This is a genomic window from Acidovorax cavernicola (assembly GCF_003581445.1).
On record NZ_QXMN01000001.1, the window covers coordinates 1 to 56855 of the forward strand.

Genomic DNA, 56855 nt, shown 5'->3' on the forward strand with positions numbered 1-56855 from the left:
CCCACGCCCCCGACCACCACCCCGGAAGGCCCGGGGCCGGCGACCCCGGCGCTGAAGTGCGCGCCCTGAGCCGCATGCGGCCTTCATCGACACGCTTTCATTTCTTCCGTTCTGTCCTCGCGTTGAAAGACTCCCCATGAACCACTCCAACCGTCGCGATTTCTTCCGCAAGTCGGCCGGCGCCGTCGGCGCGGCCTCGGCCCTCACGATGCTGCCGCCCACGATCCGCAAGGCGCTCGCCGTCGAGGCCGCGGTCGACACCGGCACCATCGACGACGTCAAGCACATCGTGATCCTGATGCAGGAGAACCGCAGCTTCGACCACTACTTCGGCACCCTGCGCGGCGTGCGCGGCTTCGGCGACCGCTTTCCGATCCCGCTGGCCAACGGCAAGCCGGTCTTCTTCCAGTCGAACCCCGCCGGCGGCGCGGAGATTCCGCCTTTCCGCCGCGATTCGACGATCGCCAATGCGCTGATCGGCTCCGGCACGCCGCACAACTTTCCCGACCAGCAAGCCGCATGGAACCAGGGAAAGATGGACCGCTGGATCCAGTTCAAGAACCAGGCGACGATGGGCTACTACCTGCGCGAGGACATCCCGTTTCAGTTCGCGCTGGCCGACGCCTTCACGGTCTGCGACGGCTATCACTGCTCGATCCTCACCGGCACCGACCCGAACCGCATCGTGTTCTGGTCGGGTTCCAACTTCAACCCGGAGCTGCGCAAGAAGGGCATCAACAGCACCGACACCGATTCCGAACCGGTGAACTCGCGCTGCTGGCCCAAGCCATCCAACTGGGTGGCGAATCGTCCGCAGGAAGCTGACGGCTCCGGCCAGAAAGACCCGATCAAGGGCGACTACAACTACAAGTACGTCAACAACGCCTTCAAGTGGGACACGCTGCCCGACCTGCTGCAGAAGAAGGGCGTGACCTGGCACATCTACCAGAACATGAACAACAACTGGACGGGTGCCATGCATGGCTGCCTGGCCTTCGAGAGCTTCCGCACCGCGCAGCCGGGCTCGCCCATCTATGAGCACGGCCTCACGGGCGGCCCCGACACGGCCGACGGCGCCACCAACTTCCTCGCCCAGCTCAAGCAGGACGTGATGAACGGCACCTTGCCGCAGGTCTCGTGGGTGCTGCCCACGCAGGCGCTGGCCGAGCATCCGGGCAGCAGCGAAGGCGTGGCCGGCGCGGCCGACTTCATCTCCGACGTGCTGGCCGCGTTGACCTCCAACCCCGCGGTGTGGAGCAAGACGGCGCTGTTCGTGACCTTCGACGAGAACGACGGCTTCTTCGACCACCTGGCGATGCCGGCCGTGCCCTCGTACGACGCCGGCGGCAACCTCATGGGCAAGTCGACCGTGCTGCTGGACGGCCACTACTTCGACGCCTCGGTGGGCAGCTACCTGAACGCCGCCGACACCACCAGCGGCAAGATCCGCCCCTGGGGCCTGAGCTCGCGCGTGCCGATGTACGTGGTGTCGCCGTGGAGCAAGGGCGGTTGGGTCAATTCGCAGGTGTTCGACCACACCTCGGTGGGCCGTTTCCTCGAGAAGCGTTTCGGCATCACGGTGGACGCGATCAGCCCGTGGCACCGCGCCGTCTGCGGCGACCTGACCACCTGCTTCGACTTCGTGCACCCGAACGATCCCGTCGTTCCCATGTTGCCCGACACGAGCAACTATCCGGCGATCAATGCAGCGCAGATAGCGCTGGGCAACACGGGTGCCATCACCAAGGCCCCCGCCACGCCGCAGCCGCTGTACCAGGAAACCGGCACGCGTTTCTCGCGCGCGCTGCCCTACGAACTGCACACCAGCGCGCGCGTCGAGCCGCGCGGCCTCGTGCAGCTGGTGTTCGCGAACTCCGGCACGCAGGGCGCCGTGTTCCATGTGTACGACAAGCTGCACCTGGACCGCATTCCGCGCCGCTACACCGTCGAGGCCGGCAAGCAGCTCACCGACTACTGGAACACCGGCGCCACCGACAGCGGCAAGTACGACCTGTGGGTCTACAGCACCAACGGCTACGTGCGCAGCTTCCAGGGTGACGCACTGGCCCTCGATACCGCGGCCTTCAAGCCCGAGGTGCAGGTCTGCTACGAGCCTGTCGATGGGCAGGTCTACCTGAAGGTGCACAACACCGGCAAGGCGGCCGGCAAGGTCACCGTCACGGCCAACGCCTACCGCAACGACGGCCCGTGGACGCTCGAGGTCGCGGCGGGCGCGACCGGCATGCTGCACTGGAGCCTGGACAAGAGCGGCTACTGGTACGACTTCACCGTCGCCGCCGAGCACACCGAGCGCCGCTTCGCGGGCCGCGTCGAGACCGGCAAGCCCGGCGTGAGCGATCCGGCCATGGCCCTGCACCTGAAGGCCTGATCGTCATGAAGCACAGAAACAACCAAGGCACGACCCGCGGCAAGATGCTGCTCGGCCTGGCCGTGGCCATCGGCTCGACCGCCGGCATGGGCATCGCGTCGGCCCAGCCGATCACCTGGGACCCGGCCAAGGGCAACCTCGGCATCGGCGACAAGGCCGGCACCACCGGCGTCACGGGCAGCAACGACGTGGCCATCGGCAAGGGCGCGGGCAACAACGTCAGCACCAACTGGAACCTCGCCATCGGCGAAGGCGCGGGCACCGGCGTGTCGGGCAAGAACGCCAACCAGGCCATCGGCTACTACGCGGGCACCAACGTGGTCGGCGGCTGGAACCAGTCGATGGGCCGCAGCGCGGGCCAGAACGTGACCGGCGACTACAACAACGCCGTCGGCTTCTGGGCCGGCACCAACGTCACCGGCAGCGGCAACGAAGCGCACGGCAGCAACGCCGGACGCGACGTGGTCGGCAACAACAACCAGGCCTACGGCGGCGATGCGGGCCGCAACGTGAGCGGCAGCAACAACCTCGCCACCGGGCAGGGCGCGGGCAGCGGCGTGACGGGCTCGGGCAATCAGGCCTCCGGACAGATGGCCGGCGCGCAGGTGGCGGGCAGCAACAACGTGGCCATGGGGCAAGCCGCAGGCGGGGGCGTGCAGGGCAACCAGAACCTGGCGCTGGGCACGGCCTCGGGCCAGGGCGTGGTGGGCAGCCAGAACATCGCGCAAGGCAGCGGCGCGGGCCGGAACGTCATGGGCAGCGGCAACATCGCGATCGGCGCCGACGCCGGCGTGTACGTCAATGCGAACCAGGCGATCTCGCTGGGCACCGCTGCACGCGCGAGCGCCGACAACGCCATCGCGATGGGCAGCAACGCCTCGGCCTCGCACGCCAACAGCGTGGCGCTCGGTGCAGGCAGCGTGACCACGCGCGGTGCGCAGTCGGGCTATGTGGCTGCGGGCATGAGCGGACTGCAGTCGTCGGCCGGCGAAGTGGCGATCGGCAACCGCCAGCTCACCGGCGTGGCACCCGGCAGTGCGCCCGACGATGCGACCAATGTCGGCCAGGTGCAGGGCATGGTGCAGGAGGGCGTGAGCGCGGCCAATGCGTACACCGACACTGTCGCGGCGCAGGGCCTGCCGTTGGGCAAGGCCTACACCGACCTCACGGCGGCGCGTCTGCAGAACCAGATGGACGAGAACGCGCGGCGCGCCTACGCCGGCATCGCGGGCGTGGCGGCGATGGAAGCCGCGCCGCATGTGCCGGGGAAGATCAGCTATGCCGTGGGCCTGGGCAACTTTCGCAGCGAAAGCGCGATGGGCGGATCGATTCGCCGCACCTCGCAGGACGGGCGCTACAGCGTGACGCTGGGCGTGGGCGCGAGCAGCTCGGGCGTGGTGAGCCGGGTGGCGTTCACGGGGGTGTTCGACTGATGCGGTCCGGCGGGGCTGGTTCAGGGTGACGCTCCCGCAGCGCGCCCTGAATCACTCCCGCGTCAGCACGAAGCGCTTGCGAATCCCGCCGGCAGCCGAAGGTGCCACCCAGAGATCGAACTCGCCGGGTTCGACGACGGGCTTCATGTCGCGCCCTAGAAACTGCAGGTCGTCGTTGCCGACCGTGAACTCGACCACTTCCGATGCACCGGGCGCGATCCGCACCTTGCGGAAGTTCTTGAGTTCGCGCACCGGCCGGGTCACGCTCGCAGCGCGCTGAGCCAGGTACAGCTGCACCACTTCCTCCGCCTCACGCGTGCCCGTGTTGGTGACGGTGGCGCGCACGCGCAGCGTGTTGCCGATGGCGAGGCGGTCGCTGCTCAGCTCGACCTGGTCGTAGCGCACCGGTGCGTAGCCGATGCCGAAGCCGAAGGGATACAGCGCCTCGTTCGTCGCATCGAGGTAGCGGGTCTTGAACGACGTGCCCGGCGCGCTTTCGGGCGAAGGACGGCCGGTGCGCTTGTGGGCGTAGTAGTAGGGCACCTGGCCGGCCGTCTGCGGAAAGCTCACTGGCAGGCGGCCCGAGGGGTTGAAGTCGCCGAACACCACATCGGCGATGGCGTGGCCCGTCTGCACGCCGAGGAACCAGGTGACGAGGATGGCGCGTGCGTTGCGCACCGCGCCCTTGAGTGCCATCGCGCGGCCGTTGCTCAGCAGCACGACCATCGGCTTGCCGGTGGCGGCCACGGCTTCGGCGAGGTCCTGCTGCGCCTGCGGCAGGCCGATGTCGCTGCGCGAGCGCGACTCGCCCGACATCTTCTGGCTCTCGCCGATGGCCAGCACCACCACGTCGGCTTCGCGCGCGGCAGCCACGGCGGCGTCGATGCCGCCGGGCAATGGCGATTCGACGTTCGTACCGCGCGTGACGGTCAGCCGCGAGGCCTCGGTGCCCAGGGCGGCGCGCAGGCCTTCGTCGATGCCGACCGGCGCGGACTGGCCCGGGAACAGGCTCCAGGAACCCATCAGGTCCTTCGTGCCTTCGGAGAAGGGGCCGATCAGCGCGATCTTCTGCGGGCCGGCCTTGGCCAGCGGCAGCAGCTGGCCCTCGTTCTTCAGCATCACGACCGAGCGGCGCGCGCTCTCGCGAGCCAGCGCGATGAACGCGGGGTTTTCCATGCGCTGTTCGGGCGGCGGGCCGTCGAGGCCGCGCATCGGATCGTCGAAGAGGCCGAGCTTGTGCTTGACCCGCAGCACGCGGCGCACGGCTTCATCGAGCCGCGCCATCGGCACTTCGCCCGAGGCCACGAGGTCGGGCAGGTGGCGCATGTACAGGCCGCTTTGCATGCTTACGTCGGTGCCGGCCATGAAGGCGAGCTTGGCCGCCTCGCGGCCGTTGGCGGCGTGGCCGTGCTCGATGAGTTCTTCGTCGGCCGTGTAGTCGGACACCACGAAGCCCTTGAACTTCCATTCGTCGCGCAGCACGCCGGTGAGCAGCGCGGGGTTGGCGGTCGAAGGAACACCGCCGATCTCGTTGAAGGCGCTCATCACCGAGAGCGCGCCCGCGTCGATCGCGGCGCGAAACGGCGGCAGGTACACCTCGCGCAGTGTGCGCTCGGAGATCTCGCTCGTGTTGTAGTCGAGCCCACCCTCGGCCGCGCCGTAGGCCGCGAAGTGCTTGGGCGTGGCCAGCATCGAATCGGCGTTCGCGAGGTTGCTGCCCTGGAAGCCGCGCACGCGCGCCGCCGCGAACTGGCGCGCGAGGTACGGGTCTTCACCCACGCCTTCGAGGCCACGGCCCCAGCGCGCATCGCGCGCGATGTCGACCATCGGCGCGAAGGTCCAGCGAAAGCCGTCGGCCGTGGCCTCGACCGCCGCCGCGCGCGCGGTGCGTTCGGCCAGCGCCGGTTCCCAGCTCGAGGCCTCGGCCAGCGGGATCGGGAAGATGGTGCGAAAGCCGTGGATCACGTCGGCGCCGAAGATCAGCGGAATGCCCAGGCGCGATTCGCGCACCGCGATGCCCTGCAGCCGCCGCTTGCCTTCGAGGCCCGCGTTGTTGAAGAGGCCGGTGATGCGGCCAGTGCGCACGTCCTCGGTCTCCTGCTGCCCGTTGCGCCAGCCGGCCTGCGGGTTGTTCGGTGTGTTGATGTCGGCCGGGCCGTAGAGGCTGAGCTGGCCGGCTTTTTCCTGCGGCGTCATGCGCGCGATCAGCGCTTCGATGCGAGCCTCGGCGGTGTCGGAGGGTTTCGGGTCCTTCGGAACGGAGGCAGCGGTGGCGGGAGGAAGGAGGGCGGGGAGGGAGAGCGCGGAGAGGACGAGGGCGAGAACGGCGGCTTTTCGAACATGCATGGCCGTCTATTCTGCAGACAACCCACGATGGCCCCGGCCAGCGGTTTTCCGCCCTGGCCGTAGGGCCTTGTCCGACCTGACCGCATTCATTCCGCGCCCAGCCGCAGCCGGCTCGGCAGGCGCTTCTCGATGGCGAACTTCAGGAGCGCCGCGCAGCGGAAGATGCCGTGCGCGAACTTGCCGTAGGGCAGCGTGAGGAACAGCGCCATCACCACGCCCAGGTGCACCGCCAGCAGCAGCGCCATGAAGCGCGTGTCGCGCCAGGCCAGCAGCGCCAAGCCCGTGAGGCTGGTGAGCAGCAGCAGCGCGATGAAGCCGCGGTCCATCGGCCGCTGCGCCGCATCGCCGTGCGCGGCGTGGCGCCGCAGGTTGAGCCACAGCAGGCCGACGGGGCCGATCACGAGGCCGATGCCGCCGGCCGTGCCCAGCAGCACCGGCAGGCTCGTGAGCGCATAGGGCGCGTGCAGGTCGAACAGGTAGTGGTAGAGCGTCGCCACGCAGGTCGAGGCGAAGCACAGCATGAAGCCATAGAAGGTGAAGTGATGGAAGCGCCGGCGCCACAGCGTGAAGCGGTCGTCGTCGTTGTTGCAGCCCTCGCCGTGGCCGCCATCGAGGTACTTCAGGCGCAGCGCGTCGCGTGCGGCTTCGGCGCTGGCCGCGCGGCGCACGCCCGGCAGGTCGGGGGCGTTGCCGGGATCGTTCGCGGGCGAGACCTCGCGCCAGAAGCGGCGCGTGCCCATCGCCAGCGCGAACATCACGAACAGGAACACCGTGCCGAATATCAGGGCGAGGAAGTTGTGCGGAAAGATCGCGTAGAAGTTGCCCGCGAGCGGTTCGTGCAGGAGCGCACCCGACATCGCCACGGCCAGCACAAGGAACAGCGCCAGACCACCTGCCAGTGCAAGCGCGACGGTGAGCCCTGCCTTCTTGTAGAGCGCGCCCATCACGGGCGGCCAGGCGTAGTCGTGGTAGGTCTGCAGGCGCACCTGCGCCATCGCCTGCGGCACGTTCACCGCGAACTCGTGCGGCGGCGCGTACTGGCAGGCATGCAGGCACGCACCGCAGTTGTGGCAGAGGTTCGCGACGTAGTGCGTGTCGGCCTTGCCGAACTCCAGGCGCCGCGTCATCGCGGGGAACACTGCGCAGAAGCCTTCGCAGTAGCGGCAGGCGTTGCAGATCTGCAGGATGCGCGCGACCTCGCCTTCGGGCGCGGTCAGGGGCAGGGCGGGCTGGATCGGGATGACACGCGACGTGCTGCCGATGCCGTCGGCCTCCGAACGGGCACGTGCGACGAGATCAGTGAGCTGCTGCAAGGGCGGCCTCCGGGGATTTCTTGAAAGTGTTCCTTGCCGCGTTCGCAGCCTGCGTGCCGGCGATCCGCCCGAAGGCCGTGCCGATGCTCATGCCGACGCCGGCCGTGTAGCCCTTGCCCAGTACATTGCCGGCCATCATTTCGCCGGCCACGAAGAGGTTGGGGCTCGGCCGGCCGCCGAAGCGCACGGCGGCGGTTTCGTCCACTTTCAAGCCCAGGTAGGTGAAGGTGATGCCGGGGCGCAGCGGGTAGGCGTGGAAGGGCGCGGTGTCGATCGGCCGTGCCCAGTGCGTCTTGGCGGGCGCGAGGCCTTCGGTGTGGCAGTCGTCCAGCGCGGTGTGGTCGAAGCGGCCGACGCGGCAGGCGGCGTTGTAGTCCTGCACGGTGCGAACGAAGGTGGCTTCGTCCAGGCCGAGCTTGCGCGCCAGTTCGCCGAGCGTGTTCGCCTGCGTGCCGGAGAACACGGGCGGCATGAAGCGACCGACCGCCTGCTGGTCGATGACCGACCAGGCGATCTGCCCCGGCTGCTGCGCCACGAGCCGGCCCCAGATCGCGTAGCGCTTGGGCCAGAAGTCTTCGCCCTCGTCGTAGAAGCGCTGCGCGTCGCGGTTGACCACGACGCCGAGCGACACGCAGTCGATGCGCGTGCAGATGCCGCCGTCGTACAGCGGCGCGCGCGCGTCGATGGCCACCATGTGGCCCTGCGACGGATCGCCGATGCTGTCCGCGCCCGCATCGATCATGTGCCTGAGCAGCACGCCCTGGTTGAAGCGCGTGCCGCGGATCAGGAAATTGTCGGCCGGCCATTCGCCGCGCTCGTTCCGGCCCCAGGCTTCGCGCAGCCATTCGCGGTTCGACTCGAAACCGCCCGAGGCCAGCACGCAGCTCTTCGCCGCGATGCGCTCGTCGGCTTCGGTGCGCACGGCTACGAAGCGGTCGCCGTCGAGCTCGACAGAGACCACGGGCGTGTCGTAGCGGACCTGCACGCCCAGCGTTTCGGCGCTGCGGTAGTAGGCGTTGACGAGCGCCTTGCCGCCGCCCATGAAGAAGGCATTGGTGCGCGCCACGTGCAGCGCGCCCGACAGCGGCGGCTGAAAGTGCACGCCGTGGCGGCGCATCCAGTCGCGGCAGTTCGACGAGGCGCGGATCACCAGCCGCGCCAGGTGCTCGTCGGTGAGGCCGCCGGTGACCTTCAAGAGGTCTTGCCAGTACTCCTCTTCAGGGTAGGCCTCGACCAGCACGTCCTGCGGCGCATCGTGCATGCAGCGCAGGTTGCGGGTGTGCTGCGAATTGCCGCCGCGCCATTCTTTCGGCGAGGCCTCCAGCAGCAGCACCGAAGCGCCGGCCTCGCGCGCCATCAGCGCGGCGCACAGCGCGGCATTGCCGCCTCCGACAACCAGTACGTCGATCACTCGTGGGTCTCCTTGGAATGCAGGAGACTTTAGGCAGCGCGGCCTTCACGCGAAAGGCCGATTCAGGCAACAGGTGTTCAGTTGTCGAGAAGACTTGCACCGGCCCAGCGGCCTTCGCTCACCAGCGTGCGCGCGGTCTCGGCCACCACCACGCGCGCGGCCAGCGCGGCGGGCGAGAGCTCGTCGTCCGACAGGCTCACGAGCAGGTTGCGACGGCCGACGTGCGCATCGGAAATCTGCGTGAGCACGAGGTCGTCGCGGTCGTGCCGCGCCGTGGCGGCACCGGGCTGGATGGTGGCGCCGTGGCCGGCGCGCACCGCGTCCATCAGCAGCGCGAGGCCGTCGACCTCGGCCACGATGCGCGGCGCCACGCGCGCCCGCGCAAAGGCGGCCATCAGCGTGGCGCGCAGGCCGTGGCTGCCGCTGGGCAGGATGAGCGGCACCTCGGCCAGTTGCGACAGCCGCACCTTCGCGCCCGTGGGGCGTGGCGACAGCGCGGGCGAGGCGATCACGAAGAGCTTTTCGGCCAGCAGCGGTGCCACGCTCCAGCGCCGCGGCGTGTCGGTCTGGAACAGCACGGCCAGGTCGAGCTGGCGCGCGTGCAGCATGGTCGTGAGGTGGCCCGACAGCGCCTCGACCATGTGCAGCCGCACCTCGGGGTAGCGCGCCTGCATGGCCTGCATCAGCGGCACGCCCAGCACGGTGGCGGTGGTGGGCGCGAGGCCCACGCTCACATGGCCCGACAGGCGCGCCTGCTGCGCCGCGCGCACCGCGTCGTCGGCGTGGCGCAACGTGAGCTGCGCCTGGTGCAGGAAGGCCAGGCCTGCATCGGTGGGCATGACGCCGGTCGAATGGCGGCGCAGCAGCCGCGTCGAGAGTTCGCTTTCGAGGCGGCTGATCTGCTGGCTCAGCGCCGAGGTGACCACCCCCAGCTCCACGGCCGCGCGGCCCATGCTGCGCAGCTCGCAGACCTTGACGAAGTAGCGCAGTTGTCTCAGTTCCATCCGCGCATCATGGCGCAGGCGCGACCGCGGGCTGGCCTCTGCGCAGCAACAGCCATCCGAACAGAGGGGCCGTGATGTACATCACCACGGAGTAGATGGCGGCCGGCAGCGCCAGCGGAAAGCTGCCCAGCACGCTCACCGCGATGAAGATGGCGAGCGTGGAGTTGTGAATGCCGATCTCGTAGCTGATGGCGGTGGCCAGCGGCTTGTCCAGGCCCGCCGCACGGCTCAGGTAGTAGCCCGCCAGCAGGCTCACGAGGTTGAACAGCAGCACCGGCACGCCGATCTCGGCGAAGGTGGTGGTGATGTTCTTCCACTCGTTGGCAATGGCGAGCACCGTGACCACCGCGAGCACCACGGCGCTGAAGATCTTGGTCGGCTTTTCCATGCGCGCCGCGAAGCCGGGTTGGCGCGAGGCCACGACCATGCCGATGGCCACCGGCACCAGCACGATGGCGATCACCTCGACCAGCTTGCGCGTCTGCAGCGGCACCACCTGGCCGCTCTGCGCGAAGTGGTTGATGGCCCAGTTGGCGATGAGCGGCAGCGTGACGATCGACAGCAGCGTGTTCACGGCGGTGAGCGAGATGTTCATCGCCACGTTGCCGCCGAACAGGTGCGAGAACAGGTTGGCCGAGATGCCGCCCGGCGAAGCCGCCAGCAGCATGAGCCCGATGGCGAACACCGGCGACAGGCCGAAGCCCACGATGATCGCGTAGCAGGCCAGCGGCAGGCCGATGACCTGCAGCACGAGCGCGATGGTCACGGCCTTCGGGTGCTTGAACAGGCGCCGGAAGTCCTCGAGCGAGAGCGACAGCCCCAGCCCGAACATCACGAGCGCGAGTGCGCCGAACAGGAACCGGGTCACGATGAGCGTGGTGTCCATGGGGTGTTGTCTCCTCTTTCGTTCTGCTTGGTCGTTCCACTTAAAAAAATGGCTGCCGGCACCCGTCGCGCGGGCGCTGGCAGCCGTACAAAACCGGGATCGACGTGTCTTATTGTTTGTAGCTGTCGTCGATGCGGTCGAGCTTGCGGATCAGCGAAGGCCAGACGAACATGCCGCCGAGGCCGCCGCTTTGCACCTTCATTGCCTGGCCCACGCCGTCGATGATTCGCGGGTCCACGTGCGTGAGTTCGCCACCGCCGGCCTGCGCGGCGATCTGGATCTGGCAGGTGTTCTCGAAGGTGTACATCGAAAGGAAGGCGTCGGCAATGGTCTTGCCGCAGGTCAGCAGGCCATGGTTGCGCAGCATGAGGAAGTTGGCATTGCCCATGTCGGCCTGCAGGCGCGGCTTCTCGTCGTCGCGGAAGGCCACGCCCTCGTAGTCGTGATAGGCCAGCGAGGCCAGCACGAAGGTCGACTGCTGGCTGATGGGCAGCACGCCGTTCTTCTGCGCACTCACGGCAATGCCGGCCCGCGTGTGGGTGTGCAACACGCACTGGATGTCTTCGCGCGCGGCATGCACGGCGCTGTGGATCACGAAGCCCGCCGGGTTCACGGGGTAGGGCGAGTCGATGATCTTGTTGCACTGCTGGTCGACCTTGACCAGGCTCGACGCGGTGATCTCGTCGAACATCAGGCCGTAGGGGTTGATCAGGAAGTGGTGCTCGGGGCCGGGCACGCGCGCGCTGATGTGCGTGAAGACCAGGTCGCTCCAGCCGTACAGCGCCACGAGGCGGTAGCAGGCGGCGAGGTCGACGCGCAGCTGCCACTCTTCGGCGGAGACGAGCTTCTGGATTTCGGAGGTGGAGTTGGCGTTCATGGGATGTGTCCTTTGGCGAAGTCAGGCGGTGGCCGGCTCTTGCAGCACCGTCTTGTAGATGCTCTGCTTGGGCTGCGCCATCAGGCGGCGCAGCATGGGTTCGAACTCGCTGATCGGCAGCGTCTCGGCCTTGGGGTCGAAGGCCGGGTTGTCGTAGAGCGCGCAGAACTCGGCTGTGCGCTCGTAGTGCGGGTGGGCCTTGAAGTTGTCGCGCATGTCGCGGTCCAGCCCGATGTGGTGGAAGAAGTAGTGGCCCTGGAAGATGCCGTGGTTCTGCACCATCCAGTGGTTGGCTTCGCTCACGAAGGGCTTGAGGATCGCGGCGGCGATGTCGGGGTGGTTGAAGCTGCCGAGCGTGTCGCCGATGTCGTGCAGCAGCGCGCACACCACGTACTCCTCGTCGCGGCCGTCGCGCAGGGCGCGCGTGGCCGTCTGCAGCGAATGGGTGTAGCGGTCGACCGGAAAGCCGCCGTAGTCGCCTTCGAGAATCTGCAGGTGCTTGATCACGCGCGCGGGCAGGCCGCCCGCGAACTGCATGAACTCGCCGCCGATCAGTTGCCAGTCTTCGCGCGTGCTCTCCTGCATGCTCTTGAAACTTGCCCGTGCGTTCATCGTGTGGGGTCTCCGTTCTTTGGGGGATGGCGGTCACTGTAGACCTGCGCTTGACCTTCAACTGTCAAGAATTTGACAATGCGGGGTTCTGGTAAACCCGCCTCCGGGCGCCCGCTCTTCCCCTTTCTGCCCATGGCCACCTCGACCAAGCCGCGCCTTTCGGCCGCCCACCGCAGCGCGCTCGACAGCAACCCGTGGTTCACCAGCATGCCGCGCTCGCAGCGCGACGCACTGGTGGGCGCGGCCGAGCTGCTGCACGTGCGGCGCGGCACGATGGTGTTCCGCCAGGGCGACCCGATCCATGCGGCGGGCGGCGGCTTCTACGGACTGGTGGCGGGCACGATCAAGATCTCTTCGCTGCGCCAGGACGGGCGCGAGGCCATCCTCGCGGTGCTGGAGCCGGGCAACTGGTTCGGCGAGATCACGCTGATCGATGGCTCGCCGCGCACGCACGACGCCACCGCGCTCGAAGCGCTCGACCTGCTGGTGGTACCGCCCGAAGCCTTCGTGCGGCAGATGCGCGACGTGACCTTCTCCAACGCCATCGCCGCGATGCTGGCGGCGCGCGTGCGCATGCTCTACGGCCTGGCGGAAGACGCCACCTTGCGCAGCCTGCGTGCGCGCGTGGCGCACCGGCTGCTGGTGCTGGCGCGCGGCGATGCCACGCAGTCGGTGCATCTGCGGCACGAACTGATGCTGCCGCAGGAGGCACTGGCCATGATGCTCGGCGTGACGCGCCAGACGCTGTCGAAGGAGCTCAACGCACTGGCGGCCGAAGGCGTGGTGTCGCTGGGGTACGGGCGCATCCAGCTGCTGTCGCTCGAGGCACTGCAGGTGCTGGTTCGCACAGGGTAGGGCCTTGTCATAACGTCGGCGGGGCGCGGGCGTATAAGGATCGGCCGGCCACCATCCCGGTGGTTCGGTGATTCTTCTTCACTTCCTCCTTTGAAGGGTGGCACATCATGAGCAACAAACCGACAGTCGTTCTGGTTCATGGCTTCTGGGGCGGCGCGGCGCATTGGCACAACGTCATCGTCGAACTCCTGCGCAAGGGCCACACGGCCATCCGCGCGGTCGAGTTGCCGCTGACCTCGCTGGCCGACGATGCCGAGCGCACGCGAAAGATGGTGGCGCAGGTGCAAGGGCCGGTCCTGCTGGTCGGCCACTCGTACGGCGGCGCGGTGATCACGCAGGCCGGCGACATGCCCAACGTGGTCGGGCTGGTCTACATCGCCGCCTTTGCGCCCGATGCGGGCGAAAGCCCCGGCGGCATCACGCAGGAGCACCCGCCCGTGGCCGTGCCGAACCTGGCGCCGGACAGCGATGGCTACCTGTGGGTCAAGCCCGAGAAGTACCACGAAAGCTTCTGCCAGGACCTGAGCCCCGAAGAAGGCCTGATCATGGGGCTGGTGCAGAAGGCACCGCTGGCCAGCACCTTCGGCGACACCATCACGGCACCGGCCTGGAAGAAGAAGCCCTCGTGGTACCAGATCTCGAGCGAGGACCGCATGATCTCGCCGGTCAACCAGGAGCGCATGTCGGCGCGGCTCGGTGCGAAGAAGGTCATCACGCTGGCGGCCAGCCATGCCTCGCTGGCGTCGATGCCGAAGGAAGTGGCGGCGCTCATCGACGAGGCCGCGAGCGCCTGAGGCCGGCTACGCGCAGCGCTCCGTGCGCTGCGCACCCGTTGGGCGGGCCCGCCATCCGAGGAACGCCACCGCGCAGGCCGCCGCGATCACGATCAGCACGGCCACGCCCATCACCGAGAAGAAGGCGTGGTCGAAGGCTGCGTGCGCGAGCGCCACGAGTTGTGAAGCGACCGGTGCCGGCAGCGTCTCGGCGGCCAGCAGCGCGGCATCGATGCCGTCGCTGGCCGAGGCCGGCACGGCCAGGCCTTCGGGAATCGCCAGCGCGGCCGTGTAGCTCGCCGAGAGCACGCTGCCGAGCAGGGCGATGCCCAGCACGCCGCCGAGTTCGTACGACACCTCTTCGATCGACGCCGCCATGCCGGCATGTTCCACGGGCGCGTTGTTCATGATCGCGTTGGACGCCGCCGTGATGGTCGCGCCCACGCCCAGCCCCAGCAACACCAGGACGGCCGCCTTGAGCAGGCCCGAGGCATCGACGGCCAGTGCCAGCGCGCACAACGCCAGCGCCGTGGTGACGAGGCCGGCCAGGATCACGGGGCGCGAGCCGATGCGTGCCAGCAGCAGGCCCGCGAGCGGCCCCGACACGAAGGCGGCCAGCGGCAGCGGCAGGAGGGTGAGGCCAGCCTGCAGCGGCGTCAGGCCGACGACCAACTGCAGCCGCTGGCTGAAGACCAGCTCGACACCGATCAGCGCCACCGAGGCCACGATGGCCGCGATCACGCCGCCCGAGAAATAGGCGTTGCGGAACAGGCGGAAGTCGATCAGCGGCGCGCTGCTGCGCCGCTGGCGCCGCACGAAGAGCGTCATGGCCGCCACGGCCAGCGCGCCGGTGATGACGGCCGTCGTGGCCGAGGGCGCGAACTTCGTGAGTTCCTTGATGGTCAGCACGAGGAAGACCAGCCCCACCAGCACCTGCATCGAGCCGATGAAGTCCCACGGGCGTGTGCCGGTATGGCGCTGCTGCGGCAGCAGCCACAGGGCCAGCACCAGCGCGAGCACCACCACGGGCACGTTGATGAGAAAGACCGAGCCCCACCAGAAGTACTCGAGCAGCACGCCGCCCACGACCGGCCCGAGCGCCGCGCCGCCCGAGGCCACCGAGGCCCACACGCCGATCGCCACCGCGCGTTCTCGCTCGTCGGTGAACACCAGCCGCAGGATCGCCAGCGTGGCCGGCATCATCATCGACGCGCCCACGCCGAGCACGGCCCGCGCGGCGATCAGTGCGGCCGGGTTGGGCGCGTAGGCCGCGCACAGCGAGGCGATGCCGAACACGGCCAGCCCCGCGACGAACATGCGCCGGTAGCCCACGCGGTCACCCAGCGCGCCCATGCCCAGCAGGAAGCCGGAGACGACCACGGTGTACGCGTTGAGGATCCAGAGCTTCTCGGTGGCCGAGGCGGCCAGGTCGTGCGTGAGCGTGGGCAGCGCGGTGTAGAGCACGGTCATGTCGACCACGATCAGCAGCAGCGCCATCGAGACGACGAGCAGCGTGACCCACTTCTTCACGGTCGGGTTCATCGCGATCATGGCGTGGCCCTCCGGTCGAGTGCCTGTGAAACGGTGCCGTCCAGTTCCTTGAGCATCGTGACGGAGACCGTCGTGCAGCCGCGTGCGTGGAAGAAGTCGTGCGCGCGGGCGTTGCCGATGCCGCTTTCGAGAAAGAGGCTCTGGATGCCGAGGCGCTGCAGCTCGGCGCAGACCCAGTCGAACAGCTGTCCGCCCAGGCCCATGCCCTGGAAGCGCGCATCGACGACGAGGTCGTCGAGCGTCGCGAAGCTGCGCGCGGCGCGACGGGCTTCGTCGATCGACACCAGTGCGAAGCCGGCCAGTGCGCCGACTGTGCGCGCGACGGCCACGCGTGCGGGGGCCGTGGCCGGGTCGAGTGCCAGCGTTTCGCGCAGCTGCGTCTCGAAGATGGCGGGCAGGTCGGGACGCCATTCGCCCATCGCGATGGCGCGCTGCTCCTGCAATTCGGCGTGCGAGATATAGGAAGGCGAAAGTTGCTGCAGGAACAGGGCCGCGAAGGCCTCTGCCTGGGAAGGATCGTTGCACCAGCTCAGTTCGAACGCTGGTGTCTTCTTGTCGTGTGCATTCGTCATGGCGCCATGTTGCGTCATTAAAATGAATCGATAAAGATGAAATCGATCTGATAAATAGATGAATAAGGCGCCGACATGGAATGGACCGTCGATCAGTTGCGCCAGTTCGTGACGACCGCCGAGTGCGGATCGTTCTCGGCGGCGGCGCGCCATCTGGGCAAGGCCCAGTCGGCCGTGAGCACCGCCATCGGGCTGCTCGAGGTCGACCTGGGCGTGGCGCTGTTCGATCGCTCGCGCCGCAACGCGCAGCTGTCCGACGCGGGGAGGGTGCTGCTGCTCGAGGCCCGCGAACTGCTGCGACAGGCCGAGCAGCTCGACCAGCGTGCCCGCTCGCTGCACGAGGGCAGCGAGGCCGCGCTGTCGCTGGCGCTCGATGAGGCCTTGCCGTACACGGCCATCGGCACGCTGATGCGCGAAATCTCGGTGAAGTTTCCGAGTCTCGAACTCACGCTGCTCAACGGCACCGCGACCGAGGTGGCCGAGTACGTCGAACTGGAACGCGCGAGCGTGGCCTTTCATTTCGACCGCGGCCCGGTGCGCGCCAGCTTCGACCAGCGTCACATCGGCAGCGTGCGCCAGGGCGTGTTCGTGGCCAGCGACCACCCGCTGGCCGACGGCCGCACGGTGCGACGCCAGGACCTGGCGCGGCAACGGCAACTGCTCATGCATGCGGACGACGTGCACGAGGTGGCCTACAGCCCGCGCGTGTGGCGCTCCGACAGCTTCTACAGCACCGCCGAAATGGTGGCCGACAACCTCGGCTGGGCCGTGCTGCCCATCAACATCGCGCGCTACGAAGGCTTCAGCAAGGCCTTGAAGGAAGTGCCTTGTCCTTCGCTGGCCTTGCCGCGGCTGTCCGTGCGCATGCTGTGGCTGCAGGGGCGGCCGCTGGGTGCCACGGCGCTGTACGTGCAGCAGCGCTTCACCGAGCTGCTGCGCGACAGCCCGGTGTGAGGCGTTTCAGCGGAGCACCCGGCCGTCGGCGGAAATGCTGATGAGGTCGATGCTGCGCACGTTGTCGCGCAGACCAGGGCGCAGGTTGATGCGGAAACCGCCCACGTCGTAGTCGGTCATCGCCGTCATCGTGCGTTGCAGGGTCGCCGTGTTGAAGCCGCGGCCCGCGCGGCGTACCGCTTCGCCCGCGGCCTTGGCGGCGATGAAGCCTTCGAGCCCTTCGTACGACGCCGTCTGATCGGAGTTGTCGACCGCCGCCAGGTATTCCTTGACGATCGGAATGGCCGACGGCCGAGGCGAGGGCACGACCTGAGAGATCACGATGCCGCCGATGTCCTTGCCCAGCTCGGCATACAGCGGGTCGATGCCGACGATCGAGAAGGCCATGAAGCTGCCCGTGTAGCCGCTCTTGCGCAGCTTGCGGATGGCGCTGGCCGTGGTGCCCGAGAGCGACACCAGCACGATGGCCTGGGGCGTCTGCTGCTGCACGGTCTTCAGCGCGGCGTCGAGCTTGTCGGCGCCCGCGGGCACCAGCGCGCTCGCGACCAGCGGCGGCAGCTTGAGTTCGGCGGCGGCCTGCTGCACGGCGGCCAGGCCAGCGCGGCCCATGGCGTCGTCGTCGCCCACCAGCGCGATGCGCTCTTGCCCCACGGTGGCGCACTGGCGCACGATCTTGAGGGCCTCGTCGATCATGCCGGGGCGCACATGGAACACATTGGGGTGCTCGGGGCCGCGCAGCGCGTCGGACGCGGCAAAGGGCGCGAAGAGCAGGCTGCCCTGCTGCGTGGCGACCTTCGCTCCGGCCTCGCTGCTGGCGGTGCCGACAAAGCCGAACAGCATGTCGGCCTTGTTCGCGCCGAGCAGGGTGCGGGCATTGGTGGCGGCGCGGGCGGCGTCGTAGCCGTCGTCCAGCTGCAGCAGTTTCAGCTGCAGGCCGGTGGCGGCGTTGCGCGTGTTGAAGTCGCTCACGGCGAGCCGGCTGCCCGCCGCGAAGGCGTTGCCGATCTCGTTGGCACTGCCCGTGAGCGGCACCGACTGGCCGAGCAGGACGACGCGGGCGCTGGCACCCGCACCGGCAGCGCGTGGCGTCTGCGCCAGCAAGGGGCGGGTGATGCCGAGACCGCTTCCCAGAAGCAGCGTTGCCGAGGCCTTGCCCAGCCATGTCCTGCGAGATGCGTTCATTAGCTACCTTTTGCTAACAATAGTAAAAAAGTGTAGCAATTTCGGGGCCAGGGAGGAAGGCGCGGGTGCTCCAGAATTGCCCTTATGAAATTGACTGTGTCCTGGAGTTCTTGGGGGGTGGGGGTCTTGTGCGCGGTGCTCGCTGGTTGCACCGTACCCGCATCGAATGTGGTGGAAGTCGCGGCGCCCGAGCGGGAGCCCAAGCCGGAGCTCGCGCCCGAGGCGCATGTGCCTGTCGCCGTGCCGCCAGAGCTGCCGGCCTGGCCATCGCCGCTGCCGCCTGCGGGGCCGCCGCAGGCATTGCCGCGCGCGCCGCTGCTTCAGGCCCCGCGCGCCGAGCCGCGGAGCACGGCGGATGCCGTTGTGAAGGAGCCGGTGATCCGGCAGCGTCGCTACCCCACCTATCCGTCCGCGCTGGTGGAGCAGGGCATCGCAGGGCTGGTGGTCACGTCCTTCTTCGTTGGCGTGGACGGTCGACCCGAAGAGATCACCGTCGTACGGTCGTCGCACCCGCTGCTGTCGCAGGCCGCGACCGATTCGCTCAAGGAGTGGCGCTTCGACCCGGCGCGTACGGCGGACGGGCGTGCGGTGCGGGCCCGCATGCGGTTGCCGTTCCGCTTCCAGCTTGAATAAACAGGCCCTGACGCGCGCTCAGGCGCGTTTTTCGAACACCAGGTCCCACACGCCGTGGCCCAGCTTGATGCCGCGGTTCTCGAACTTGGTGAGCGGGCGGTATTCCGGCTTGGGCGCATAGCCTTCGGCCGTGTTGCGCAGCAGCGGCTCGGCGGCCAGCACTTCGAGCATCTGCTCGGCGTAGGGCTGCCAGTCGGTGGCGCAGTGGATGTAGCCGCCGGGGCGCAGGTGCTGCGCCAGCTTGGTCACGAATTCGGGCTGGATCAGCCGGCGCTTGTTGTGGCGCTTCTTGTGCCACGGGTCGGGAAAGAACACATGCACGCCGGCCAGCGTGCCGGGCTGCAGCATGTGGTCGAGCACGTCGACCGCGTCGTGTGCGCAGATGCGGATGTTCGACAGCTGCTGCTCGCCGATGCGCTTGAGCAGCGCGCCCACGCCGGGCTCGTGCACCTCGCAGCACAGGAAGTTGGTCTCGGGCAGCACCGTGGCGATGTGCGCCGTGGCCTCGCCCATGCCGAAGCCGATCTCCAGCACCGTCGGGCCGGCGCGACCGCCGAAAGCTGCCGTCAGGTCGAGCGGTTCGGGCGTGTACGGAATGAGGAACAGCGGGCCCAGTTCGGCGAAGGCGCGGGCCTGGCCATCGGTGGTGCGGCCGGCGCGCTTCACGAAGCTCTTGAGGCGGCGGTGCAGCGGATGCGGCTTGCTGTCGGTGGCGCCGTTCGCGTCGTCTTCGGGGGATGCGGGCGCGTCGTCGCCGGGCGGGAGGTCGTTGGACACGGTGTCGGGAATGTTCATGAGGGCCGCGAATTGTAGAGATCGCGCCATTCGGGCACCCAGCCGGCCAGTGCGGCGGCGCAGTCGCCGGCGGTCGCGGGGCGCAAGCCGAGTGCGCGCGCGGCGGTGTCGAGCGCGGCCAGCGCGGCGGCCGGCGTAGCGGTGTCGATGGCCGTGGCGCCGTTCTGCTTGGAGAGCTTGTCGCCGTCGGCGCCGCGCACCAGCGGCGTGTGCAGGTAGCTGGGCGTGGGCAGGCCGAGCGCCTGCTGCAGCAGGATCTGGCGTGCGGTGTTGTCGGCCAGGTCTTCGCCGCGCACCACGTCGGTCACGCCTTGTTCGGCATCGTCGACCACCACGGCGAGCTGGTAGGCCCAGGGGCCGTCGGCACGGCGCAGCACGAAGTCGCCGACCTCGCGTTGCACGTCCTGCTGCTGCGGGCCGAGGCGGCGATCGGTCCATTGCAGTTCGCCGCCCGGCATGCGGTGCGTCGCGAAGCGCCAGGCGCGCGCGGGCTTGCCGTGCAGGCCGTCGCGGCAGGTGCCGGGATAGACGCGCTCGCCGTGGCGTTCGTGCGTGTGGCCGAGCCGGGCCAGGGCGAGGTCGATGTCCTTGCGCGAGCAGCCGCAGGGGTAGGCGAGGCCGCGCGCCTGCAGCGTTGCCAGCGCCGCCTCATAGCGCGCGGTGCGCTGCGTCTGCCACTCGGGCGGTTCGTCGGGGAGCAGGGCGCAGTCGGCGAGCTGCTGCAGGATGTGCGCGCCCATGCCGGGCAGGCAGCGTTCGGTGTCGGCGTCCTCGATGCGGATCAGCCAGCGCGCCCGGTCGCCGCGCGCGCGCACGTCGAGCCAGCTCGCGAGCGCCGCCACCAACGAGCCCGCGTGCAGCGGGCCGGTGGGCGAGGGCGCGAAGCGGCCGGTGGCGCGCATCCTTTCCTTGAAAACCTAGAGGACTGCCAGGGCCAGCGAGAGACCGGACACGAAGCCGTCTTCCACGCGATGGCCGATGCACCAGTCACCGGCGACGCCGATGCGGGCCTTGGCGTCCCACAGGTGGGTCTGGCCGACCGGCACCTTCGTCTGGGCTTCGGGCCAGCAGCGTGCCTGCGCATGGCTGGGCGTGGCGTGGATGCCGGTGATTTCCGAGAAGGCACGCAGCAGCTTGGCCTCGATGCGGGCGGGCGTGTCGCGCAGGTGTTCTTCCGACCACGTGGCGCTGGCCTGCAGGGTCCAGCGCTCGACGCGCTCGCGGCCGGGCTTGGACGATTCGCGCGCCAGCCAGGCCACGCGGTGATGGGTGCTGCGCGCCACGTTCCATTGCGGGCCGAGGTGCGACATGTTGGCCTGGTTGGCCTGGGGGAAGGCGATCATCAGCGTCCAGCAGGGCGCGATGCGCACGGGTTCGATCTTGCGGCTCAGCGTGGCCGCGCGTTCGCTGCCGGCGAGCAGTTCGCGGGTGCGCGCGGGCGGCACGGCCAGCAGCACGGCGTCGAAGCCCGAGTACACGTGCTGGGAGTCGTCGGCGCCTGCGGTGCGCAGTTGCCAGCGGGTGGCGTCGAGCGCGTCGGGCTCGATGCGGGTGACTTGGGTGCCGGTGACGAGCTGCTCGCCGAGCGGCGCGGCCCAGTGGGCCACCAGGGCGTCCATGCCGGGCTGGGCGACCCAGTGCGGCTCCAGCGAGGGCAGCGCCGCCTCGGCCACGCGGCCGTGGGCGTCGAGCACGCGCACGAGGTTGGCGCTCCAGGGGCGGCACAGCGAGGGCGTGGTGGCCAGCACCTGCGCGAAGCGTGGATCGCGCACGGTGAAGTACTGCGCGCCGCTGTCGAAGCGGCCGAAGGCAGTGTCGATGCTCGCCATCCGCCCGCCCGGCGTGGCCTCGCGTTCAAACACCGTGACGCGGTGCCCGGCCTGCATCAGCGTGCGGGCACAGGCCACGCCGGCAATGCCGGCGCCGATGACGGCGTAGTGGCGGGCGGCGGCGGGAGTTCGGTGGCGGTCGGCGGTGGCACGGGCTTTGGCTTTGGGCATGGCGGACTCTTTTCTTTTGACAGGGTGATGACGGAGGAGGCCGTACAGACTCTAACCCGGTCTGCGCACGTCGCCGGGCTGGGGGCGACCCTTAGGACGCGCCGCGGTTGCGCTGCGTCAGGTGGTTCAGCGACCCCGGTGCCGTTCGAGCAGCGCCTTGCGCGTGCCCTCGTGCTCGAACTGCGCGAGCCACCATTCGAGCGCGCGCCCCGGCTTGCCCGCGCTGCGCACGCGCCACGCGCAGTGCATGGTGCCCAGCGGCGGCTGGCGTTCGGTCTGCAGCTCGACGAGGTGGCCGGCCTCGATGTAGGGCCGCGCCATCGGCTCGGGCAGGAAGCCGCCGCCCAGGCCGTGCAGCTGCGCGGCGATCTTGGCCTGCATGCTGGGCACGGTGAGCACGTCCTGTCCGCCGACGAGATTGACCGTCATGCTCGGCCCGCTGCGCACCGAGTCGGCGGCGGCCACCGCGCGGTGCTGGCGCAGCACCGCGTCGCTCAGCGGCTGGGGCAGTCGCGCGAGCGGATGGTGGGGCGCCACGGCGAATACGAAGCGCAGCTCGCCGATGAGGCGGCTGCGGATGCCCGTGGCGGTGAAGGCCAGGCTCGCGGCATCGAGCACCGCGCCGATGGCGAGGTCGGCCTCGCCGCTGGTCAGCGCCTCGATGGTGCCGAGCAGCGTCTCGTCGCGCAGCTTCAGGCGCGTGGGCGGTTCGAGCGCGAAGAAGGCGGTGCACAGGTCGAGCAGCGGGTCGCGTGCGATCACGCTGTCGACCGCGATGGTCAGCATCGGCTCCCAGCCGGTGGCCACGCGCTTCACGCGGTTGGCCACGGCATCGATCTCGCCGAGCAGGCGCGAGGCCTCGCGCAGCAGTTCGGCGCCGGCCTCGGTGATGCGGGCCTGGCGCGCGCTGCGGTCGAACAGCAGCACATCGAGTGCGTCCTCGATCTGCCGCACGCGGTAGCTCAGGGCGCTGGGCACGAGGCCCAGTGCGCGCGCGGCGGCGGCAAAGCTGCCGGCGCCCGCCACGGTCTGCAGCATGGCCAGCGCGTCGGGGGTCAGCACGTCTCGGGCGCTGGGCAGGCTGGGCATGGGGTGGCTCCATCGTTCAAATAATTTGAATGATGCCATCAAAACCGAGCGTCTTTCAGAGGGAGATGGAGGCTCAAAATTCTTCACATCCGCCGCGCATCCGGCGCGGCCCACGACGAAAGCCCCGGCGCCCGAACCGGGTGGGGCAGCAAGGAGTTCGATATGTTGCAAGTCCGCAAATCACAGGAACGCGGTTATGCCGACCATGGCTGGCTGCGCTCGTTCCACAGCTTTTCCTTCGCGGGGTACTACGATCCGGCCTTCATGGGCTTCGGCAACCTGCGGGTGATCAACGAAGACCGCGTGGCGGCGGGCGCCGGCTTCGGCACCCACGGCCACCGGGACATGGAGATCATCAGCTACGTGCTCTCGGGCGAACTCGCGCACAAGGACAGCATGGGCAACATCGAATCCATTCCACCGGGCGACGTGCAGCGCATGAGCGCCGGCCGTGGTGTGATGCACAGCGAGTTCAACCACAAGGCCGACCAGACCACGCACTTCCTGCAGATCTGGATCGAGCCCAAGGAACGTGGCATCGCCCCCGGCTACGAGCAGAAGCAGTTCAGCGACGCCGAAAAGCGCGGCACCCTGCGCCTGGTGGCATCGCCCGACGGCCGCGACGGCTCGGTGACGGTGAATGCCGATGCGCGCCTGTTCGCCGGCCTGTTCGACGGCGACGAGACCGCGAGCCTGGCGCTCGATCCGCAACGCAAGAGCTACGTGCACCTGGTGCGCGGCGAGCTCGAAGTCAACGGCCAGAAGCTCGCAGGCGGCGACGCCGCGATGCTCGAAGGCGAATCGCAACTCACGCTCGGCGCCGGCAAGGATGCCGAAGTGCTGGTGTTCGACCTGACCGCCTGAGACGGCGTCTTTTTTCCCTGTCCCTTTGCTTCAACAACCAACGAGGAGTTTCACCATGGCCATTGCCACCACAACCACCACCCCCAACGCCGCCCAGGACACGCTGGCGCTCATCGGCCGCGTGCTGCTTGCAGTACTGTTCGTGCCTGCCGGCTTCGGCAAGCTCATGGGCTTTGCCGGCACTGTGGGGTACATCTCCTCGGTGGGCGCGCCGCTGCCACAGGTGGCGGCGGTGATCGCGATCGTCGTGGAGCTGGGGCTCGGCTTGCTGCTGCTGGTCGGCTTCAAGACGCGCCTGTCGGCCATCGTGCTGGCGATCTTCACCGTGGCCGCGGCCGTGATGTTCCACAACTACTGGGGCATGCCCGCCGAGAAGGCCTTCGTGAACCAGCTGATGTTCTTCAAGAACATCGCGATCGCCGGTGGCCTGCTCGCCTTCGCCGCCTTTGGCGCCGGCCGTTTCAGTATCGATAAAAAGTAAGCTTGTTCCCCCAAGGCCGCGTGCATCTCATGTGCGCGGCCTTCCGACTTCATTGCATCCTTGAGGAAATCCGTTTCATGACAGACATCGTCGTTGTCTTCCATTCCGGCTACGGCCACACCCAGCGCGTGGCCCAGGCCGTCGCCGACGGGGCGGGCGCGCAGCTGCTCGCCATCGATGCCGACGGCAACCTGCCGGCCGGTGGCTGGGAGACGTTGGCCGCGGCCGACGCGATCATCTTCGGCTCGCCGACCTACATGGGCGGTGTGAGTTGGCAGTTCAAGAAATTCGCCGACGCGTCGTCGAAGGTCTGGTACACGCAGGGCTGGAAAGACAAGCTCTTCGCCGGCTTCACCAACAGCGCCACGATGAACGGCGACAAGGTCACGACCATGACCTACCTGTGGACACTGGCCATGCAGCACAGCGGCATCTGGGTCAGCATGGGCATCCTGCCCACCAACAACAAGGCGGCCACGCGCGATTCGATGAACTATGTCGGCGGCTACGGCGGCCTGCTCACGCAATCGCCTTCGGACGCCAGCTCCGCTGAGATTCCGAAGGGCGATCTCGATACCGCGCGAGCCTTCGGCGAGCGCATCGGCACGGTGGCAAGATCGCGCGCATAACGCCCCACCGAACCTCGCCCTCCAGGAGAACACGATGACCGACACCATCCCCGAAATCCAGCTGCTCCGGCCCCACGACAAGGACCTGGGCGGCGGCTTCAACGTGCGACGCGTGCTGCCGGCGGCGCAGCGCCGCTCGGTCGGGCCCTTCGTGTTCTTCGACCATTTCGGACCGGCCACCGAGCAGCCCGGCAACGCGCACGACGTGCGGCCGCACCCGCACATCGGCCTGTCGACGGTCACCTATCTTTTCGAGGGCGCAATGATGCACCGCGACAGCCTCGGCAGCGTGCAGGAGATCCAGCCTGGCGCGATCAACTGGATGACCGCGGGGCGCGGCATCGTGCACTCCGAGCGCAAGCCCGAGCGCCTGCTGGCCGACACCTACGTGAACCACGGCCTGCAGCTGTGGGCCGCGCTGCCGCAGGCCCACGAAGAGGTCGAACCCAGCTTCGAGCACACGCCGGCCGAAGCCATTCCCGAACTGGCGGTGCAGGGCGTGCCGGTGCGCGTGCTGGTGGGCGAGGCCTTCGGCGTGCGCTCGCCGGTGAAGACGCTGGCGCAGACGGTCTATCTCGACATCGCGTTGCCCGCCGGCGGTCGTTTCGAGCTGCCCGCGCTGGCGCCCGAACTGGCGGTCTACATGGTGGACGGCGATGCGCAGGTGAACGGCGAGCCGGCGCCGGCCCACACCATGGCGGTGCTGCCCAACGGGCAGGGCGGGGTGCTGAGTGCCGACACGGCGGTGCGCCTGATGGTGATCGGCGGCGAGCCGCTGGACGGCCCGCGCTACATCACCTGGAACTTCGTCTCGAGCCGTCGCGAGCGCATTCTCGAAGCCGGCGCCGACTGGGCCGCGCAGCGCATGGGCCACGTGCCCGGCGAGACCGAATTCATTCCGCTGCCGGGCAAGCCCTTCGGCGTGCGCGAGCCCGACACCGGCACGACGCCGGTCTGAGCCTGCGCGTTTCGTTTATTGCTTGATGCCGATGTCCGGGTCTTCCGAGGCCCGGGCGCTGGCGTCCGAGGCGCGTGCGCTGAGGTCGGGGGCCAGGGCCCTGCGCCCGTCGAACACGAAGCAGTCGCCGTGGTAGTGCGCACCGCCGACTTCCTCGAAGTACTTGAGGATGCCGCCCTCGAGCTGCAGCACGTGGTCCACGCCTTCCTCGCGCATGAGGATGGCCGCCTTCTCGCAGCGGATGCCGCCGGTACAGAAGCTCACCACGGTCTTGCCCTCGAAGTCGGCGCGGTGCGCCTTCAGCGCGGGAGGGAACTCGGTGAACTTGGTGATGCGCCAGTCGATCGCGCCGTCGAAGGTGCCTTCGTCGACCTCGAAGTCGTTGCGCGTGTCCAGCAGCGCGATCTCGCGGCCTTCGTCGTCGTGGCCCTGGTCGAGCCAGCGCTTGAGCGTGCGCGCGTCCACGCCGGGCGCGCGGCCGGCCGCGGGCTGGATGGCCGGGTGGTCCATGCGGATGATCTCGCGCTTGAGCTTCACCAGCATGCGCCGGAAGGGCTGCGTGGCGGACCAGCTTTCCTTGGTTTCGAGGTCGGCAAAGCGCGCATCGGTGCGCAGCTCGGCCACGAAGGCGTGGATGGCCTGCGCCGTCCCCGCCAGAAACAGGTTGATACCTTCGGGCGCCAGCAGGATGGTGCCCATGAGGCCCAGGGCCTGCGCGCGGTCGCGCAGGGTCTCACGCAGCACGGGGCTGTCGTTGATGCCTACGAACTTGTAGGCGGCGATATTCAAAATCTCTTGCACGGGGCGGGATTGTAGGGATCACCGCACCACATCGTGGGGTGGCGCTTCCTACAATCGACGGATGTTTGTTCACCTGCGTCTGCACACCGAGTTTTCCGTCGTCGATGGCACCAATCGAATCGACGATGTCATCAAGGCCGCCGCTGCCGACAAGCAGCCCGCACTGGCCATCACCGACCTGAACAACCTGTTCGGGGCGGTCAAGTTCTACAAGCAGGGCCGGGGCAAGGGCGTCAAGCCCGTCATCGGCGCTGAAATCTTCATCGACGGGCTGGGCAAGGAGCCCGGCGCGCTGACCCGCCTGATTCTGCTGGTGCAGAGCATGGAGGGCTATCTCAACCTCTCCGAGCTGCTGGCGCGGGCCTGGACGCAGAACGTGGGCCGCGGCCAGTCGCAGGCCGCCTGCAAGCTCGAATGGCTCGAGGAACTGCAGGGCGGACTGATCGCGCTGTCGGGCGCGCAGGCCGGGCCGCTGGGCCAGCCGCTGCTGCAGGGGCAGGACGAACGCGCGACCGAACTGGCGCTGCGGCTCGCGGGCATCTTCCCGCACCGCTTCTACATCGAACTGCAACGCGCCGGCCGTCCCGAAGACGAGCCGCACGTGATCGCCGCCGTGAAGCTCGCGGCCCGCCTGAAGCTGCCGGTGGTCGCCACGCACCCCGTGCAATTTGCCGAGCGCCAGGACTACGAGGCGCACGAGGCGCGCGTGTGCATTTCCGAAGGCGAAATTCTTGGCAACCCGCGCCGCGTGCGCAAGTTCACCGAGGAGCAGTACTTCAAGTCGAGCGCCGAGATGCAGGCGCTGTTCGCCGACGTGCCCAGCGCGCTGGCCAACACGGTCGAGATCGCCAAGCGCTGCAACCTCACGCTGGTGCTCGGCAAGCCGCAGCTGCCGGACTTTCCCACGCCCTTCATCAGCGAAGGCGTGCGCATGCCGATCGACGACTTCTTCCGCCAGGAGTCCTTCGAAGGGCTCGAGCTGCGGCTGAAGCACCTGTATCCCGACGAGGCCAAGCGCGACGCGGAGCGTCCACGCTACGTGGAGCGCCTGGAGTTCGAGATCAAGACGATCCTGAACATGGGCTTCCCCGGCTACTTCCTGATCGTGGGTGACTTCATCCAGTGGGCCAAGAACAACGGCTGCCCCGTGGGCCCGGGCCGGGGCTCGGGTGCCGGCTCGCTCGTGGCCTACGCGCTGAAGATCACCGACCTCGATCCGCTCGAATACAAGCTGCTGTTCGAACGTTTCCTGAACCCCGAACGCGTGTCGATGCCCGACTTCGACATCGACTTCTGCCAGGGCAACCGGGACCGCGTGATCGACTACGTGAAGGACAAGTACGGCCGCAACGCCGTGAGCCAGATCGCCACCTTCGGCACCATGGCCGCGCGCGCGGCCATCCGCGACGTGGGCCGCGTGCTCGACATGAGCTACATGTTCTGCGACGGCATCAGCAAGCTGATCCCGAACAAGCCGGGAATGTCGGTCACGCTGCAGTACCCGCCCGCGACCAAGATCGAAGGCGACAAGAACAACTACGCCATCGAGATGGAGCCGCAGCTGGCGGAGCGCATCGAGAAGGAAGAAGAAGTCAAGATGCTGGTCGAGCTCGCGCAGAAGCTCGAAGGCATGACCCGCAACATCGGCATGCACGCCGGCGGCGTGCTCATCGCGCCGGGCAAGCTCACCGACTTCTGCCCGCTCTACCAGCAGCCCGGCAGCGAATCGGCGGTGAGCCAGTACGACAAGGACGACGTCGAAGCCATCGGCCTTGTGAAGTTCGACTTCTTGGGCCTGGCCACGCTCACGATCCTGGAGATCGCGCGCGAGTTCATCATGAAGCGCCACAAGGGCCAGGAGAACTTCGCGTTCGAGAACATTCCGCTGAACGACGCGGCGACCTACCGGCTGTTCTCGGCGGGTACGACCGAAGCCGTGTTCCAGTTTGAATCCCGCGGCATGCAGGGCATGCTGAAGGACGCGCGGCCCACGCGCCTGGAAGACCTGATCGCGCTGAACGCGCTGTACCGTCCGGGCCCGATGGACCTGATCCCCAGCTTCGTGGCGCGCAAGCACGGCCGCGAAGAGGTCGAGTACCCGCACCCGGCCGTGGCCGAGATGCTCTCCGAGACCTACGGGATCATGGTCTACCAGGAGCAGGTGATGCAGACCGCGCAGATCCTGGGCGGCTACTCGCTCGGGGGCGCCGACTTGCTGCGTCGCGCGATGGGCAAGAAGAAGCTCGAGGAGATGGCCGAGCACCGCGAGAAATTCCGCGCGGGCGCACTCTCCACGCACGGCATCCCGCAGGACAAGGCCGACGAGATCTTCGACTTGATGGAGAAGTTCGCGGGCTACGGCTTCAACAAGTCGCACGCCGCCGCCTACTCGCTGCTGGCGTACCACACAGGCTGGCTCAAGGTTCACTTCACGGCCGAGTTCTTCTGCGCCAACATGACCGTGGAAATGGACGACACGGACAAGCTCAAGCTCTTGTTCGAAGACGCCCAGAAGAACTTCAACATCACCTTCGAGCCGCCGGACGTGAACCGCGGCAACTACCGCTTCGAGCCCGTCACCAACAAGGTGATCCGCTACGGCCTGGGCGCCGTGAAGGGCACGGGCCAGCTCGCGGTCGAGGCCGTGGTGCGGGCGCGCGAAGAGGGCGGCCCGTTCAAGAGCCTGTACGACTTCTGCGTGCGCATCGATCGCCAGCGCATCAACAAGCGCACGGTCGAAGCGCTCATCAAGGCCGGTGCGTTCGATGCCATCCAGCAGAACCGCGCATCGCTGATCGCCTCGGTCGACCGCGCCTTCGAGTTCGCCATTGCCACGGCGGCCAATGCTTCGCAGGCCGACATCTTCGGCGACTGCGAGCACGGCTCGGCCACGCAGGAGCCCGACCTGGTCGACGCCACGCCCTGGGGCGTGAAGGAGCGCCTGACCTTCGAGAAGACCGCCGTCGGCTTCTACCTGTCGGGCCACCTGTTCGATGAGGTCTCGCACGAGGTGCGGCGCTTCTGCAAGCGCGAGATCGGTGACCTGCTCGACAGCCGCGACCCGCAGGTCATTGCAGGCATCGTGAGCGACTTCCGCGTCATCAACGGCCAGCGCGGCCGGCTGGCGATCTTCAAGCTCGACGACAAGTCGGAGTCCATCGACGCGACGGCCGACGAAGCACTCATCAACGCCAACCGCAACACGCTGAAGGACGACGAGCTCGTCATCGTGAGCGGCAAGCTGCAGCCCGCGCGCGGCGGCTTCGAGGCGCGCTTCCAGGTGCAGCAGGTGTGGGACCTGGCCTCGGCGCGCTGCCGCTTCGGCAAGTTCCTGCGTGTGGCGGTGAACGGCAAGGTGCCCGAGATTGCGCGGCTTTTGAAGGACTTCCCGCCGCGCACCGAGCAGACCGAAGTGGGCGACCTGGTGCACGGCCTGCCCGTGCGCCTGTCGATGGCGCGGGGCGGTGCGCAGGTCGAGCTGCAGCTGGGCGAGCGCGCGAAGTTCTTCCCGACCGATGCCGCGCTCGCGAGCTGGACCGCGCAGGCGGAGGCCGGCAAGGCACTGGTGGTCTACGATTGATCTGACCGCGCGGGCGTGGGGAACCCTGAGGCTTTCGCGCGGTCCATCAGTCTGTTGCAACCTGGCCCTGGGCCACTCACAGGAGGAATGACCGCATGCCTTTCAAGAAGATTCTCAAGACCAGCGCGTTGATGTTCGGCCTGGCGCTGCCCGTGGCCGCCACTTGGGCACAGTACGCGGGCCCGACGTCGGTGCCGAATCTCACGGTCAAGCAGCTGCTCGAAACCGGCCAGGACGACCAGCACGCCACGCTGCGGGGCTTCATCGTCTCGCACGACGGCGGCGAGCACTACACCTTCGCGGACGACACGGGGCGCCTGAAGGTCGAGATCGACGCCAAGTACTTCCCGCCGGGCGTGAAGATCGACGACAAGGTGCGCGTCGAGCTCAGCGGCGAGTTCGACAAGGACCGCCTCACCGGCAAGACCGAACTCGACGTCAAGCGCGTCATCACCGTCCTGCGCTGACTCCGGCCTTTTCGAGTTTTCCGAGCGCCTGCTCGACCTGGTCGAGCACGGCCTCGGGGGCGTGCAGCCAGTCCTTGGCCAGCACCTGCATCACCTGCCAGCCGAAGGCATCGAGGATGCGCGGACGCGAGACATAGCGCTCCAGCACGTGGCTGCGGCTCTCACCCTGCGCCGCGCCGTCCACCAGGATGCCCAGCGCATAGTGCCTCTGGCCCGATGCGCGCACCGCGAGGTCGCAGCGAAAACGCGACTGCCCCACCTGTTCGTCCACCGCATGGCCGCGCGCGCGCAGCGCCTGCGCGATCTGCGCCGTGACGTCGTCCATGCGCGCCTGCCGCGCCACGTGGCCGCGCGCGAGCGGGTTCATGCCTTCGAGCACGCGCCGCGCCGTGTCCTCGTCGCCGCGTGACAGGCACTCGGCATAGCGCAGGAAATTCTTGAGCGCCGCCGCGCCCTCGTTGTGATCGTTGGTGATCGCCTCGTGGCGGATGGTCGAGACCACCGCCATGTGGTGCTTGGCACGGCTGAAGATCACGTTCAGGCGCTTCTCGCCGCCGCGCTGGTTGATCGGGCCGAAGTTCATCAGCATGCGGCCCTCGGGGTTGGGGCCGTAGCAGATGCTGAGGATGATGATGTCGCGTTCGTCGCCCTGCACGTTCTCCAGGTTCTTGATGAACAGGCCGCAGAACTGGTCGTTCTCCTCGCGCACGTACTCGGCTTCGAGCCGCGCCGCAAAGTCGGCATCGACCGCGCCGAGTGCGTTCAGCTCGTCCTCGATCTCGCCTTGCTGCGCTTCGGAGAACGCCACGATGCCCAGGCTGCGCCCGGTCTCGCGCTGGAGCAGCTCGCGCACCAGCTGCGCGATGTGGCGTGCCTCGCCATCGTTGATGCGGTTCTCGTACACCGCGTCGGCCACGCGGTGGAAGCTGATGGCACGGGAGAGCAGGGCGTCGACCTGCGCTCTCACCGATTCGTCGGTCGGGCTGCGCGACTGCACCACGATCTCGCCGCGCTCGGGCGCGGGCAGGCTGCGGTCCGGAATGGTGTACAGGTTGCCCGCGTAGAAAGCCGCGTTCGAGAAGCCGATGAGCGACTCGTAGCGGCTGCGGTAGTGCCAGGCCAGCAGCGTGGCCGGCAGGTTGCGCGCGCCCTGGTTCAGCAGGCTGTCGGCGTCGAGCACGACGGCGATGCGTTCGCCTTCTTCGCCGTTTTCCGCGTCGTCGCCTGCGACGGAGACGGTGTCTTCCTCGGCGTCGCGACCCGACGAGAAGAAACTGGTCGGCGGCAGCTGCATCTCGTCGCCCACCACGATGATCTGCGGCGCGCGGTACAGCGCGGGCACGGCTTCTTCCACCGGAATCTGGCTGGCCTCGTCGAAGATCACCACGTCGAACAGGTCGGCCGCGAGCGGCAGCGTGTCGGACACCGACAGCGGGCTCATGAGCCAGATCGGCTTCATGTCGCGCACGACGCGGCCGGTGTCGCCGCTGGCCAGTTCGCGGATCGCCTTGTAGCGCATGGTCTTGCCGAACTCGTGCTCGAGTTCACGGCGGCCCGCGTTGTAGCTCTTCTTGAAGACCTTGCCGTCGGCGTCGAGCTGGCTGGCGGGCAGGGCGCTCTTTTGCACGTGGTCGCGAAAGCGCTGGCGCACGGCGGCGGCGAGCGTGCGTGCGTTGCGGTCGAGCAGCTTGCGTTCGCCTTCGCCCAGGCGCTGCGCATGGCGCGCGAGCGTGGCGCCATCGAAGCGCGGCAGCCAGCGCTCGGTGCGGTAGACGCGCTCCAGCCCTTCACGTGCGACGGCGTACTCGATGGCTTCGGGTGGCAATGGCAAGGTACGCAGCGCGGCGGCCACGGCCGGATCGGCATCGGCCAGTTCCTGCAGCGGCTGGAGCACCGACGGCAGCGCGTCGGCCTGGTCGCGCAGCGTGCGGGCCAGTGCGTCGAGCGCGCTGAGCGGCTGGGCACCGGCATCGTGCAGCAGGTCGCGCCAGACGGCGTCGAGTGTGTCGACGCGCGGCGCGGCGGCAACGAGTTGCTCGACGCTGCTGCGGGCCGCGTCGGTGCGCAGATGGGCCTGGAACGCCGCGCGCAGGCCGGCGCCGGCGTCGATGACGCGCAGGGACTGCAGTTGCTGGGCGAAGGCGTCGGCATCGGTGCAGCCGTAGTCGGCTTCGATGCGTGCCGACTGCTGTTTCAGCGCGGCATGCGCGGCCTGTTCGGCGCGCAGGTCTTCGAGGATCTGGCTGGGTTGCGGGCGCACGGCATGGGCGGCGAAGTCGTAGCGGCGCTTGAGTTCGCCCGACAGGCGCCACCACGACGGCTGCAGCCATCGCAGCAGCGAACCTTGTTGCGCGCGGGCCTGCGTCAGGGCAGCTTCGGTGTCGCCGGGCGAGAGCTTGTCGTGCCAGTGGGCGGTGCGTTGCAGCTGCGCATCGAGCGCCTGCTGCAGCGTGCGCTTTTCGTTCAAGGCGGCGCCGAGGGCCTGGCTGCTCGGGTGCGCGGCGTCTAGCAGCGCCAGCTGGCCGCGCGCGGCCAGCGACGCCACGGCGCGCGCATCGGCCACCACGGCCAGTGCATCGCGCCACAGCACCTCGGCTGCGGCCAGCGGTGGCCAGGCATCGACCAGCGCATCGCGGCAGGGCGCGCTCAGGTCGATGGCGCGGTCGCTGCATTCGACCAGCCGGGCCAGGGGCTTGTCCTGCGCCAGCAGCGACGGTGCGAGCTGCGCGAACACATGCTGCGCGAAGCTGGGCGCGCCCAGGCTTTCGGTCACGGCCAGGTGCAGGCGCGACACCAGCTCCGCATGCTTGCGCCAGGCCGCGAAGGCGGGCAGCGCCTCGGCCTGCAGCGGTGTGAGCGACGGGTCGTGGGTCTTGAGTGTCACGAGCCGCGACAACAGCTCACGCAGCGTCACCGCGATGTGTTCGGGCACGGCGTGCATGGCGGCGTCGAAACGTTCGAGCGCGCGCAGGTCCAGGTCCATCGCGTCGAGCACCTGCGTGCGCTCGGCGCTTTCCTGCGTCAGCGTCCCGGGCGCTTCGAGCCACAGTTCGTAGGTCTTGCGCAGGTTCTGCACGAAGGCCTTCTTGTCGCCCTGCGAGTCGTGGATCATGCAGCACAGCTCGTCCAGCCCCTGCTGGCGCAGGCGGTGGAACACCACATCGATGGCGGCACGCTTTTCGCAGACGAACAGTACGCGCTGGCCGCGCCCCACGTAGTCGGCGATGAGGTTGGTGATGGTCTGCGACTTTCCCGTGCCCGGCGGGCCCTGGATGATGTAGCTGGTGCCGGTGCGCGCCAGCGCCACCGCGGCCGTCTGTGTGGCGTCGGCCTGCACCACGGGCCACTGGTCGGCCAGCGGCAGGGCGGGTGGTGCCTCGGCATCGACGCGGCGCGGCTGCAGCGAGAACACGCGGTCGAAAGCCTCGCTGGCCAGGTCGGATTCGGCGAGCCCCGAGTAGTCGCGCACCAGCGACATCTTGCGGTGGTTGAAGTTGCCCAGCGTCACGGCCGTGAGGTCGATGTCCCACTGGTAGGGGTTGCCGCTGCTCTCGCGCAGCGCGAAGGTCTTGCGCTCGGCATCGCTGGCGGCGGCAGTGGCCGCCATCTGCGGCGCGCGCGGCTGCGGCGCGGCGCCGACGGCCTCGCGCAGCGGCAGCGGCACGGGGTGCACGCGCGAATGGAACAGCTGCAGCCCGCGCGGGCGGAAGTCGTCCTGCGCGTAGCTGAAGTCCTGCGAAGCCACCGGCACTGCCGAGGGCGAGCGCACGCGGGTTCGGCGCTTGAACTGTTCGAGTCGCTGGCGCGCGCGCTGGTGCATCACGGCGATCTCGGGTTGCTTCACGAGCCGCAGCTGCACGCCCGGCTCGCTCTGCGCGATCTGCGCCGACAGCTGCGCGTGGAACTGCTCGAGCGAGGTCTCGCGCAGGTCGACCGTCTCGGGCAGCGCGATGCCGTAGAGCTGGCGCAGGTGATGGCGCAGCGTGGGGTTCACCTGCGCTTCGCTGGCCGAGGCTTCGAGCAGGTACTGGTCGCGCACGCCTTTCTTGCGCGACAGCTCGACCGGCAGCATCAGGAGCGGCGAGGCGATGCGCTCGGCGCGTTCGGTCTCGCCTTCCTTGAGGTTGTGCCAGCGCAGGAAGGCCACCACCAGCGACAGCTGTGAGAAGCCGTATTCGGCCCGATCGCGCCGAGCCTCCTGCAGGATGCGGTCGAGCGCGCCGGGCAGGTAGGGCTGGTCCTCGAAGCGCAGCCAGCGCGCCAGGGGCACGGGGTTGCAGCTGGCGATGTCGGTGGCGAAGCGGCCGTCCCACACGCACAGCTGGTCGGCGCGGATGCTGTTCAGGTCCACCACCAGCGGCACGCTGGCGATGGTGAGATTCACATGCGCCTGCGTCGGCTTGAAGTACAGCAGGCGGTTGCGTCGCGAGAGGTCGAACAGCCGGTCGCGCAGGTGCAGCTGGATCGCCTGGCGACGCTGGCCCGCGCCATCGCGGGCCGGGGCGATGCGGTCCAGCCCGAGGTCCAGCGGCTGGTCGCGGTAGGTCTCGAGACGGCGGATGACCGAGGGCAGGTCGCGCGCACGCTCGTGGCGGTCGAGCGCGGTCATCTCGAAGATCACGGCGGCCACCACCGGGTGCAGGCGGCGGTTCAGCTCGAAGAGGTTGCCGCGGTGTGTGGCGAAGCGGGTCAGGTCGTCGCCGTCGGTGAAGTCGAGTCCGCACGACAGGCTGGCCAGCACCTGGCCCAGGCACAGGATGTCGCCGAGCGCATCGTAGTGGCCCACGCGCAGCTCCCACGCGGTATAGCCGGGCAGGTAGACCGGGCGCGTCGGCACCGTGTCGGGCCCGGCATCGGCCATGACCGCGAGGTTTTCCAGCGAGACGCCCGCATCGACATCGACGGTCAGGCGCGTTTCGCCGACCACGCGCAGCACCGAGGCGGCGGGTTGTTCGAGCGGTGCAATGGCTTCGGGAAAGCGGCGCGGCTCGGTGCCTTCGGGCTGGACCAGCGCCAGCGCGGGTTCGGCGGGCGCGTCGGTCACGCGGTAGGCGAAAGCGCTGCCGAGCGCGGCGACCTTGCCGTGTTCATGCAGGGCCGAGACTTCGCGCAGCAGCGGTAGCACGAGCTTGAGCACATCGTCGGTCTGCAGGCCGCCGTGGGCGCCGGCGGTGGCCAGCAATTGCAGGAGCGGAGCGGGAGCGAGGGTCATGCGGCGGCGGCCTGCGAAGAAGAGGGTGACGGGGTGGCTGCGGCCTTGTCGAGCAAGGCCGCAGCATCACGTTTGACGCGGGTGAAGTTGCGCTTGGAAAGGCCCAGGTCCTTCAGCACGCGCTGTTCGAACGACCCGGCGCAATCGAGCGCATCGGCCAGGCCCAGCGCGGCGGCGAGGGTGACGTCGTCCATCTCGGGGTCGACGGCGACGAAGTCGACCAGCACGCTGGCCAGGTAGTCGTGCAGGCCGGCGGGCACGGGTTCGGGCGGCGGCATCGACGCGGTGGGCGCCACGAAGTCGGGGAAGAAGCGGCGCGCATGCCCGAGCAGCGATTCCGATTGCAGCACCGGCCGCTGCAACAGCTGCGCGATGGTGCCGCGCGTGAGCGCGCTCACGCGCTGCTGGCCGAGCATGTCGAGCGTGCCCAGGTCGAGCGGGCCTTCGAGCGCGGCGGCCAGCCACTCGTCGGCATCGTGCTCGCGGCCGGTCCACAGGCGCAGCGCACGGGCGCGCACGAACACCTCGGGATGGCTCACGCCACGCGTCTGCAGCGCCTTGTTGTGGGGATCGGCGCAGATTTCCTCGGCCTGCGCCAGGTAGCTCGCTACGTTGACCTGCGTGAGGCCGGTCTCGATCTTGATGAGCGCGCTCACGGCGGGTTCGAGCGCACCGCAGGCCACGCAGCCGCCGCGGTCGGCAAAGGCCTCGGTGTACAGCGCATGGCGCCGTGCGGCCTGCAGGTGGCTCGCGTCGGCGCGCGGGTCGGACGAGGTGGCGTGCAGCAGCCGGTCGACCACGTGGTGCTTGCCGCCGTCGCGCTCCCACAGCAGGTAGTGCGCCAGCTCGTGGCCGAGCACGGCCTGCCGCTCCGGGCCCTGCAGCCGTTCGAGCAGTGGGCCCGAGAGCACGATGTGCGCCTCGCCCGGCACGACGTAGATCGCGGCGTTCATGGCCGCCCCATCTCCGGACGGCGCCTGGTAGAGCGTGATGCGCGCGGTGACGCCCAGGCGTTGTGCCGCGAGGTTGGCGTCGGCGTGCAGGTCGGGGTGGGCGTCCGCGTCGAGGCGGTAGGCGCTGCGCAGCAGTTCCGCGCGCATGGCGGCGGTGTGCTCCTCGCGGGCTTCGGTGGACGCGGCCCAGCGCCAGGCCTCGGGTTCGTTCGCCTGGAGGTGGGCGGCCAACGCCTGCTGGTAGGGCAGGGGCGTCAGGTCTTGGAGGCGAACGGCGGGGAAAGAATCGACCATGTCAGGAGCGCCGGCAACAATGAGTTGCCGACGATCCTAAACGAGCGAGTGGCGTCGCTTGCAATCACCCACGATCGGGGGATTGCAGCGTCAGTGCCGGGGTCAGCGCTTGGGCTTGAGCGTGACGATGAGCGACGGGAAGATGCGCCCGTCCGTGTCGCGTGGCAGCTTGTCGGTCTTGCGCAGGCCGCGCTCGGCCGCCTCGTCCCAGGCCGGCAGGCCGCTGGACTTGGCGAGCTTGACGCCGACGATGGTGCCGTCGGGAGCCAGCCTGACTTCGAACTCGGCTTCCGGGTTGCCGTTCACGCTGTCGGCATCGGGGAAGGTGATGTTCGGGCGCACCGCGGCGGCGATGCGGCCGGCATAGCCGCTCGACGGACCGGACGAGCGCTGGGCGTTGCCCTTCGCATCGTCGCTGCCGCTGGCGCCCGCCAGGCCCTGCATGCGCTTGAGCGTCGCGGCGCGGTCGGCGGCCGCCTGCTTGGCGGCGGCTTCAGCCTTCTTCGCTTCGGCCTGCTTGGCCTCGGCTTCCTGCTGCTTCTTCTGCTCAGCCAGCTTCTTCTGCTGTTCCTTCTTGCGCTCGGCTTCTTCCTCGGCGCGCTCCTTGGCTTCGAGCTCTTTCTTCTTTTGCTGCTGCTGGCGCTGCTGCTCGAGTTCGCGCTCCTTCTGCGCCTTCTGTTCCTTGAGCTTCTTCTCGCGCTCCAGCGCGATGTCGGGCGCGGGAGCGGGCGCCGGCTCGGGCTTGACGGCCGGGGGAGGCGGCGGTGGTGGCGCGGGCGCAGGCGGCGGCGGTGCGGGCACGGGGGCCGGCGGCTCCGGCACCGACAGGCGCGGGGCGGCCTGCATCACCGTGGTCGACCACAGCTCGGCATCGACCGCGCCGTCGTCGGTTTCGCTGCGCCAGCGCACACCCCAGGTCAGGGCGGCGATCAGCAGCGCGTGGGCAATGAGGGCGAGCACAACCGCGCGCGGCGTGCCGCGCTGCGGCGGCGGCGCGAACTCGGGGCGATCCAGGGCGAGCGACATGCCTTATTTGCCGCCCGTGGTCGTGACCGACAGGCCCACGCGTTCGATGCCGCTGCGCTTGAGCTGGTTCATCGCCTTCACGACGGTTTCGTACTTCGCCGACTTGTCGGCGCTGATGACCACGGGGCGCTGGGCGTCGCCGCCTTGCGCGGCCTTGGCCGCCGAGCCGATCTGCGTCATGGGAATCGACGCGCCGCCGGTGCCGGTGGACGGGTCTTTCTTGATCTGCACTTCGTCGTCGCTCTTGATGACGATCTCGATGGGCTTGTCGGGCTGCTTGTTGGCGCGATCCACCGAGGGCAGGTTGATCACGCTCGGCGTGATGAGCGGGGCCGTGACCATGAAGATGATCAGCAGCACCAGCATCACGTCGATGAACGGGACCATGTTGATCTCGTTGATCGTGCGGCGGCCGCGGCCCCGGGATGAAACGGCGGGCATGTCGTCGCGTCCTTTGTCTTGTGCGCGCCGCGGCTCAGCGGTTCGCGGCGGTGACCGAGGCGGCGGGCGTCACGGCGCCGGGGTTGGCCGAGAGGTTGCGCTGCAGGATGTTGGAGAACTCTTCGATGTAGGTCTCCAGGGCGATGGCGATCTTGTCGATCTCGCGCGCGAAGCGGTTGTAGCCGACCACCGCGGGAATGGCGGCGAACAGGCCGATGGCTGTGGCCACCAGCGCTTCGGCAATGCCGGGCGCCACGGTGGCCAGCGTGACCTGCGTCAGGGCAGCCAGGCCGGTGAAGGCATGCATGATCCCCCAGACCGTGCCGAACAGGCCCACGTACGGCGACACCGAGCCGACGGTGGCGAGGAACGACAGGTTCTGCTCGGCCGCGTCGAGCTCGCGCTGGAAGCTCGCGCGCATGGCGCGACGGGCGCCGTCGAGCAAAGTGGCCGCGTCGGTCACGTGGCGCTCGCGCAGCTTCTGGTACTCGCGCATGCCGGACGCGAAGATGCGCTCCATGGGGCCGGCGAACTTGGCGTTCTGCGCCGCCGAGGCGAACAGTTCGTTCAGGCTGGTGCCCGACCAGAACTCGCGCTCGAAGTCGTCGTTGAGCACACGGATGCGCTTGAGGGCGAAGTACTTGCGGATGATGGCGGCCCAGCTGGCGACCGACACGATCACCAGCAGCAGCACGACCATTTGCACCACGAAGCTGGCGTGGAGCAGGAGATTGATGATGGAGAGATCTTGGTTCATGGCTTGAAAGGTTGAGTCATGGAGCCGATGGAGTGCTCGAGGGTTCCCGAAACCTGAGCCGGAATGCGTGCGGGACGCAAGGTCGCGGCGTCCACCCAGCCGATGCGGATCGTGCCTTCGCACAGCAAGACCGGTGCCGCGGCGCCGGTTCGCTTTTGCTCTGTTTTTGATAGCACGCGTTGACCGATTATCAACGACGCAGTGCCCAATTGTCGGAGCTCGGCTGTAACCAGCAGTTCGTCGTCCAGCCGCGAGGGCCGATGGTATTTGAGCTGCGTTTCGCTGACCACGAACTGGCCGCCGGTGGCTTCCTTGAGCTTGCGCTGCTCGACGCCCAGGGAGCGCAGCCACTCGGTGCGACCACGCTCCATGAACTTCAGGTAGTTGGCGTAGAACACGATGCCGCCGGCGTCGGTGTCTTCCCAGTAGACGCGGATGGGAAACTCGAAACTCATTGCGCGATCATGGCCCGCAGGCGTTCGACCGATTCCTGCAGGTGCGCCATCGAGCTGGCGGTGGAGAAACGCACGAACTTCGCGGTTTCCGCCGTGCCGAAATCGCGGCCCGGTGTCACGGCGAGGTGGGCGCGCTTCATGGTCTCGAAGGCGAAGTCCCAGCTGCCCGAGATGCCGAGCTTGTCGGCCACCTGGGTGCAGTCGGCCCAGGCGTAGAAGGCGCCGTCGGGTACCACGGGCACGTTCAGGCCGAGCGCGTTCAGCTGCGGAATGAACCAATCGCGGCGCGCCTTGAACTCGGCGCGGCGGCGTTCGTACTCGGCGATGCTCTCGGCCTCGAAGCAGGCCAGCGCCGCGTACTGCGACACCGTGCTCGCGCAGATGAAGAGGTTCTGCGCCAGCCGCTCGACCACCGGCACCAGCACTTCGGGCACCACCAGCCAGCCGAGGCGCCAGCCGGTCATGTTGAAGTACTTGCTGAAGCTGTTGATGCTGATGACGTTGTCGTCGATGGCCAGTGCCGTCTGCCCGAACGCGTCGTCGTACGAGAGGCCGAGGTAGATCTCGTCGATCAGCGTGATGCCGCCGCGCTGCGACACCACCTCGTGGATGCGGCGCAGCTCGTCGGGCGCGATCGAGGTGCCGGTCGGGTTCGAGGGCGAGGCCAGCAGCACGCCGCGCGTCTTGTCGGTCCAGGCGGCCTCGACCTTGGTGGCAGTGAGCTGGAAGCGCTCTTCGGCCGTGGTCGGCACCAGCACGGCCTTGCCTTCCGCTGCGCTCACGAAGTGGCGGTTGCAGGGGTAGCTCGGGTCGGGCATCAGGATCTCGTCGCCCGATTCGATCAGCGCGAGGCAGGCCAGCTGCAACGCGGCCGAGGCGCCGGCCGTGACGACGATCCGGCGGGCCGGCACATCGACGTTGAAGCGCTGCTTGTACCAGCCGCTGATGCGCTCGCGCAGGTGATCGAGGCCGGTGGCCTGCGTGTACTGCGTGGCGCCGGCGCGCACGGCACGTGCGGCAGCTTCCTGCACGAGGGGCGGGGCGGTGAAGTCAGGCTCGCCGATGTTCAGGAAGATCATCGGGCGGTCGGTGTGGGCGACTTCGCGGGCCAGCTTGCCCGCAGCCTTCGCCACCTCCATCACGTAAAAAGGTTCGATGCGCTGCGCGCGCGTGGAAATTCTCATCGCACCCCCAGGCTACGGCGCTGCGCGCCTTCGCCACCCCCCTCGCAAGCGAGGGGGCGAGCGCCTTCGGGCGGCCGGGCGGCGCTCCTCATGGACGCGCCTTGCCTGACGCCCGGTCGGCTTCCACTTCGAGCGGACGCAGCTGCGGCGCGAGGCCGTTGAGCACAGCGTTCACGTATTTGTGGCCGTCGGTGCCGCCGAATTCCTTGGCGAGCTCGATGCACTCGTTGAGCACCACGCGCCAGGGCACGTCGGGGCAGTTCTGGAATTCGTACACGCCGATCCACATCACGGCGTGCTCGATGGGCGAGATTTCCTCGAACTTGCGGTCCAGCAGCGGTCGGATCAGCGCGTCGAGTTGTTCGGCACCTTCGATCGAGCCGTGCAGCAGCGCGTCGTAGTGCAGCGCGTCGGCCTTGTGAAAGCCCGCGAGGTCGCGCGTGAAGTGGTCGATGTCGGTCGGGTCGTTGCGGCCCACCAGGTGCTGGTAGAGCGCCTGCAGCGCGAACTCGCGCGCGCGGCTGCGGTTCGACTTGGCTGCGGCCTTGCGCGCGCCCGTGCTCGTGAGGCCGGTGCGCGACTGGCGGGGTTTGGCGGGCTTGGAGGTGTCTTCGGTCATGAAAGGGTGGCCAGCAGTTGTGCCATCTCGACCGCCACCTGGGCGGCGTCGCGGCCCTTGTCGGTCTGGCGGGCGACGGCCTGTTCGAGGTTTTCGGTCGTGAGGATCGCGTTGGCGATGGGCAGGCGATAGTCGAGCGCGACACGGCTCACGCTCGCGCCCGATTCGTTGGCCACCAGCTCGAAGTGGTAGGTCTCGCCGCGGATGATGCAGCCCAGCGCCACGAGCGCGTGGTAGCCGCCGCGTTCGGCGAGCGCCTGCAGCGCCACGGGCACTTCGAGTGCGCCGGGCACCTTCACGTGATGGATGTCGGCAGCGGCCACGCCGAGCGCCTCGAGCTCCGACAGGCAGGCGGTCGCCAGCGCGTCGGTGATGTCGGCGTTGAAGCGCGCCTGCACGATGCCGATGCGCAGGCCTTTTCCGTTGAGGGGCGCGCTGGCCGCGCCCTGATTTGCACCTTGCATGGTCTTTTATTCTTTCGTGAGGTAGCCGGCGATTTCGAGGCCGAAGCCGGCGGCCATGCTCGGCATGCGACGCGGCGCGCCGAGCAGGTTCATCTTGTGCACGCCGCATTCGCGCAGGATCTGTGCGCCGATGCCGTAGTTGCGCAGGTCCATGCGGCCGCGCTCGGGGGCTTGCGCGGGGCGCGCGGTGCCGTCGAACTGCGCGAGCAGCTCGGCGGCGGTCTCGCCGCAGTTCAGCAGCACGGCCACGCCCTTGTCTTCCTTGGCGATGTGCGCGAGGCTGGCGTCCAGGCTCCAGGAGTGCAGCGAGCGGTTGACTTCGAGCGCGTCGAGCACCGACAGCGGCTCGTGCACGCGCACCGACACCGTGTCTTCAGGTGCCCACTTGCCGCGCACCAGCGCCAGGTGCACGCCGCGGCTCGGCTTGTCGACGAAGGCGTGGGCGGTGAAGGCGCCCCAGTTGGTCTGGATCTCGCGGCAGCCGACCTTTTCGACCAGCGACTCGACGCGGCTGCGGTGCTCGATCAGCGCGGCGATGGTGCCGATCTTGATGCCGTGCTCGGCTGCGAAGATCTGCAGGTCGGGCAGGCGGGCCATCGTGCCGTCTTCGTTCATCACCTCGCAGATCACTGAGGCGGGCGAGCAGCCGGCCATGGCAGCGAGGTCGCTGCCGGCTTCGGTGTGGCCGGCGCGCATCAGCACGCCGCCGTCCACCGCCTGCAGCGGGAAGATGTGGCCGGGCTGCACCAGGTCGGCGGCCACGGCATTGCGCGCCACGGCGGCCTGCACGGTGCGTGCGCGGTCGGCGGCCGAGATGCCGGTGGTCACGCCTTCGGCCGCCTCGATGGAAACGGTGAAGGCGGTGGAGTGCTTGGCGCCGTTGCGCTGGACCATGGGCGGCAGCTGCAGCCGCTCGCACATCTCGCGCGAGAGCGTCAGGCAGATCAGGCCGCGCGCATGGCGTGCCATGAAGTTGATGGACTCGGCCGTGATGTGGTCGGCGGCGATGACGATGTCGCCTTCGTTCTCGCGGTCTTCCTCGTCCACGAGGATGACCATGCGGCCGGCGGCCAGCTCGGCCACGATGTCTTCGACCGGAGAGATCGGTGCGGGTGCACGGTCGGCGCGGGAGGCGCCGATCGGCGTGACGGAGGCGTTCATTTCGAAGTGTCCTTGGGAGACGTGGAAGAGGGGGGGAGCATGCCGGCCTGAAGCATGCGCTCCACGTAGCGCGCCACGGTGTCGATTTCGAGGTTGACCTTCGAGCCGGCCGACAGGCCGCCGAGGGAGGTGTTTTCCACGGTGTGCGGGATCAGGTTGATGCTGACCTCGGCGCCGCCTTCGATATCGCTCACGCTGTTGACCGTGAGGCTCACGCCGTTGATGGTGATCGAGCCCTTGTAGGCCAGGAAGCGCGCGAGCGCGGGCGGTGCCACCACGCGCAGTTCCCAGCTTTCGCCGACGGGCGCGAAGAAGCTCACGCGGCCGATGCCGTCCACGTGGCCCGAGACGATGTGGCCGCCGAGGCGGTCGCTGGCGCGCAGGGCCTTCTCGAGGTTGATGCGGCTGCCTTCGTCGGTCAGGCCGGCCGTCTTGTCGAGGGACTCCGCAGAAATGTCGATGGTGAATTGCCGGCGCTCGGGTGCGAGCGTGGTGACCGTCATGCAGGCGCCGTTGAGCGCGATGCTGTCGCCGAGCCCGACGTCGTCGAGGTAGCCGTCGGGCACCTCGATGCTGAGTCGCTTGCCGTAGAAGGAGGAGGTGCCGAGGTCGTGGATGGCGGCGATGCGCCCCACGCCGGTGATGATTCCGGTGAACATTCGCACATTTTCGCAGACATCGAGGGGTCTTCGGCCCGGAGGGGCGGTTTGCGGCTGCGAATGTGCCGCGCCGCGGCGGCGGGAGCTCAGAAGTGGTCGCGGCCGGCGACGCGCGCCACGATGCGCAGGTCGGGCCCCAGCATGTCCACCGACTTGAATTCGAGGGGCAGCGCACCTGTCAGCGAGGTGAGCGGACCGTCGGCGTGCAGGTGGCTGGCAATGTCGAGCCCGCTGCCGATCAGCTTGGGCGCCAGGTAGACCAGCAGCTCGTCCACGCAGCCTTCGCGCAGCAGCGAGCCGTTGAGCTTGTGGCCCGATTCGACATGCAGCTCGTTGATGCCGCGTGCCGCGAGGTCCTGGAGCATCGCGGGCAGGTCGACCTTGCCGTGCAGGTTGGGCAGACAGGTGATGGTGGCACCCCGGGCTTCGAGCGCGGCCGCCTTTTCTTCGTTGTGCCGGCTGGCTGCGTAGATCCAGACAGCGCGGCCAGCTATGAAAATGTGAGCGTCAGGCGAGGTCTGGAGATGGCTGTCGACCACCACGAGGTGGGGCTGGCGCGGTGTGTCGACCAGCCGCACGTCCAGGCGCGGGTTGTCTTCGAGCAGCGTGCCGACGCCGGTCAGCACCGCGCCCGTGCGTGCCCGCCAGGCATGGCCGTCGGCGCGCGCGGCTTCACCGGTGATCCATTGGCTCACGCCGTTCTGCAGGCCGGTCCGGCCGTCGAGCGAGGCAGCCACCTTCATCCGAACCCAAGGCTGCTTGCGGATCATGCGGCTGAAAAAGCCGATGTTGAGTTCGCGGGATTCGTCTGCGCCCGGGCCGACCTCGACCTCGACGCCCGCTGCGCGCAGGCGCGCAAAGCCCTGTCCCGCCACGAGTGGATTCGGATCGGCCAGCGATGCCACCACCCGGCGCACGCCGGCAGCGATCAGCGCGTCGCAGCAGGGGCCGGTGCGGCCGTGGTGCGAGCAGGGTTCGAGCGTGACGTAGGCGGTGGCACCCGCGACCGAGTGGCCCTGGGCCTGTGCGTCGCGCAGCGCCATCACCTCGGCATGCGGACCGCCGGCTTGTTGTGTGTGGCCTTGGCCGATCACGCGGCCTTCGGCGTCGCACAGGACGCAGCCTACGCGGGGGTTCGGGTCGGTCAGTCGGATCGCCGATGCGGCCAGGCGCAGGGCGGTCGCGATGTGTGGCGCGTCGTGTTCGGAGGAAGGCATCAGATGTCGCGCAGCAGCTGCCGGAACTCGTCCACGTCCTCGAAGCTGCGGTACACCGAGGCAAAGCGCACGTAGGCGACCTTGTCGAGTTTCTTGAGTTCGCGCATCACGAGTTCGCCGACCTTGGTCGAATCGATTTCGCGCAGGCCGCTGGCCAGCAGCTTCTGCTCGATGCGCAGCAATGCGTTGTCGATCTGCTCGATGCTCACGGGGCGCTTGCGCAACGCCAGCATCATCGACGCGCGCACCTTGGTCGAGTCGAAGTCGGCGCGGCTGCCGTCCTTCTTGACCACGACGGGGAAATTGACGTCGGGGCGCTCATAGGTGGTGAAGCGCTTGTCGCAGGCGCTGCACTGGCGGCGCCTGCGGACGAAATCGGCGTCTTCCGAAACGCGGGTCTCGACGACCTGCGTTTCGAGATGACCGCAAAAAGGGCATTTCATGCGGCCGGTGCTTCTCTTCTTCTACGCAATCAACGGTAGACGGGGAAGCGGCTCGTCAGGGCGTGGACCTTGGCGCGCACCGCGTCGATGTTCGCCGCGTCGCGCGGGTTCTCGAGCACGTCGGCCACCAGGTTCGCCGTGATGCGGGCCTCTTCGTCCTTGAAGCCGCGCGTGGTCATGGCGGGGGTGCCGATGCGCACGCCGCTGGTGACCATCGGCTTTTCCGGGTCGTTGGGGATCGCGTTCTTGTTGATCGTCATGTGGGCAGCGCCCAGCACGGCTTCGGCTTCCTTGCCGGTGATGCCCTTGGCGCGCAGGTCGACCAGCATGACGTGGCTTTCGGTGCGTCCGCTCACGATGCGCAGACCGCGCGCGGTGAGGGTTTCGGCCACGATCTGGGCGTTCTTGACCACCTGTTGCTGATAGGCCTTGAACTCGGGCGTCAGGGCTTCCTTGAAGGCGACGGCCTTGGCGGCAATCACGTGCATCAGCGGGCCGCCTTGCAGGCCGGGGAAGATGGCGCTGTTGATCGCCTTCTCGTGCTGCGACTTCATCAGGATGATGCCGCCGCGCGGGCCGCGCAGGCTCTTGTGCGTGGTCGAGGTGACGATGTCGGCGTGCGGCACCGGGTTGGGGTACACGCCCGCGGCCACGAGGCCGGCGTAGTGGGCGATGTCGACCATGAAGATCGCGCCGACGTCCTTGGCCACCTTGGCGAAGCGCTCGAAGTCGATGTGCAGCGAGTAGGCCGAGGCGCCCGCGATGATCAGCTTGGGCATGTGTTCATGCGCCTTGCGTTCCATGGCGTCGTAGTCGATGGCTTCGTTGGCGTCCAGGCCGTAGCTCACGACGTTGAACCACTTGCCGCTCATGTTCAGCGGCATGCCGTGGGTCAGGTGGCCGCCTTCGGCCAGGCTCATGCCCATGATGGTGTCGCCGGGCTTCAGGAAGGCGAGCATCACGGCTTCGTTGGCCGAGGCGCCGCAATGCGGCTGCACGTTCGCGGCGTCGGCGCCGAAGATCTGCTTGACGCGGTCGATGGCCAGTTGCTCGGCCACGTCGACGTGCTCGCAGCCGCCGTAGTAGCGCTTGCCCGGGTAGCCTTCGGCGTACTTGTTGGTGAGCTGCGAGCCCTGAGCGGCCATGACGGCCGGCGAGGCGTAGTTCTCGCTGGCGATCAGCTCGATGTGGTGTTCCTGGCGCGCGTTTTCGGCTTGAATGGCGGCCCAGATTTCGGGATCGGTCTGTTCGACCAGGATGTTGCGGTGGTACATGGCAGTCCTTTGAAGACGAGGTCCTTGTTCAACCAAACAAGGGCTGCCCAGGCGAACGGCTGAACGCCTGTTGTGGTCAGGCGGCACGCTTCCAAGTGGTATTCCACGTCAGCGCGTGGCACCTTTTTCAGAGTGCTGCGCCTATCGCCAGTCGCGTACAGGCCGAGTGTAGCGCAGGCCCGGACGCATCCGGGCATGCAGGGCCGGCAAGGCCTCAGGAAACCGCGGAGAGCAGGGCGACCTTGGCCGGCTCGCTGCCGTTGGCGGGCTCTTCACCTGCCGGCTTGGCCGGTGCAACCACCGGAATCGGCTGCGCGCGCGCCGTGGTCGGCGGCGGCACGACCATCGTCGACGGCGGGCGGCCGCCGGCGACCTGGCGCAGGCGCTCGTGCTCGGCCAGCACCTTGGCGGCATAGCCGCCGTCGTCGTCGAGGTTGGCGGCGCCCACGTAATAGCGCAGGCCGCCTTCAAGCGAGCCGGCACGGGCGATGCATTCCTGCAGCACCTTCACGCCGACGCGCATGTTGGTCACGGGGTCGAAGGCGGTGAGCGTGCCGCCCGCGCTTTCGTACTTGTCGCCGTGCACGCGGGTCATGACCTGCATCAGACCCTGGGCGCCGACGTGGCTCTGGGCAAAGGGGTTGAAGCTGGACTCGATGGCCATGATGGCCAGGATCAGTGTCGGGTCGATCTTGGTGCGCTTGCCGATCTGATAGGCCTCGGCGACCAGCACGCTCAGCGGCTCTGCCGCGACGCGGTACTTCTTGCTGAGCCAGTAGGCCACCGCCGCCTGCTGCTTGGGCAGATCGTCGGGACTCGCGGCCGTGGTGCGCTCGATGGCGGTCGGCTCGAGGTCGGTGGCTTCGGGCGCGGGCTTGCGCGACTGCAGCCAGCCCATCAGTTGTTCCTCGCCGGTCTTGCGCAGGTCGGGGCGCGCCACGAGGGCGAGGGCCGCGAACACGATGGCCAGGCCGACCAGTGCAAACCCGTTGTGGGTGATTTCAAAAAAGCCGTCTGCCACATCGGACACGAAGGTCCGTAGCCCGCGGGCTGTGGCATCAAACGCCTTGCTCATCGCTTTTTTTCCTTTCTGTGCGGCACCTGACATGCAGCGCCGGAAAGGGCGGTGGATGAAGGCAGCGGCGCTTGGATTGGTATGTACGAATCAGGCTCCGCGCATGGAGGTGTAGGGGGTAGGGAGCGCGGCGGCCTGATCACGCCGTTGGAATTCGGCAGCGGATTCAGGGAGACCCTGCCGCGTCCGGCGGCGAGGGCAGGCGGATTCTAGCGTGGCTAAATACACGGTCAAGCATAAGGTTTTGATTTGATATGTTAATAATTGCTTGAAGAAATGCCGTTCCAAAGCGACCGTCACAGGGGGCGCGCCTACGGGAAATCCCTTGGAAAAAGAGATTTGAAAAGGAAGGGAGAGACGCCTAATCTGGACGGGCCTGAGGTTTCAGGCGTTTTTCCGAAATCAGGCAGTCCGAGGTGCAAGTCAAGGACTCGAACGATGGAGGACTCCACGGCGGCAATCTCTTGCTGCCAGCACGGCGGGAACAAATTGACTTCCGGTCGCGCGAATCGATGGCATGGGTTTTGAGCCCGCCATCAAGCCCGGTGACAAGACATTTCGTCGACTCACCGGGCTTTCTCGTTTGTGGCGTTCACACTTTCGGCCTACCGCTCCTGTCGAGGGGCGCCCGGGCATCGCATTGCCTCGCCAAAAGGGAACGCATTCACGTTTCAGCCAACTTTGTTGGCATCTGTTTGCGGCACACTTCTGCGGATGGATGCTGCTTCGATCAAACAGAACAAATGGGTGCGGCGTGGGGTTGTCGCGTTGCTCGTGCTGCTGGCCCTGTGGCTGATCACCTGGCTGGCGGTGCCGCCGATTGCCAAGAGCCAACTCCAGAAGATCGCGAGCGAGAAGCTGGGCCGGCAGGTCACGGTCGGCAAGATCGATTTCAAGCCCTGGACGCTCGAACTCGCGCTGAATGACCTGCGCATCGCCACCGCCGACGGCAAGCAGCCGCAGGTGGCCATCAAGCGCATCTATGCCGACGCCGAACTGCAATCGCTGTTCCGCCTGGCGCCGGTGATCGACGCGGTGACGGTCGAGGCGCCCGCGGTGCTGCTTACGCACCAGGCCGACGGCAAGTACGACATCGACGACATTCTCGCCAAGCTGGCCTCGGGCCCGCCGCCCGATCCGAACGCCGAGCCCGCGCGTTTCGCGATCTACAACATCTCGATCAAGGATGGCGCGGTCGATTTCGACGACCAGACCGTCAAGCGCCGGCACGAGTTGCGCGGCTTCATGCTGAACGTGCCGTTCCTGAGCAACCTCGCGTCCAAGCGAGAAATCAAGACCGAGCCCAAGCTGGCCTTCGCGCTCAACGGCAGCCAGTTCGATTCGGCTGCCTTCACGACCCCGTTCGCGCAAAGCCGCAAGACCGACGCCCACGTGCAGTTCAAGGGGCTCGACCTCGTGCCGTACCTGGGCTACATCCCCGGCGGCCTGCCGGTGAAGCTGCAGGCCGGCAGCCTCGACGCCGACCTGAAGATCGATTTCCAGCAGACCAATTCCATCGGCCTGAAGATCACCGGCACGGTGGAGGCCCACGGCGCCAAGCTGGCCGATGCACGGGGCCGTGATCTGCTGGGCTTCGATTCGCTCAAGCTGGCGCTGGCCGACGTGCGACCGCTGGAATCCGTGTTCCACCTGAGCGAGGTCGCACTGGCCAAGCCGCAACTGGTGGTGGCGCGCGACGCTGCCGGTCAGCTCAACCTGATGGCCACCGACCCCGCGACCGGCGCAACCGAAAAGGTGGCGCCGCTGCCGGCGCCCGCGGCCAGCGCCCCGGCCGGCAAGCCGGCGGCCGAGAAGCCGAAGCTCAAGGTGCAGGTCGACAAGGTGGCGCTCGACGGCGGACGCATCGGCTGGCGCGACGAGACCGTCAAGCCCGCGGCGGCCATCGATCTCACCGACCTCGGGATCAATGTCACGGCCGTCACCTGGCCCATGGAGAAGCCCGCGCAGTTCGACGGCAGCACCGCCGTGGCAGGTGCCGCGCTGAAATTCAAGGGCAGCGCGACCGACAAGGTCGCCGACGTGCAGACCGAAGTCGAGGCGCTGCCGCTGTCGCTGGCTGCGCCGTACCTGGCGCAGAGCCTGGAGCCCACGCTCGACGGCAAGCTCAGCGGGCAGATCGACGTGTCCTGGGCCCAGCCCGACCTGAAATTCAAGGCGCGCCGCCTGGCCGCCGACGGCCTGGCGCTCACACAGGCCAAGACCGCGCTGGCCAGCGTCGGCCGCTTCGAGCTGGTCGACGCCGAGGTCGACATGACCAAGCACACCTTGAACATCGCGTCGTTCACCGCGACCAACCCCAAGGTGAGCGTCGAGCGCGACAACGAGAAGCGCTGGATGTTCGAGCGCTGGCTCAAGACCCCCGCCGGCGGCGCCAAGGTGGCGGCGCCCAAGCCGGTCGACGCCGGCGCGGCGCGTCCCAGCAACGCCAACACCAAGCCCTGGGCGCTGACGCTGGGCACGCTGGCGGTGGACAACGGCAGCCTGTCCTATGCGGACAAGGCCGGCTCGACGCCGGTGGCGATCGAGGTCACGGCCTTCAAGCTCCACGCCCAGAAGATCGCGCCCGACACCAATACCGTGTCGCCACTGCAGGTGTCGGGCCGCATCGGGGCGGGCCGCCGTGCAGACCCGGGGCGCTTCGACTACAAGGGCAACGTCGTGCTCAAGCCGCTCGCGGTCGAGGGCAGGCTCGAGGTGGCGTCGTTCCCGGCGCATGCCTTCAAGGCCTACTACGCCGATGCGCTCAATGTGGACATCCGCCGCGCGTTCGCGAGCTACCGCGGTACCGTGCGCTACGCGACCGCGCCGGCCGGCATGAGCGTCAAGCTGGCTGGCGACACCGCGCTGGACGATTTCCGCGCCAACAGCGTCTCGCTGACCCAGTCGCCGGGCTTCGATCGCGGCAACAGCCAACTGCTGAGCTGGAAGACCCTGAGCCTGCGCGGCCTGCAGGTCAGCCTGGCACCCAATGCGGCCCCGACGGTGGACGTGCGCGAGACCACGCTGACCGACTTCTTCGCCCGCGTGATCGTCGATCCCACGGGTCGTCTCAACCTGCTGAGCCTGACCAAGAAGGGCGAGGAAGCCTCGAAGGCCGCCGCTGCCGCCACCGAAGCCAGCACAAAGAAGGGCCCGGGCGGCACCACCACCACGACCCGCGCGCCGGCTTCGGCGCCGCAGCGGGCTTCGGGCGGTGCGCCGGTGTCGGCCGAAGCCATGGTCGGCGGCGCTCCCGACCCCGCGCCGGCCGCGTCCGCTCCGGCGGTGGCCGCCGCGCCTGCGGCCGACAGCGGCCTGGCGCCGGTCATCAACTTCGGCCCGATGAGCCTGGTCAACGGCAAGATCGACTTCACCGACCTGTTCGTCAAGCCCAACTACTCGGCCGACCTGAGCGAGCTGACCGGCAAGCTCAGTTCGTTCTCGTCGAACCCGCCGAACGGGCAGGGCGGCCGGCCGGCGCTGGCCGACCTCGAATTGCGCGGCAAGGCGCAGCAGACCGCAGCGCTGGAAATCACCGGCAAGCTCAATCCGCTGGCCAAGCCGCTGGAACTCGACATCACCGCCAAGATGCGCGACCTCGACCTCGCGCCGCTGTCGCCGTATTCGGTGCGCTATGCGGGCCACGGCATCGAGCGCGGCAAGATGAGCATGGACGTCAACTACAAGATCGCGCCCGACGGCCAGCTCACCGCCACCAACAAGCTGGTGCTCAACCAGCTGCGGTTCGGCGACGAGGTGGCCGGCGCGCCGAACAGCCTGCCCGTGCGCCTGGCCGTGACCCTGCTGGCCGACCGCAACGGCGTGATCGACGTCGACCTGCCGCTCAGCGGCTCGCTCAACGACCCGCAGTTCAGCATCGGCCCGCTGATCTGGAAGGCCGTGGTCAACCTGATCGTCAAGGCTGTGACTGCGCCGTTCAGCCTGCTCACGGGCGGGCTCGGCGGTGGCGGCAGCGGCGATTCGAGCGCGATCACCTTCGAGCCCGGCAGCTCGACGCTCAGCGCCGGCGCCAAGGAAAGCCTGGACAAGGTCGTGAAGGCACTGACCGAGCGCCCGACCCTGCAGATGACGGTGGTGGGTACTTCCAGCCTCGAGAAGGAACGCGACGCCTACCAGCGCCAGCGTCTGCGCCAGCTGACCCAGGCCGAGAAGCGGCGCGTCGCGGTGCGCGGCGGCGAGGCCGGCACCGACGTGCCGCCCGTGACCGATGCCGAGTACCCGGCACTGCTGACCGCCGTCTACAAGCGCTCGGACATCACCAAGCCGCGCAACATGGTCGGCCTGGCCAAGGACCTGCCTGTGAAGGAAATGGAAAACCTGTTGCTGGCCAGCGTGCCGGTCGACGAGGAGTCGATGCGTCAGCTGGCCGTCGAACGCGGTGCCGTGGTGCGCGACTACCTGCTGGCGCAGAAGCTGCCGAGCGAGCGTCTGTTCCTGGGGGCCGTGCGCACCTCGGCCAGCGGCGCCGACTGGAAGCCCGGCGCCGAGCTGAGCCTGACCATGAAATAGCCAGTAGGGCTTGGCTTTTCGCCTCGCCTTGCTATATATCTAGTGGGCTTCTCCAGCCCGCCGACCGGTGCGCGCCGCAGTTCCGACATGGAATTCGGCGGGCCGCTCGCCAACTGGGTGAAAATGTCGATGTGCGCCGGCCTTTGCCGGCGCCTTCGCTTTCTCTACCAAGACAACGATTTCGCGCAGTGACCTCTACTTCTTCCAAGCCACACGACCTCCAGGCCCTCGACACGCTCACCGGCGGCGCCTTCACCGCGCCGACGTCCGGCGAGCGCGCCGCGCGCATCCGCGACTGGCTCGCGGGCAACCCCACGCCCGAGCAGATGCAAGAGGTCTTCAAGGAGTTGAGCGGCCGCGACAAGGGCGCCGCGCGCCTGCTGCGCGAGAAGCTCGACGAAATCAAGCGCGCCAAGGGCCAGGAAGCCATCGCAGCCGAATGGGCGCAGAAGGCCGAGGCGCTGCTGGCGCAGTCCAAGCTCAACATCGCCGATGCACTCGCCTGGCAGCGTGACGCCGCCAAGGCCGGCGCGCCGCTGTCGCGCGAACCGCTGGCCGGCCTGAAGGCCCAGCTGGCCGAGCGCGTGAAAGGCATCGAAGACCTGCAGCACCGCGCACAGGTCCACCGCGAAGCCGCCGTCTTGCTGGCGCAACGTTTTGAAGTGCTGTCCACCAAGGGTTGGAAGGACGCCCAGGCCGCCGAGGAATCGCTGCGCGCCGACGTGGGCCACTGGCAACAGCAGGCCGCCGACATCGTGGCCGATGCCAACTGGACGAGCCTCGACGCTAAGTTCGCGCCCCAGCTCGAAGCCTCCAAGTCGCAACTGCTCGTGGTGTCCGACGCGTTCCACGGCGCGCTGGCACAAGCCATTGCTGCCGCTGCCGATGCCGCCGCACCGCTGCCGCCCGTGCCCGTCTGGGCCGACGAATTGCGCGCCGCGCGTGGCGAAGTGGTGGCCCCCAAGGCTGCCGCGCCCGCACGCCCCGCCGCACCCAAGGTCGACCCGGCCGTGCGTGCCGCGGCACAGGAGACCGTGCAGGCCGCTCTCGCCAAGCTCGAGCAGGAAACCGCCGAAGGCCACGGCAAGGCCAGCGCCGGCGCCGCCGCTGCGTTGCGCGCCGTGCTCAAGGAGCACGGCAAGCTGGTCGACGCGCCGCTCGAAGCCCGCGTGCATGCCGCACTGGTTGCCGCCGGCGAACTCGAGGGCTGGCAGCGCTGGAGCGCCGACAAGGTACGCGAAGACCTCGTCGCCAAGGCCGAAGGCCTGCTCAAGCGTCCCGAAGGCCAGGCCCTCGGCGGTCGCAAGATGCAGGAAACCCTGCGCGCCTTGCGCGATCAGTGGAAGCAGTCCGACCAGGGCGGCGTGCCGAACCATGCGCTCTGGAAGCGTTTCGACGAAGCCTGCAACGAGGCCCACAAGGTCGTCGAGGCCTGGCTCGAGAAGGTGCGTGCCGATGCCGCCGAGCACCGCGGCCTGCGCGTCGCGCTGATCGAAGAGGTCAAGGGCTGGGCAGCCGCCCATGCCGGCGCGACCGACCTGAAGGCGCACAACCGCGCGCTGCACCAGTTCGCGGACCGCTGGCGCGACGCTGGCCACGTGGGCGAGAAGGTGTTTGCCGAGCTGCAACCGCTGTGGAACGAGGCCTTCGGTGCCGCCCGTGCCCCGTTCGAAACGGCGCAGAAGGCCAGCGTCGAACGCCGCCAGGCCATGATTGCCGAAGCCACCGAACTGGGCGCCCAGCCGATGCTGCGCATCGACGCCGTGAAGGCCCTGCAGCAGCGCTGGCAGGCCGAGGCGCAGAGCGTGCCGCTCGACCGCCGCCACGAACAGAAGCTGTGGGACGCGTTCCGCGCGCCCATCGACGAAGCCTTCAACCGCAAGACGGTCGAGCGCGAAAAGGCATCGGCCGCCATGAGCGCACACGACCGCCATGTGCTCGACGCCTCCAAGGCGCTCGACGCGGCCAATGCCGGCGGCGACGCACAGAAGATTCGCGCCGCCATCGCCGGCCTCGAAGCCGCGCTGCGCGGTGAGGTGCCCGCTGCTGCACCGGCCCCCGCCACCACGAGCGACGGCCCCTCGGTCGGCGCAACCGGTGTCGAAGCCCCCGGCCAGGCCGCTGCCGAATTCGGTGAGAGCGCCGAGCAGACGCCAGGTTCGAGCGATGCCGAAGCTTCGCCGTCCGCACCCGTGGCGGCTGCAGCCGACGCGCCCGATCTGGTCGCGCCCGCAGACGGTGCCGATGCGTCCGCCCGCAGCGACAGCGCCGCGCACGAAGCCGGCGAGGCTGCCAACGTCGAGAGCCCGGCCCCCGCACCGGCCGCGCCGCCGAAGGCTGCGCCCAAGCCCGTGGTGGCCATGCGTGGCGACGACCGTCCGAGCAGCAAGAAGGCTGAAGCCGCACCCGCTGCGCGCGGGACCGGCCGATTCGGTGATCGCCGTGACGGCGGCCGCCCCGGTGCCGGCGGCCCCGGACGTTCGAACGACCGTGGCGGTCCGCGCTCCGATGCCCGTGGCGGTGATCGCGGCGATCGTGGTGCAGCAGGTGGTGGTCGTTTCGGTGACCGTCCGCCGCGCGAAGACCGTGGCCCGCGCCTGGGTGATGCCGCCTTCCGCGCCCAGCGTGAAGCCCTCGAGCGTGCCGACATGGCGTTGCGCAAGCTGGCCGCACAGGCCCATGGCGAGGCGCTCACGCAGGTGCTCGGCGCCTGGGAGCAACGCGACGCGGCCCGTCTGCCGAGCGTGCAGGAGCTGGGCCGTGCCGTGACGCCTGCCGTGCGCACGAACTGGTCGCAGGCCGTGGGCGCCGCACCGACGGCCGCCGCGAGCGATGCCGCCGAAGCGCTGCTGCGCCTGGAGATGGCCGCCGAAGTGCCGACGCCCGCCGAGCAGCTCGACGCGCGCCGCGCGCTGCAGCTCAAGCTGCTGACGAAGCGCGGTGATCCGACGCCGGCCCAGACCTGGGGCCAGGACGCCGGCAAGGTGCTGGCTGCCGCACACGACGCTGCCACTGCGCGCCGTCTGCAGAACGCGCTGAAGGCGCTGCTGCGCAAGTAAGCAATGGCATCGCGGCGAAGCAGCCGCATGCATGAAAGAGGCGCCTCACGAGGCGCCTCTTTCTTTGCCCTGGTCTGACGCGGCTCAGGGTTTCGCGGGAAGAAAAAAGGCGTCGAAAAGCGCCAGGACCTGTGGAAAGTCGCGCGCGAAATTCGGTCGGTTCACGAAGTAGGCCTCGCAGGCCACCGCGAAGAACTCGCTGATCGAGGTCGCGCCGTAGTCGTCGAGCCAGGGCGGCTCGGCACCGAAGCGCTCGGCGAGGATGGTCTTTTCCCGAAAGTCGTCGTAGGCCGGTTGCAGCACCGCCATCCAGTGCGCGCGGGCCTCGCGCGCACTGCGCCGGCCCATGAAGCCGGACGGCAGCGGCGGGCAGCCGTCGGCGATGCCGTTGCGCATGTCGATCTTGTGGGCGAATTCGTGGATCACGACGTTGTAGCCGCCCTCGCTGGTGACGCTGCTTGCGAGCACGTCCTGCCAGCTGAGCATCACGGGGCCCTGGTCCATCGCCTCGCCGGCCACGACTTCCTCGTACTCGTGCACGACCAGTGCCTCATCGACGATCTTGCGCTGCGCCACCACTTCGGAGGGATGCACCACGATGCCGACGAAATCGTCGTACCAGTCCAGCCCGTCCTTCAGATGCAGCACCGGCAACACGGCCTGCGCCGCGATGGCCAGCGCCACCTCGTCGGTGATGACGAAGCCTTGCGTGCCGTGGAACTCCTTGTCGCGCAGGAACTCGGCCGCCAGCGTGCGCAGCCGCTGCTGTCCCGTGGACGGCAGTTCGCCCAGGAAGGCGTAGCGCGTGAGCGTGGCACGCCAGGCGGCGTCGGGAATCGGGGGCAGGGTGCGCAGCCGGCGCAGCCACTTGAACATCGGTGGGCGTTGCGTCTAGCGCAGATCGACGCGCTGCGCGCCGGCCGCTGTCAGGCACAGCAGCTGCGCGCGCGGTGGATGGGCGGCAGCATCCCAGTCACTCAGCACGATGCGACGCAGGCCGTGGCCCAGGTCATGGATGGCCGGGCGGTGGGTGTGGCCGTGGATCAGCGCGCTCGCGCCAGCCTGCTGCAGCCATTGGCGGGCAGCGTCGGCATCCACGTCTGCCCAGAGTGTCGAGGGATCGCGCTTGCGGTCTTCGCTCTGTGTGCGGATGGCTCGGGCGAGGGCGCGGCGCTCTTCCAGCGGACGCGCAAGAAACGCGGCCTGCCATTCGGGCGCGCGCACCTGGGCGCGAAACTGGAGGTATTCGGTGTCTTCAAGACAGAGGGCGTCGCCATGGCTCAACAGCCATCGTTCGCCGTGCAGCACCAGCACCGTGGGGTCGTCGAGCAACGTGAGACCGCATTGCGCCGCAAAGGCCTCGCCGACGAGGAAGTCGCGGTTGCCGTGCATGAAGAACACCTGCATGCGTTGCGCGGTGTGCTGCAGCAGTTCGGCACACTGCGCTTCGAAACCGGGTTGGCGTGCGGCATCGTCGCCCACCCACACCTCGAACAGGTCGCCGAGGATCACCAATGCATCTGCTGGCGTGGTCTGGAGATAGCCTTGCCAGGCCTCGAAGGTGGCCGGCTCGCTGG

46 protein-coding genes and 1 riboswitch (1 of these 47 running past the window's edge) are annotated in these 56855 nt (G+C 68.5%); of the genes, 14 read left to right on the plus strand and 32 right to left on the minus strand.

Going from position 1 to position 56855, the window contains the following annotated elements:
* The first annotated feature begins 136 nt into the window (after positions 1-136).
* Positions 137-2389: a phosphocholine-specific phospholipase C gene (locus D3H34_RS00005; protein WP_119550998.1), complete on the plus strand. Its 2253-nt coding sequence runs from the start codon at positions 137-139 to the stop codon at positions 2387-2389.
* Between the two features lie 5 nt (positions 2390-2394).
* Positions 2395-3822, plus strand: coding sequence for a YadA family autotransporter adhesin (locus D3H34_RS00010; protein ID WP_119551000.1), 1428 nt, complete (start codon positions 2395-2397; stop codon positions 3820-3822).
* A gap of 51 nt (positions 3823-3873) precedes the next feature.
* Here D3H34_RS00010 and D3H34_RS00015 read toward each other — a convergent pair whose 3' ends face one another.
* From D3H34_RS00015 to D3H34_RS00045, 7 genes are all read right to left on the minus strand, one after another.
* Positions 3874-6168 carry a glycoside hydrolase family 3 N-terminal domain-containing protein gene (locus tag D3H34_RS00015; RefSeq protein WP_119551002.1) on the minus strand — a complete coding sequence of 765 codons (2295 nt, stop codon included), beginning with the start codon at positions 6166-6168 and terminating at the stop codon, positions 3874-3876.
* 86 nt (positions 6169-6254) lie between these two features.
* Entirely contained in the window at positions 6255-7481 is a 1227-nt protein-coding gene (gene tcuB / locus D3H34_RS00020; RefSeq protein ID WP_286185240.1) for a tricarballylate utilization 4Fe-4S protein TcuB, read from the minus strand.
* Entirely contained in the window at positions 7465-8892 is a 1428-nt protein-coding gene (gene tcuA / locus D3H34_RS00025) for an FAD-dependent tricarballylate dehydrogenase TcuA (protein WP_119551004.1), read from the minus strand. Before tcuA ends, tcuB begins: the two co-directional genes overlap by 17 nt.
* A gap of 77 nt (positions 8893-8969) precedes the next feature.
* Positions 8970-9896 (minus strand): LysR family transcriptional regulator, encoded by a 927-nt coding sequence (locus tag D3H34_RS00030; protein ID WP_119551006.1) that lies wholly within the window; start codon positions 9894-9896, stop codon positions 8970-8972.
* Between the two features lie 7 nt (positions 9897-9903).
* Entirely contained in the window at positions 9904-10782 is an 879-nt protein-coding gene (locus D3H34_RS00035; RefSeq protein ID WP_119551008.1) for a bile acid:sodium symporter family protein, read from the minus strand.
* Between the two features lie 109 nt (positions 10783-10891).
* Positions 10892-11659, minus strand: coding sequence for a class II aldolase/adducin family protein (locus D3H34_RS00040; RefSeq protein ID WP_119551010.1), 768 nt, complete (start codon positions 11657-11659; stop codon positions 10892-10894).
* A gap of 21 nt (positions 11660-11680) precedes the next feature.
* Entirely contained in the window at positions 11681-12271 is a 591-nt protein-coding gene (locus D3H34_RS00045) for an HD domain-containing protein (RefSeq protein WP_119551012.1), read from the minus strand.
* Between the two features lie 132 nt (positions 12272-12403).
* Here D3H34_RS00045 and D3H34_RS00050 point away from each other — a divergent pair, with 132 nt between their 5' ends.
* Together D3H34_RS00050 and D3H34_RS00055 are read left to right on the plus strand one after the other, a co-directional pair.
* Positions 12404-13126 carry a Crp/Fnr family transcriptional regulator gene (locus D3H34_RS00050; RefSeq protein ID WP_119551014.1) on the plus strand — a complete coding sequence of 241 codons (723 nt, stop codon included), beginning with the start codon at positions 12404-12406 and terminating at the stop codon, positions 13124-13126.
* Between the two features lie 107 nt (positions 13127-13233).
* Positions 13234-13920 carry an alpha/beta hydrolase gene (locus D3H34_RS00055; RefSeq protein ID WP_119551016.1) on the plus strand — a complete coding sequence of 229 codons (687 nt, stop codon included), beginning with the start codon at positions 13234-13236 and terminating at the stop codon, positions 13918-13920.
* 6 nt (positions 13921-13926) lie between these two features.
* Here the strand turns inward: D3H34_RS00055 and D3H34_RS00060 are convergent, their stop codons facing one another.
* Entirely contained in the window at positions 13927-15441 is a 1515-nt protein-coding gene (locus D3H34_RS00060) for an MFS transporter (RefSeq protein WP_205736654.1), read from the minus strand.
* 5 nt (positions 15442-15446) lie between these two features.
* Complete coding sequence (locus D3H34_RS00065) at positions 15447-16022, minus strand: GNAT family N-acetyltransferase (protein WP_167481089.1); 576 nt, start codon at positions 16020-16022, stop codon at positions 15447-15449.
* 75 nt (positions 16023-16097) lie between these two features.
* Between D3H34_RS00065 and D3H34_RS00070 the strand changes: the two genes are divergently transcribed.
* Complete coding sequence (locus tag D3H34_RS00070) at positions 16098-16976, plus strand: LysR family transcriptional regulator (protein ID WP_119551022.1); 879 nt, start codon at positions 16098-16100, stop codon at positions 16974-16976.
* Positions 16977-16982: 6 nt separating this feature from the next.
* Here D3H34_RS00070 and D3H34_RS00075 read toward each other — a convergent pair whose 3' ends face one another.
* Positions 16983-18158, minus strand: coding sequence for an ABC transporter substrate-binding protein (locus D3H34_RS00075; RefSeq protein ID WP_119551024.1), 1176 nt, complete (start codon positions 18156-18158; stop codon positions 16983-16985).
* 84 nt (positions 18159-18242) lie between these two features.
* Here D3H34_RS00075 and D3H34_RS00080 point away from each other — a divergent pair, with 84 nt between their 5' ends.
* On the plus strand, positions 18243-18791 hold the full coding sequence (locus D3H34_RS00080; RefSeq protein WP_147400353.1) for an energy transducer TonB: 549 nt from the start codon (positions 18243-18245) through the stop codon (positions 18789-18791).
* A gap of 18 nt (positions 18792-18809) precedes the next feature.
* On the opposite strand, the gene trmB is transcribed toward D3H34_RS00080, so the two are convergent.
* From trmB to D3H34_RS00100, 4 genes are all read right to left on the minus strand, one after another.
* Positions 18810-19586, minus strand: a complete 777-nt coding sequence (gene trmB / locus D3H34_RS00085; RefSeq protein ID WP_119551028.1) for a tRNA (guanosine(46)-N7)-methyltransferase TrmB — start codon at positions 19584-19586, stop codon at positions 18810-18812.
* Complete coding sequence (gluQRS, locus tag D3H34_RS00090; RefSeq protein WP_119551030.1) at positions 19583-20488, minus strand: tRNA glutamyl-Q(34) synthetase GluQRS; 906 nt, start codon at positions 20486-20488, stop codon at positions 19583-19585. The genes trmB and gluQRS overlap by 4 nt, the downstream gene beginning before the upstream one ends.
* Positions 20489-20503: 15 nt before the next feature.
* Positions 20504-21586 carry an NAD(P)/FAD-dependent oxidoreductase gene (locus D3H34_RS00095; RefSeq protein WP_119551032.1) on the minus strand — a complete coding sequence of 361 codons (1083 nt, stop codon included), beginning with the start codon at positions 21584-21586 and terminating at the stop codon, positions 20504-20506.
* Positions 21587-21712: 126 nt separating this feature from the next.
* Positions 21713-22666 (minus strand): LysR substrate-binding domain-containing protein, encoded by a 954-nt coding sequence (locus tag D3H34_RS00100; RefSeq protein ID WP_119551903.1) that lies wholly within the window; start codon positions 22664-22666, stop codon positions 21713-21715.
* Between the two features lie 171 nt (positions 22667-22837).
* Here D3H34_RS00100 and D3H34_RS00105 point away from each other — a divergent pair, with 171 nt between their 5' ends.
* The 4 genes from D3H34_RS00105 (at position 22838) to D3H34_RS00120 (ending at position 25607) form a co-directional block, all read left to right on the plus strand.
* Positions 22838-23539 carry a pirin family protein gene (locus tag D3H34_RS00105; protein WP_119551034.1) on the plus strand — a complete coding sequence of 234 codons (702 nt, stop codon included), beginning with the start codon at positions 22838-22840 and terminating at the stop codon, positions 23537-23539.
* A 55-nt stretch (positions 23540-23594) separates the two neighbouring features.
* The gene (locus tag D3H34_RS00110; protein WP_434057666.1) at positions 23595-24020 is read left to right on the plus strand and encodes a DoxX family protein; all 426 of its coding nucleotides are present in this window, start codon (positions 23595-23597) and stop codon (positions 24018-24020) included.
* Positions 24021-24097: 77 nt separating this feature from the next.
* Positions 24098-24649 (plus strand): flavodoxin family protein, encoded by a 552-nt coding sequence (locus D3H34_RS00115; RefSeq protein ID WP_119551036.1) that lies wholly within the window; start codon positions 24098-24100, stop codon positions 24647-24649.
* A gap of 34 nt (positions 24650-24683) precedes the next feature.
* Complete coding sequence (locus D3H34_RS00120) at positions 24684-25607, plus strand: pirin family protein (protein ID WP_119551038.1); 924 nt, start codon at positions 24684-24686, stop codon at positions 25605-25607.
* Positions 25608-25622: 15 nt separating this feature from the next.
* On the opposite strand, the gene D3H34_RS00125 is transcribed toward D3H34_RS00120, so the two are convergent.
* The gene (locus D3H34_RS00125) at positions 25623-26408 is read right to left on the minus strand and encodes a sulfurtransferase (protein ID WP_119551040.1); all 786 of its coding nucleotides are present in this window, start codon (positions 26406-26408) and stop codon (positions 25623-25625) included.
* A gap of 61 nt (positions 26409-26469) precedes the next feature.
* Between D3H34_RS00125 and dnaE the strand changes: the two genes are divergently transcribed.
* Both dnaE and D3H34_RS00135 read left to right on the plus strand, forming a co-directional pair.
* The gene (gene dnaE / locus D3H34_RS00130; protein ID WP_119551042.1) at positions 26470-29988 is read left to right on the plus strand and encodes a DNA polymerase III subunit alpha; all 3519 of its coding nucleotides are present in this window, start codon (positions 26470-26472) and stop codon (positions 29986-29988) included.
* A gap of 95 nt (positions 29989-30083) precedes the next feature.
* Positions 30084-30455: a YgiW/YdeI family stress tolerance OB fold protein gene (locus D3H34_RS00135; RefSeq protein WP_119551044.1), complete on the plus strand. Its 372-nt coding sequence runs from the start codon at positions 30084-30086 to the stop codon at positions 30453-30455.
* Here the strand turns inward: D3H34_RS00135 and D3H34_RS00140 are convergent.
* The 15 genes from D3H34_RS00140 to D3H34_RS00210 all read right to left on the minus strand — a co-directional run bounded on the left by D3H34_RS00140 (position 30439) and on the right by D3H34_RS00210 (position 47689).
* Entirely contained in the window at positions 30439-35667 is a 5229-nt protein-coding gene (locus D3H34_RS00140; protein WP_119551046.1) for an AAA domain-containing protein, read from the minus strand. The two genes, D3H34_RS00135 and D3H34_RS00140, sit on opposite strands and share 17 nt — an antisense overlap.
* Positions 35664-36914 carry a M48 family metalloprotease gene (locus tag D3H34_RS00145; RefSeq protein WP_119551048.1) on the minus strand — a complete coding sequence of 417 codons (1251 nt, stop codon included), beginning with the start codon at positions 36912-36914 and terminating at the stop codon, positions 35664-35666. The genes D3H34_RS00140 and D3H34_RS00145 overlap by 4 nt, the downstream gene beginning before the upstream one ends.
* A gap of 102 nt (positions 36915-37016) precedes the next feature.
* Entirely contained in the window at positions 37017-37940 is a 924-nt protein-coding gene (gene tolA / locus D3H34_RS00150; RefSeq protein WP_119551050.1) for a cell envelope integrity protein TolA, read from the minus strand.
* A gap of 3 nt (positions 37941-37943) precedes the next feature.
* A complete protein-coding gene (locus tag D3H34_RS00155; RefSeq protein ID WP_119551052.1) occupies positions 37944-38381 on the minus strand; it encodes an ExbD/TolR family protein in 438 nt (145 codons plus the stop codon).
* Positions 38382-38415: 34 nt separating this feature from the next.
* Entirely contained in the window at positions 38416-39138 is a 723-nt protein-coding gene (gene tolQ, locus D3H34_RS00160) for a protein TolQ (RefSeq protein WP_119551054.1), read from the minus strand.
* Positions 39135-39593 (minus strand): tol-pal system-associated acyl-CoA thioesterase, encoded by a 459-nt coding sequence (ybgC, locus tag D3H34_RS00165; RefSeq protein WP_119551056.1) that lies wholly within the window; start codon positions 39591-39593, stop codon positions 39135-39137. The genes tolQ and ybgC overlap by 4 nt, the downstream gene beginning before the upstream one ends.
* Positions 39590-40777 carry a pyridoxal phosphate-dependent aminotransferase gene (locus D3H34_RS00170; RefSeq protein WP_119551058.1) on the minus strand — a complete coding sequence of 396 codons (1188 nt, stop codon included), beginning with the start codon at positions 40775-40777 and terminating at the stop codon, positions 39590-39592. Before D3H34_RS00170 ends, ybgC begins: the two co-directional genes overlap by 4 nt.
* An 88-nt stretch (positions 40778-40865) precedes the next feature.
* Complete coding sequence (gene nusB / locus D3H34_RS00175) at positions 40866-41396, minus strand: transcription antitermination factor NusB (protein WP_119551060.1); 531 nt, start codon at positions 41394-41396, stop codon at positions 40866-40868.
* Positions 41393-41860, minus strand: coding sequence for a 6,7-dimethyl-8-ribityllumazine synthase (gene ribH, locus D3H34_RS00180; RefSeq protein WP_119551062.1), 468 nt, complete (start codon positions 41858-41860; stop codon positions 41393-41395). The genes nusB and ribH overlap by 4 nt, the downstream gene beginning before the upstream one ends.
* 6 nt (positions 41861-41866) lie before the next feature.
* On the minus strand, positions 41867-43021 hold the full coding sequence (ribBA, locus tag D3H34_RS00185) for a bifunctional 3,4-dihydroxy-2-butanone-4-phosphate synthase/GTP cyclohydrolase II (RefSeq protein ID WP_119551064.1): 1155 nt from the start codon (positions 43019-43021) through the stop codon (positions 41867-41869).
* Positions 43018-43680, minus strand: a complete 663-nt coding sequence (locus D3H34_RS00190) for a riboflavin synthase (protein WP_119551066.1) — start codon at positions 43678-43680, stop codon at positions 43018-43020. The genes ribBA and D3H34_RS00190 overlap by 4 nt, the downstream gene beginning before the upstream one ends.
* An 86-nt stretch (positions 43681-43766) precedes the next feature.
* Positions 43767-44897 carry a bifunctional diaminohydroxyphosphoribosylaminopyrimidine deaminase/5-amino-6-(5-phosphoribosylamino)uracil reductase RibD gene (gene ribD, locus D3H34_RS00195; RefSeq protein WP_119551068.1) on the minus strand — a complete coding sequence of 377 codons (1131 nt, stop codon included), beginning with the start codon at positions 44895-44897 and terminating at the stop codon, positions 43767-43769.
* Positions 44897-45340 carry a transcriptional regulator NrdR gene (gene nrdR / locus D3H34_RS00200; RefSeq protein WP_007836918.1) on the minus strand — a complete coding sequence of 148 codons (444 nt, stop codon included), beginning with the start codon at positions 45338-45340 and terminating at the stop codon, positions 44897-44899. Before nrdR ends, ribD begins: the two co-directional genes overlap by 1 nt.
* 29 nt (positions 45341-45369) lie before the next feature.
* Entirely contained in the window at positions 45370-46614 is a 1245-nt protein-coding gene (glyA, locus tag D3H34_RS00205; protein ID WP_119551069.1) for a serine hydroxymethyltransferase, read from the minus strand.
* A 38-nt stretch (positions 46615-46652) separates the two neighbouring features.
* Positions 46653-46779, minus strand: a riboswitch (ZMP/ZTP riboswitch).
* A gap of 49 nt (positions 46780-46828) precedes the next feature.
* Entirely contained in the window at positions 46829-47689 is an 861-nt protein-coding gene (locus tag D3H34_RS00210; RefSeq protein WP_119551070.1) for a lytic transglycosylase domain-containing protein, read from the minus strand.
* Positions 47690-48403: 714 nt separating this feature from the next.
* Here D3H34_RS00210 and D3H34_RS00215 point away from each other — a divergent pair.
* Both D3H34_RS00215 and D3H34_RS00220 read left to right on the plus strand, forming a co-directional pair.
* Positions 48404-52219: a DUF748 domain-containing protein gene (locus D3H34_RS00215; RefSeq protein WP_119551071.1), complete on the plus strand. Its 3816-nt coding sequence runs from the start codon at positions 48404-48406 to the stop codon at positions 52217-52219.
* Positions 52220-52407: 188 nt separating this feature from the next.
* Positions 52408-55278, plus strand: coding sequence for a DUF349 domain-containing protein (locus D3H34_RS00220; RefSeq protein WP_119551072.1), 2871 nt, complete (start codon positions 52408-52410; stop codon positions 55276-55278).
* A gap of 84 nt (positions 55279-55362) precedes the next feature.
* Here the strand turns inward: D3H34_RS00220 and D3H34_RS00225 are convergent, their stop codons facing one another.
* On the minus strand, positions 55363-56154 hold the full coding sequence (locus D3H34_RS00225) for a M90 family metallopeptidase (protein ID WP_119551073.1): 792 nt from the start codon (positions 56152-56154) through the stop codon (positions 55363-55365).
* A gap of 15 nt (positions 56155-56169) precedes the next feature.
* On the minus strand, positions 56170-56855 hold the 3' portion of the coding sequence (locus D3H34_RS00230; protein ID WP_119551074.1) for a UDP-2,3-diacylglucosamine diphosphatase. The gene runs 91 nt beyond the window's last position; 686 of the gene's 777 nt are visible here — the last part of the coding sequence; its start codon lies beyond the right edge, outside the window — the gene reads right to left on this strand; it ends in the stop codon at positions 56170-56172.

What these genes read in the sequence shown, in the direction of transcription:
- D3H34_RS00005 (WP_119550998.1), top strand. Translation starts at nt 137, where the DNA reads ATGAACCACTCCAACCGTCGCGATTTCTTCCGCAAGTCGGCCGGCGCC.
- D3H34_RS00010 (WP_119551000.1), top strand. Translation starts at nt 2,395, where the DNA reads ATGAAGCACAGAAACAACCAAGGCACGACCCGCGGCAAGATGCTGCTC.
- D3H34_RS00015 (WP_119551002.1), bottom strand. Translation starts at nt 6,168, where the DNA reads ATGCATGTTCGAAAAGCCGCCGTTCTCGCCCTCGTCCTCTCCGCGCTC.
- D3H34_RS00030 (WP_119551006.1), bottom strand. Translation starts at nt 9,896, where the DNA reads ATGGAACTGAGACAACTGCGCTACTTCGTCAAGGTCTGCGAGCTGCGC.
- D3H34_RS00035 (WP_119551008.1), bottom strand. Translation starts at nt 10,782, where the DNA reads ATGGACACCACGCTCATCGTGACCCGGTTCCTGTTCGGCGCACTCGCG.
- D3H34_RS00040 (WP_119551010.1), bottom strand. Translation starts at nt 11,659, where the DNA reads ATGAACGCCAACTCCACCTCCGAAATCCAGAAGCTCGTCTCCGCCGAA.
- D3H34_RS00045 (WP_119551012.1), bottom strand. Translation starts at nt 12,271, where the DNA reads ATGAACGCACGGGCAAGTTTCAAGAGCATGCAGGAGAGCACGCGCGAA.
- D3H34_RS00050 (WP_119551014.1), top strand. Translation starts at nt 12,404, where the DNA reads ATGGCCACCTCGACCAAGCCGCGCCTTTCGGCCGCCCACCGCAGCGCG.
- D3H34_RS00055 (WP_119551016.1), top strand. Translation starts at nt 13,234, where the DNA reads ATGAGCAACAAACCGACAGTCGTTCTGGTTCATGGCTTCTGGGGCGGC.
- D3H34_RS00060 (WP_205736654.1), bottom strand. Translation starts at nt 15,441, where the DNA reads ATGAACCCGACCGTGAAGAAGTGGGTCACGCTGCTCGTCGTCTCGATG.
- D3H34_RS00065 (WP_167481089.1), bottom strand. Translation starts at nt 16,022, where the DNA reads ATGACGAATGCACACGACAAGAAGACACCAGCGTTCGAACTGAGCTGG.
- D3H34_RS00070 (WP_119551022.1), top strand. Translation starts at nt 16,098, where the DNA reads ATGGAATGGACCGTCGATCAGTTGCGCCAGTTCGTGACGACCGCCGAG.
- D3H34_RS00075 (WP_119551024.1), bottom strand. Translation starts at nt 18,158, where the DNA reads ATGAACGCATCTCGCAGGACATGGCTGGGCAAGGCCTCGGCAACGCTG.
- D3H34_RS00080 (WP_147400353.1), top strand. Translation starts at nt 18,243, where the DNA reads ATGAAATTGACTGTGTCCTGGAGTTCTTGGGGGGTGGGGGTCTTGTGC.
- trmB (WP_119551028.1), bottom strand. Translation starts at nt 19,586, where the DNA reads ATGAACATTCCCGACACCGTGTCCAACGACCTCCCGCCCGGCGACGAC.
- gluQRS (WP_119551030.1), bottom strand. Translation starts at nt 20,488, where the DNA reads ATGCGCGCCACCGGCCGCTTCGCGCCCTCGCCCACCGGCCCGCTGCAC.
- D3H34_RS00095 (WP_119551032.1), bottom strand. Translation starts at nt 21,586, where the DNA reads ATGCCCAAAGCCAAAGCCCGTGCCACCGCCGACCGCCACCGAACTCCC.
- D3H34_RS00105 (WP_119551034.1), top strand. Translation starts at nt 22,838, where the DNA reads ATGTTGCAAGTCCGCAAATCACAGGAACGCGGTTATGCCGACCATGGC.
- D3H34_RS00110 (WP_434057666.1), top strand. Translation starts at nt 23,595, where the DNA reads ATGGCCATTGCCACCACAACCACCACCCCCAACGCCGCCCAGGACACG.
- D3H34_RS00115 (WP_119551036.1), top strand. Translation starts at nt 24,098, where the DNA reads ATGACAGACATCGTCGTTGTCTTCCATTCCGGCTACGGCCACACCCAG.
- D3H34_RS00120 (WP_119551038.1), top strand. Translation starts at nt 24,684, where the DNA reads ATGACCGACACCATCCCCGAAATCCAGCTGCTCCGGCCCCACGACAAG.
- dnaE (WP_119551042.1), top strand. Translation starts at nt 26,470, where the DNA reads ATGTTTGTTCACCTGCGTCTGCACACCGAGTTTTCCGTCGTCGATGGC.
- D3H34_RS00135 (WP_119551044.1), top strand. Translation starts at nt 30,084, where the DNA reads ATGCCTTTCAAGAAGATTCTCAAGACCAGCGCGTTGATGTTCGGCCTG.
- D3H34_RS00140 (WP_119551046.1), bottom strand. Translation starts at nt 35,667, where the DNA reads ATGACCCTCGCTCCCGCTCCGCTCCTGCAATTGCTGGCCACCGCCGGC.
- D3H34_RS00145 (WP_119551048.1), bottom strand. Translation starts at nt 36,914, where the DNA reads ATGGTCGATTCTTTCCCCGCCGTTCGCCTCCAAGACCTGACGCCCCTG.
- tolA (WP_119551050.1), bottom strand. Translation starts at nt 37,940, where the DNA reads ATGTCGCTCGCCCTGGATCGCCCCGAGTTCGCGCCGCCGCCGCAGCGC.
- D3H34_RS00155 (WP_119551052.1), bottom strand. Translation starts at nt 38,381, where the DNA reads ATGCCCGCCGTTTCATCCCGGGGCCGCGGCCGCCGCACGATCAACGAG.
- tolQ (WP_119551054.1), bottom strand. Translation starts at nt 39,138, where the DNA reads ATGAACCAAGATCTCTCCATCATCAATCTCCTGCTCCACGCCAGCTTC.
- ybgC (WP_119551056.1), bottom strand. Translation starts at nt 39,593, where the DNA reads ATGAGTTTCGAGTTTCCCATCCGCGTCTACTGGGAAGACACCGACGCC.
- D3H34_RS00170 (WP_119551058.1), bottom strand. Translation starts at nt 40,777, where the DNA reads ATGAGAATTTCCACGCGCGCGCAGCGCATCGAACCTTTTTACGTGATG.
- nusB (WP_119551060.1), bottom strand. Translation starts at nt 41,396, where the DNA reads ATGACCGAAGACACCTCCAAGCCCGCCAAACCCCGCCAGTCGCGCACC.
- ribH (WP_119551062.1), bottom strand. Translation starts at nt 41,860, where the DNA reads ATGCAAGGTGCAAATCAGGGCGCGGCCAGCGCGCCCCTCAACGGAAAA.
- ribBA (WP_119551064.1), bottom strand. Translation starts at nt 43,021, where the DNA reads ATGAACGCCTCCGTCACGCCGATCGGCGCCTCCCGCGCCGACCGTGCA.
- D3H34_RS00190 (WP_119551066.1), bottom strand. Translation starts at nt 43,680, where the DNA reads ATGTTCACCGGAATCATCACCGGCGTGGGGCGCATCGCCGCCATCCAC.
- ribD (WP_119551068.1), bottom strand. Translation starts at nt 44,897, where the DNA reads ATGCCTTCCTCCGAACACGACGCGCCACACATCGCGACCGCCCTGCGC.
- nrdR (WP_007836918.1), bottom strand. Translation starts at nt 45,340, where the DNA reads ATGAAATGCCCTTTTTGCGGTCATCTCGAAACGCAGGTCGTCGAGACC.
- glyA (WP_119551069.1), bottom strand. Translation starts at nt 46,614, where the DNA reads ATGTACCACCGCAACATCCTGGTCGAACAGACCGATCCCGAAATCTGG.
- D3H34_RS00210 (WP_119551070.1), bottom strand. Translation starts at nt 47,689, where the DNA reads ATGAGCAAGGCGTTTGATGCCACAGCCCGCGGGCTACGGACCTTCGTG.
- D3H34_RS00215 (WP_119551071.1), top strand. Translation starts at nt 48,404, where the DNA reads ATGGATGCTGCTTCGATCAAACAGAACAAATGGGTGCGGCGTGGGGTT.
- D3H34_RS00225 (WP_119551073.1), bottom strand. Translation starts at nt 56,154, where the DNA reads ATGTTCAAGTGGCTGCGCCGGCTGCGCACCCTGCCCCCGATTCCCGAC.